Source organism: Collimonas silvisoli (assembly GCF_018305005.1).
In the GTDB taxonomy this organism is placed as follows: Bacteria; Pseudomonadota; Gammaproteobacteria; order Burkholderiales; family Burkholderiaceae_D; genus Collimonas; species Collimonas silvisoli.
Window position 1 is genome coordinate 1 of sequence record NZ_JAGQEG010000029.1, and the last position, 57,671, is coordinate 57,671.

The following is a 57,671-nucleotide window of genomic DNA, read 5'->3' on the forward strand; positions in this document are numbered from 1 at the left end:
TCGACAACCCCTACGGCCTGGACGCCCTGTGGAAAGGCGGCGACTTCGTAGCCCGCGGCACCCTGATCATCCTGGTGCTGATGTCGATGGGCAGCTGGTACATCATCATCACCAAGCTGATCGAGCAGGTGAAACTGATGGGCCAGGCGACCAACGCCAAGAAGACCTTCTGGAAAGCCGCGACGGTCGAAGCCGGCATCGCCGGCCTCAAGCCGAACAGCGCTTACCGTTTCATCGCCCAAAACGGCAGCACCTCGACGCTGCACCATGACGGCGCGCTGCTGGAACAGATCGACCTCAACACCTGGGTCACCATGTCGATCCAGCGTTCGGTAGAAAAAGTCCAGAGCCGCCTGCAAGACGGCCTGGCGTTCCTGGCCACGGTCGGTTCGACCGCCCCGTTCGTCGGCTTGTTCGGTACCGTCTGGGGTATTTACCACGCGCTGACCGCGATCGGTATCGCCGGCCAGGCGTCGATCGACAAAGTCGCCGGCCCGGTCGGTGAAGCGCTGATCATGACCGCCATCGGTCTGGCAGTCGCGGTGCCTGCGGTGCTCGGTTACAACTGGCTGGTGCGCCGTAACAAGAGCGCGATGGAAGAAATCCGCTCGTTCAGCGCCGACCTGCACTCGGTCCTGCTGAGCGGCGTGATGTCGTCGAGCCAGGCCGGCCAAGTCGCTAACATCAAGAAGAAGGTTGGCTAATCATGGCGATGTCACTCGGCTCTCCCGATGGGGATGAAGACGAAGTGATCGGCACGATCAACACGACGCCGCTGGTGGACGTCATGTTGGTGTTGCTGATCATCTTCCTGATCACGATTCCGGTGGTGACGCATACGATCCCGGTGAAGCTGCCGAACGAATTCGACGAACCTTATAAGACCAAGCCGGAGAACATCAACCTGGCGGTGAATAAGCAAGGCGACATGTTCTGGAACGAGCAACTGGTGCCGAACACCGCTGCCTTGCTGTCGAAGTTGAAAGAGGTGGCCGTGCAGGTGCCGCAACCGGAACTGCATATCCGCGGCGATCAGCAAACCAAGTATGAATATATCGGCAAGGTGATTTTGACTGCACAGCGGGCAGGCATAGCCAAGATCGGTTTCATCACCGAACCGCCTGCGCGTAACTAACCCGCATTTCAACCACGTCGTCATTCCCGCGTACGCGGGAATCCATGTTGCAACATGAGCGATAACATGATGCAGGAATTTGGATCCCCGCGTTCGCGGGGAGGACGTTGGTGGTGTATGAAGGGCTTGAAGAGGAGTATCACATGGGTATGAATGTAGGTTCTTCCGGCGGCAACGCCAATGATCCGGAACCGATGATGGAAATGAACATGACACCGTTGATCGACGTCATGCTGGTGCTGATCATCATGCTGATCATCACGATTCCGATCCAGAATCATGCGATCAAGCTGAACATGCCGACCGGTAATCCGCCGCCGCCGTTGGCATTGCCGGTGGTGGACACGGTGGACATCGATCCGACCGGCACGGTGATGTGGAACGGTACGCCGATGGCCAGCCGTACCGAACTGGAAGATCGCTTGAAGGGCGTTGTTGCCGGCGGCAATATCGATGAAGTGCACCTGCGTCCGAACAAGGCGGTGGAGTACAAGTCGGTGGCGGCGGTGATGGCGTCGGCGCAGCGGCTGGGCGTGACCAAGATCGGCATTGTCGGCAATGAGCAGTTCATGGATAGGTAAGTAGTATTTGTTTTCTGTACCAGAGGATAGGCAGGGTTAGGACGGGTTAAAGTCCTTACACCTGCCTATTTTCGTTTTCGATTGAAAGAATAACTATGTCCAAATTACGATTTGCACCAATTTTCATCTTGTTGGCAGCGGTGGGCGTGACCACCACGCTTCCGCTGGCTGGTATTGTTCCGTTGGTCCATGCCGCGGATGACAGCGCTAAAGCCGAGACCGTGCGTCCGGAAATAGGTGTGCCGCTGCAAGCAGCGCAGGCTCTCCTCAAAGAAGAAAAATACAAAGAGGCGCTGGCCAAGATCGCTGAAACCGACGCTGTCGGCAATAAGACAGCTTTTGAGAGCTATACCGTTGACCGGCTGCGCGGCGCTGCCGCAGCGCGCGCCGGCGATATCAAGCTGGCCGGAAGCTCGTTTGAAGCGGTGATTGCTTCCGGGCGTCTTACTGCAGACGAGCAAGCCAAAATTGTGCACGCGCTAGGCAGCCTGTACTACGATGCAGAAGATTATCCCAAGGCGATTATATGGTTCACGCGTTCACTGAAAGAGGGCGGTAGCGACCCGCAAACGCGGACACTGCTGATCCAGTCCTACTACTTGAGCAATGATATTCCACGCGCCACCAGCGAGCTGCAAAAAGACATCGCGGCTGACGAGAGCGCTGGCCGGGCGCCGTCCGAGCAAACCTTGAAATTGCTGGTCAGCTGCGCGCTCAAGGCCAACGATAAACCCGCATATCTGAGCTCGCTGGAAAAGCTCAACACCTACTATCCAAAGAAAGAATATTGGCTCGACATCCTTAGCCGGGTCCAGAACAAACCAGGTTTCTCTGATCACCTGACCCTGGACCTGTATCGACTGAAAGCCGCTGCCGTGCAGCTGCAGACCAGCGGCGAATTCACCGATGTGGCCCAGCTGGCGTTGCTGGCGGGATTCCCGGCCGAAGCGAAGAAGATACTCGACCAAGGTTATCAGTCGGGCGTATTGGGTAGCGGCCCGGACGCAGCCAAGCAAAAGCGTCTGCGCGACCAGGCTAACAAAGGGATAGCTGATGATCAGCGGACCATGGCGCAAAGCGAAGCTTCGGTATCCAGCACCAAAGAGGGCACCGGCCAACTCAATCTCGGTTATGCATTGGTCACTGCGGGGCAGTTCGACAAAGGCCTGGCGCTGATGGAGAGCGGTTTGAAAAAAGGCGGCCTCAAGCGTCCTGAAGACGCCAAGCTGCACCTTGGCATCGCGTATCAGATGGCGGGACAAAAGGATAAGGCGATTCAAATCTTCAAGACCGTTCAAGGTACCGACGGAGTGGCAGACCTGGCGCGTCTATGGCTGATACAAGTCAATCATCCTTTGAATTGATTTGATCGGACAGTTGCTAAACGCAAAAACAGAGTTGTTTGCAGGCGATCTGCAACGACTCTGTTTTTTTATGGGAAAACCACGTGAAAGCTTGCTGCTTGCTTCGACTCAGTTCCTAGGCCCTCTGGGCGCTACGGGTGGAATCATGTCAGAGACTTGCTCAGGTGAGAGCGTTTGCATATTGGACTTCTTGGTTTGCTTGGACGGCAGGTTGCTACCGGTGGTGTAGACGTTCTCCTGATTGCTCGATGCGATGTCTTGATCGGCTGTTGCTACCGCACATGCCGACAGTAGCGGCAGAATAAATGCGCAAACAAATAATGTTTTCATAGGCTGCTTCTGGTCTCTTGAAGTTGGAAATCGCAGCGCTGTCCAGCGAAGAGCGCCGCGCGCTACACGATGTTGCATTTTGGAAATGCACGATAGCATATCTGCTTTTGGAAATGCAAATTAAGCACTATGTTGACCTGCCTGTCATACCAGATTGGCATTGTGCCGGATCGACGCTAATGTGTTCGTCTTACGCCGCAGCCACCAACCTTATCCGCCATGCTATGAGTGACGCGCTACACCCCAATGAGCGTCTTTGGCTCCAAATACGATTCCAGACCAAGTACGCCGTATTCGCGGCCGACCCCCGACTGTTTAAAGCCACCGAACGGCGCCAAAGGATCGTGCTGTAGCGTGTTGATCATCACTCGCCCGGCCTGCAGCCTTGTCGCTACAGCCTTTGCCCGCGCAGGGTTCGATGACATGACGTAGGCGTGCAGACCGAACACCGTTTCGTTAGCCAGCTCGATCGCTTCCTCGTCGTCGCCATATGTCAGGATGGACAGAACTGGGCCGAAGATCTCCTCCCGTGCGATGGTCATCTCACTGCGCACATTGGCAAATACCGTCGGCTTGACGAAATAGCCCTGCTCCAGCCCGGCCGGATGCCCCTCGCCGCCCGCGATAAGCGTAGCGCCTTCAGCGAGACCGAGTCTGATGTAGTTCTGTATGCGTTGGTACTGATTGTGATTAGCCAAGGGGCCAATGACGGTAGTTGGGTCGGCCGGGTCACCCACCTTCATCTGCGCCACCGCCTCTTTCACTGCCTCGATGACTTCCGCCAAGCGCCGCTTAGGCACCAGCAAGCGGCTCCCCGAGATACATGCCTGCCCGTTATTCATGAACGCCGCATTGAGCGCGAGAGGAACGGACTTTGTCAGGTCGGCATCGTCTAGAAGGATGGTCGGGGATTTTCCGCCTAAGGCCAAGTGGACACGTTTCATGGATTCGGTCGCCGCGCGCTGGATGATCTTGCCCACCGCCGTGGAGCCGGTGAACGAAATCTTGGCAACATCCGGGTGCGTGCTCAATTCTGCACCCACGACGTCACCGCGCCCGGCGACGATATTGACGACGCCCGCCGGCAAGCCTGCCGCATGGATCGCTTCCGTCACGATCCTGTTCTGTATCGGGCTCAGTTCGCTCGGTTTGATCACAGTCGTGCAGCCTGCGGCGATGGCCATCGCCAATTTGCTGCAGATCGAACCAGCGGTGCTGTTCCATGGAGTGATTAGGGCAGCAATACCAATAGGTTCCATCACTACAGTTGAGGTGCCCATGATACGTGTGAAGTCATAGGCTTCGAGCGTCGATGCGGCGTCAAGAAACGATTGCGCCGCGAAGTGGGAGATCCACGTAGCCCGTGAAACAGGTGCGCCATATTCTTCAATCGTCGCATCGCGCAGCGCATCGCTGCATGCCCGGACGGCAGCATGCAGCCGCTTCAGCATGGCGACGCGATCGGCGACTGTTGTTTGCGCAAATGACGATAGTGCTTTCTTGGCCGCTGCGATGGCGCGACGCGTATCCTCGGCATTGGCGAGTGTGGCGCGTGCGAGGGGCCTTTCGGTGCTCGGGTTGATGATTTCGATGGTCTCGGTGCCGTGCGGTGTGACGAAGGCGCCGTCGATATAGATCTGATGGATGGTTTGCATGATCGCTCCTAAGTTTGCCCGGACTATCCGAAGCCATGCATGCAGTGTACGTTCGCCTAATTGATCTGATAAGATAGATAAAAGTTGATGTTTTATTTCGAAAATCAGGACAATGCAGAAATCCGGTTTAGTCGGCCTAGAGGCCGCACTCGCTGTCGCCCGATGTCACAGCTTTCGGCGTGCAGCGAATGAACTAGGTATCTCGACGACGGCGCTGAGCAACGCTGTCGCGGGACTGGAGGCGCGGCTCGGCGTTCGCCTGTTTCATCGGACCACGCGCAGTGTCTCGCTGACCGAGGCTGGCGAGCACTTCGTTGCCCGAATCACGCCGGCCTTGTCGGAGATTCGCGGCGCCATGGAGGAAACCACCCTCCATCGCCTATCACCTATTGGCACACTTCGCATCAATGCTTCGCTGGGCGCTGTCCGCATGGTGTTTGCGCCGATCGTACTGGCGTACCTGAGCCGCTACCCCGATATGAAGGTGGAGATCGTGACCGAGGGGCGGATGGTCGATATCGTGGCCGAAGGGTTTGATGCCGGGATTCGCCTTAGCGACATGGTGCCGCAAGACATGGTCCGCATACCGATCGGCGGTGATCTCCAGGTGGCTGTGGTGGGATCGCCTGCGCACTTTTCACGGTTTCCAATCCCGGCTTCGCCCGCCGATCTTGCCGGCCACCCCTGTGTCCGGGCCCGGTTTCCCAGCGGTGCGCCGTCGCGCTGGGAGTTCTCCCATCACGGCGAACCATTGAATGTCGAGGTAAGCGGGCCGCTTACGCTCGATGATCCGGGTCTTATGCGCGAAGCCACCTTGGCCGGTACCGGTCTAGCCTATCTGGCCGAGTGGTATGTGCGTGACGATCTGGCGTCAGGACGATTGGTGCGCGTGTTGCAGGATTGGACGCCCAGCTATCGTGGTCTGGCGCTTTACTATCCTCCTGGCAGGCAGCTACCTGCTGGACTGCGCGCTTTCGTTGACCTCATTCATGAACTTCGCGAACGGCACTCACTTTTGTAAAAACCGCCTTGCAACGTATTTGCTTGGCGCCTGGCTCAACAGAGCTTTGTGCAAGATGAAAGTATGACTTTGCGTAAGGCATCGGATTTCCTCGATGGCAGCTAAGAGGGTATCGCAGCCGGAAACCACGAGATTCTGCAACGTCCACTTTGGTACCAGTGACTCGTCGTTCGGTGCAGATATGCAGTCTACGACAGGCCGGATTTTACGATGCTTTTTCCTCATTGAGCATATCGTGATATTCGTGTTTCAGACCCATATAGCATTCGCAAGACCGCGCTTCCAGGCCGTGCCTGTCCAGCACCGTCAGATGCCCGCGCGCATATTGGATCAATCCTTCATCTTGCAGTTTGCCGGCGGCTTCGGCGATGGATTCGCGCCGCACGCCAAGCATCGCCGCTATCGAACTTTGCGTGACGCTGATTTCGTTGCCAGGCAAGCGGTCCAGTGTCTGCAGCAGGCAGCGGCATAATTGTTGCGGAACGCTGTGATGCCGATTGCACACGGCGGTTTGCGACATTTGCGCAAGCAGTGCCTGCGTATAGCGCAGCAACAGTTGTTGCAAGGCGCCGCCGCGCGCAAATTCTTCTGCCAGAACGCTGGCCTTAAGCCGGAATCCATAACCCGCGCTTTTCACCATTGCCCGGTTCAGGCTCTTGCCGCCGCCCATGTACAGAGCCACACCCAGCACGCCTTCATTACCGACAACCGCTGTTTCCGCAGAGCTGCCGTCTTGCATATCGTGCAGCAGGGAAACGATGCTGCTGGTCAAAAAATAGATATGCCGCATCTGGCTATCTGCTTCACATACAGTCATGCCGAACGGCATCGCGACAAATTCCAGATGCGGCAGAAGACGCCTGAAATCCTCTGCCGGCAGGGCGCCGAGTATGTGATTTTGCAAGGGATTGTGACCGTACAGTCCGGCAATGCGGAGCGAGGTGAGGTTTTGCGTGCCGGGTTGTATCAGACCGGCGGCGCTTTTCCTTTGGACAACTGATAGCACTGCCGCGTTGTTTTTCGTACTCTTTTTCAAGTTGCTGCAAGCGTTCAATACGTAAGGCATCGCCATCTCCTTTGAGGATGTGGTGGTACTTCTGTGTATTGATCATTGCACCGGTACGGGGTTTTCGAAATCAGCGTTTGTCTTCTTCTGTTGTAGGAATGCGCTGACACGGACCACGGAGACTAAAAATGAAACCGTGGGCTGCGCAATTGCTCGCCGATCAACAGGACCGGCTGTGCATTACGCTCCGGGAGAACGAACGCGGCTGCCGTTCTGCGCCAACCGCGTCGGCTTTCCTAGTAGCTGCCGCTGCCGGAAGCGCTGGCGCCCGAAGCTGCCGGGGTGGCGGCAGGGGCCGATGGCTCAGCAGCTGGAGCAGGGGCGGGGGCAGGCGGAGCCATTGCCGGTGCAGCTTGTTGTGCTGGCGGAGGGGTTGCTGCTGAAGGGGCATTGGCCTCATCCGCTTTTTTACACCCGCTGACCGCGATCATGGCAATTGCTGCAACGACAAGTGTTTGCTTGAGTAACATATTCTCTCCATTGGAAGGGCGCAGCATGTCAAACCGCTACCATAGAAAATCAAAAATGAACCGCTGACGCATATATCTTTGTGCAAAAAACAGCGAATGTAAAGTTTGAATCTGCAGTTTCAGGTAGCTCAAAGCGGTCAGGGTAACTTTTGTAATCGGCTGAAAAGCCAGGCGCGGCAGGCGATGGCAACAGATCCGCTGCCGAAATAAAAATTCGAACCGGCGTCTATCAGCGACGCCGGTTCGAACCTTAATCCACGGCTAGTCGGGTGCCGCAGAAATTAGCGCAGAAATTAGATGCAGCGACAGACCTCATGTCGCTGCCAGCGCCCAGTCCGCCGCCTTGCGCGCGTGAATGCTGGTGGTATCAAACAGCGGCACCGCAGAATCCTCGGCGCCGATCAATAGCGAGATCTCGGTGCAGCCAAGAATGATCGCTTGCGCCCCTTGCGCGATCAGATCCGCGATCACTCTGCGGTAGTCGGCTCGCGATGTATCGATCACCTTACCCAGGCACAGCTCTTCGTAGATGATGCGATGAATTACCTCGCGGTCTTCCGGCGCTGGCGTCAAGATCTGCAGGCCGTGGCGGTCATGCAGACGATCTTTGTAAAACGCTTGTTCCATGGTGAAGCGGGTGCCGAGCAAACCTATCGTCGACAAGCCCGCCTTCTTGATCTCCTCGGCCGTGGGGTCGGCGATGTGGAACAAGGGAATCTCAACCGCTGCTTCGATCGCAGGCGCAACCTTGTGCATGGTGTTGGTGCACAGAACCAGGAAATCCGCGCCGGCCCGCTCCAGCGCCTGCGCCGTTTCAGCCATTCTGGCGCCGGCGGCTTGCCAGTCGCCGGCGTGCTGCAAGCGTTCAATCTCGTGGAAGTCGACGCTGTAGAGAATGATTTTTGCAGAGTGCAGCCCGCCCAGCCGCTGCTTGACCGCCTCGTTGATTTGACGGTAGTAGGGCAAGGTCGACTCCCAGCTCATGCCGCCGATAAGACCGATGATCTTCAAATAAACTCCCTGATGGTGAAGGTTGACCCACATATTCATGGCGCCGTACTAGCGCAAAGCGACGCTTGACATTACTATGCCGGCATCACAAAGGAATAGCTTATGCCGCATCCCACCTCACTGTCCAGTTTTGCCGCCGGCGCTCGCGATACCATGCCGATGCTGGTTGGCGCGGCGCCGTTCGGCGTGATTTTCGGTGCGCTGGCGGCCGCCGGCCCGCTGGCGCCGTGGCAAGGCCAGCTGATGTCGCTAGGCGTGTTTGCCGGCTCCAGCCAATTCATTGCGGTCGGCCTGGCGGCAGGGCAGGTTGGTCTGCTGGTGATCTGGATGGCTACCTTCATCGTCAATCTGCGCCACATGCTGTATGCGGCGACCCTGCTGCCGCATGTCAGCCATTTGCCGGCGCGCTGGCGCTTCTTGCTAGGATTTTTGCTGACAGACGAAACCTTCGCCGTGATGAACGCCTACTACCTGAAGCACCCCCATGTACCGCAAGGCCATTGGTATTTCCTGGGATCGGGCTTGTCCATGTACGGCAACTGGCAGTTGTGGACACTGGTCGGCTTACTGTTCGGCACGGCGTTTCCGCAATTGCAAACGCTGGGGCTGGATTTTGCGATGGTGGCGACTTTCATCGCGATTGTAGTGCCGCAGCTGTTTCGCTTGCCGCAACTGGCTGCCGCGTTCGCCGCCGGCGTGTGCGCCTGGTTCTTGCGCGACCTGCCCTACAAACTGGGTTTGCTGGCAGCGATCATGGCGGGCGTCAGCGTCGGTCTGGCGCTATCGCACTGGCAAGCGCTGAAACGTTTTGCGAGGAGAAAAGCATGATGTACACCCTGATGATAATCGGCATGGCGCTGATCACTGTATTCATCAAGGCGGCGATTTTCATGCTCGGCGAGCGCGCCGCGTTTCCGATCTGGCTGAAGGAAGGGCTGGCCTTCGTGCCGGTCACCGTGCTGACGGCGATTATCGTGCCGATGGTGCTGGCGCCGCATGGTCAGGGCATCGAGCTGAGCTGGCGCAATCCGCAATTGATGGCTGCCATCGCCACGGTTCTGGTATGCGCCGGGACGCGCCGGCAATTGCTGACCATCATGGTCGGACTGGTGGTGTTTTTTGCCTGGCAGTTCGGAGTGCTGGGGCGCTAGAGCGTTTGCCGCGATTTGATCAGGCATGCAGGTAAGCGTCTTCACCATGCAATTCTTCATCCATGCGATCTTGCGTCTCGGCGCCGACCTTGACCGGGGTGAACAGATTGATCAGCCACAGCATGCCGTAGGTAAAGGCAAACGCCCAGATGCCGGACAAGATTACCGCGCCGCATTGGGCCAAGAAGAAAGAGCTATTCCCCAGCAATAAGCCATCGGCGCCATTGGCGTTCCATGCTTTCGATGCAAACACGCCGAGCAGGATGGTGCCGGCCATGCCGCCAACGCCATGGACACCCCAGACATCCAGCGCATCGTCCCAGCCCAGCCGGTTTTTGAGTGCAACGGCATAGAAACAAATCAAGCCGGCGCAAATGCCGATCACTGCCGCCGTGCCGAGAGAGACATAACCGGCGGCCGGTGTGATGGTCGCCAGGCCAGCCACGCCGCCTGTCAGCAGGCCGACGAATTTCGGCTTCTTATGATAGAACCACTCGATAAACAGCCAGGTGATAGCGCCGAAGGATGCCGCGATGTCGGTATTCAGGAAAGCCGAAGCGGTGACGGCATCGACACGGAATTCGGAGCCGGCGTTAAACCCATACCAGCCGAACCACAGCAAGCCCGAACCCAATGCGATCAATGGCACGTTATGCGGCTTGAGTTCCACCTTCTGGCGACGGCCGACGTACAGTACCGATGCAAGGGCGGCAAAGCCGGCGGTGTTATGCACCACAATCCCGCCCGCATAATCGAGCACGCCCCATTTGGCAAACAGGCCATCGGGGCTCCACACCATGTGCACAAACGGGAAGTACACAAAGATCAGCCAGCCGGTCAGGAACAGGAAATAGGCCTTGAAGGTGACGCGGTTGGCAAAGGCGCCGGTAATCAGCGCCGGCGTAATGATGGCGAACATCATCTGGTAGGCCACGTGCACGATCAGCGGAATGCCGGCGTCGTTGCCGGTGTACATGCTCTCCAGGGTGACGCCTTGCAGGAAAGCGTAGTAGGTCGGATCGCCGATGACGCCATGCCAGGACGGACCGAAGCACATCGAGTAGCCGAAGGCGAACCACAGCACGGTGGTCCAGCCTAGCGAGATGAAACTCTGCATCATGATGGCCAGCACATTCTTGCGTCCGACCAGGCCGCCATAGAAGAATGCGAGTCCGGGCGTCATCAGCATTACCAGGCTCGAACAAAGCAGCATGAATGCGGTATTGCCGATATTGATCGGCATGATTGAAGGTGTCATGGATAACTTCGTCTAATTGTTTTAATGGAAATAAGGGGCAGGCTTAAACGATTCCGGCATCGGCATGGCATACCCGACCCAGGAGACATGACATGCTATAGATAAGGAAGTCCTTATAGAAGACGACAAAAAATCCGCTTATCCGGTATCTGAAGTATTGAATCCTGCGCGGCTTGGAATTTTGTCGCTGGATTCGACATCACCGCCAGCTCAGGCCGCTCAGCTGCGCAGCCAAACTCATCGGTTCTCACCATCCGGTTCTAACCGTCCTCCTCGTGACAAAACGGTCACGGAATCTTCATACCCCTGAAATATTTCACCGCAATACTTCGCTACATCCAAAAGATGCATGGCGGTAACACATGGCTGAAATCAAACCAGTCCTGGCCGCCCCTCCGAAGTAAATCCCTTCATCACGCGACGCCTACTCTCATAAGGAAAACAGGATCATCATGACCAAGAAAAACCGACGCCATTTCTTGCGCACCGCCGGCACTGCGCTCGCCGCCACCGCCTATTCGGCCACTGCCGGCGCGGCCATCCCGGAGGCCATCCGCAGGGCGCTGGCGATTCCCGCCAATAACAAGACCGGCACTATCCGCGACGTCGAGCACGTCGTCATCCTGATGCAGGAAAACCGCTCCTTCGATCATTATTTCGGCACGCTCAACGGCGTGCGCGGCTTTGGCGATCGCTTCCCGATCCCGCTGGCAGGCAAGCGCAATGTGCTGCAACAGACTTACACCGACAAGACCACCAAACAATCGCGCGTGATCCTGCCTTACCATCTCGACAGCAAGATCGGCAACGCCCAGCGGGTCCACGGCACCGGCCACTTCTACGACAACGCGCAGGACGCCTGGGACTTGGGGCGCATGAGCAACTGGCCGACCTACAAGCAGACGCAATCGATGGGTTATTACACCTCGGCCGAGCTGGATTTCCAGTTCGCGCTGGCGAATGCCTTCACCGTGTGCGACGCCTACCATTGCTCGTTCCACGGCGGCACCAATCCTAACCGGATATTCCACTGGACAGGAAGCAATGACCCCACGGGAAAAAATGGCGGCCCGGTCATCGATAACAGCCAGGACCACCTGGAGCCCTCTACCGACGCCACCAGCTACAGCTGGAAAACTTACCCCGAGCGTCTGCAAAAAGAAGGCGTGTCGTGGAAGGTCTACCAGAACATGCCGGACAATTTCACCGACAATCCGCTGGCCGGCTTCGTCGCCTATCGCCAGTCCAATGAACAGCGCGGCAATGCGGTCGACGGCTCTCCTTTTCCGCCTTATCAGCCTAGCGACGACAGCAGCAATCCATTGTTCAAAGGAGTCGGCAACACGATGCCGGATGGCGGCTTCCTGGCGGCCTTGCGGGAAGACATCGGCGCCGGCACGCTGCCGCAGGTGTCCTGGATCGTGGCGCCCGCGGATTACAGCGAACACCCGGGACCGTCCAGCCCGGTGCAGGGCGCCTGGTACATCCAGGAAGTGTTGAATGCATTGACCGCTAACCCGGCGGTGTGGAGCAAGACGGTGCTGCTGGTTAATTTCGATGAGAACGATGGTTTCTTCGATCACGTGCCGCCGCCTTGCGCTCCGGCTTTTGATGGCGATCAGTTGGCCGGCCATTCCAGCATCGCCACCGATGGCGAATACTATTCAAAAGCGGCAGCGGCTGCTTACGAAAAACATCCTTACGGCCCTGGTCCGCGAGTACCGATGTATGTGATATCGCCATGGAGCCGTGGCGGCTGGGTCAATTCGCAAGTGTTCGATCACACCTCGGTACTGCGCTTTCTCGAAGCACGCTTCCATGTCAAGGAAGAAAACATCACGCCTTATCGCCGCGCCGTCTGCGGCGATTTGCTGTCAGCCTTCAACTTCGTCAATCCGAATCACGAAGTCTTGCCGACGCTGCCGAAACGCACACGGGCAGAAGCTGACGCTGTGCGCGCTCAGCAAGAAAAATTGCAGCAGGTTGCGTTGCCGGCTGAAGGCACTCAGGTGTTTCCGATGCAGGCGGCCGGCGTCAGGCCTTCGCGTGCTTTGCCCTACGAGCTGCACGCCAGCGCCCGGGTCGATGTCAGGAACACCAAGATCAACCTGGGTTTCCGCAATACCGGCAGAGCTGCAGCGGTGTTCCATGTTTACGATCGGCTGCACCTGGATCGGGTGCCGCGTCGTTATGCGCTGGAAGCCGGCAAGGAATGGCAAGACAGCTGGGATCTGAATGCGGACCGCGGCGCTTACGATTTGTGGGTGCTGGGGCCGAACGGGTTTCATCGAGCGTTCCAGGGCAATCTGGCCGCGCTGTCTGCCGCGGAGTCGGCTGAACCTGAAGTGCGGCTTAGCTACGATATCTTCAGCAAGCGGATTGCTCTGACGATGGCGAACCGGGGCGAGAAAGCTTGTATCGTCACGGTCAAGCCGAATGCTTATCGCAAGGCGGGACCGTGGACTTTCCAGGTTCCGGCGGGCATGCAGCTGGATCAGCATTGGCCGGTTGGGGCGCAGGGCAACTGGTATGATTTTACGGCGACGGTGGCGCTGGGGGGATTCAGCCGGCGCTTTGCCGGGCGTATGGAGACGGGCGCGCATGGGGTTAGTGATCCGGCGATGGCGGCTACCTGAAGCGCAAGGCGCAGGCGTGTGTACTCCGTAGTCCGCTAAGCGGGGTCAGAGTGAAGTTCCGGCGTGAGGCTTGCCGAAAATTCACTCTGACCCCGGTTAGCTGCAACCTTGAATTTTTAGCGTACCGATAATTGGTACGTTGTGGTTTGGCGGTATAGCTGGCCGGGGCGCAGGATGACGGCTTCGGCGTCGGGGCTGTTGATCTGGTTCGGGTAGGCTTGCGCTTCCAGGCAGAAGCCGTCGTGTATCGCATAGGGCTGGGCGGCGCGGCCGTGTATGCCGGCTAGAAAATTTCCGCTGTAGAACTGCAGGCCGTTTTCAGTGGTTGAGACCGACAGGTGGCGGCCGGAGCCGGGATCGTAGACGGTCGCCACTTCTCTTAATGGCTGCACGTTGCGGCTTTGGCCTGCAACATGGGTATCTTGATTTTGCGGACGCAGGCAATAGCAATGGTCGAAGCCGCCTGCCAGTTTTAGCTGGGTGTCGGGCCAGGCCAGGCGTGGGCCGATCGGCGCCGGCTGGCGGAAATCGAAGGCGCTGCCGGCGACATCGGCCAGCCCGGTCGGGATCAGCTGGCGGTCGATTTGCAGATATGCATCGGCGTCGATCGACAGGATGTGATCGTAGATATCGCTGCCGCCGCCGCTCAGGTTGAAATAGCCGTGCGAGGTCAGGTTGAGCGGGGTCGGCGCATCGCTGCCGGCGCTGTAGTCTATGCTCAGGCGGCCGTCGTCGTCGAGACTGTACAAGACCGAAACCTGTACGGTGCCGGGAAAGCCGCCGTCGCCGTCGGGCGATTCCAGCGTCAGCCGCAATCCATCCCGGCCCGGTTCGGCCCGCCATTGCGCCAGATGAAAACCGGCGTCGCCGCCGTGCAGATGATTGTCGCCATCGTTGCGGTCGACCAGGTACTCGGCGCCATCCACGCTGAAGCGCCCCTTGGCGATGCGGTTGCCCCAGCGTCCGACCAGGCTGCCGAAATACGGCGGGTTCTTTTGATAACCCTGGTGGTCCGGATAACCAAGCAGGATATCGGCAACCCGGCCATAACGGTCCGGCGCCCACCATGAGATCAGGGTGGCGCCACGGTCGCTGATCAAGACCCGCATGTCATGTGCATTGCGTAGCGTATACAGAGTGACGCCGGGTCCGGCAGGCGTGCTGGTGATAGGGATCTGTGTCATCGTCGTCGGTTTCGGTTAGTTAAGTGACAGCGGGTTGGTGGCAGTGCTGGCGGCCGGCTGTTGCGGCAGTTCAGTCGACGCTGATCGGTCCTGGTATTCACGCGGGGTGCAGCCGAGCTCGCGCTTGAACACCGCATGCATGTATTGCACCGAGGTGAAACCGCAACTGACAGCAATCTCGGCAATGCCGCGCGGCGCGTGTTGCTCGTGCTCTTGGCGTTGCAGCATGTCCTTCGCCACATCCAGCTTGAAGCGCAGGATTTCGTCATGTACGCTGCGTCCCAGTTCGCGGCGGAAATACCACTCCAGCGAAGAGCGCGAAACGCCGACATAGTCCGCCACCTGTTCGGTCTTGATGCCCTGGCAGGCGTACTGTCGGATGAAATGCATGGCTTGCATCACATGCGGATGATTGAGTGCTTCGTGGCGGCTGGACGCCAGCACATTGATGCCGGCCGGCGGTACCAGGATGCGCGCGCCGGCGAGGCGCGCGCCATGCAGCATCTGATGCAGCAGGTGGGCGGCGGTGCGGCCCATTTCACGCGTGCCCTGGATCACAGAACTGAGCGGAACCCGGGTCAGGATGCGCGCCAGCGGATCGTTGTCGATGCCGATCAGCGCCACTTGTTCCGGCACCGCGATGCCGGCGCACAGGCAAGCCTGCAATAGCTGGCGGGCGCGGGCGTCGCTGACGGCGATGATGCCGATCGGTTTGGGCAGGGTGCGCAGCCAGGCGATCTGTTGTTCCACCGCGGTATCCCAGGACGGCGCGCTGGTGCCAACGCCGCGATAGATTTCACCTTGCATGCCGTCGCGTTGCATCAGATTTTCAAACGCCTTCTCGCGCTCCTGGGCCCAGCGGTTCACCGCCGCTTGCGGCAGGCTGAAACAGGCAAAGCGCTGCAGGCCGGCTTCGATCAAATGATCGTAGGCCAGTTTGACCAGTTTGAAATTATCGGTCGCGACATAGGGGATGTCGTCGGGGTAGCCACCTTCATCGGCATATGATCCGCCCACCGCCACCACCGGCAGACTGACTCGCGCCAACGCTTCGCAAGCGGCCGGATCGTCGAAGTCGGCGATGATGCCATGGCCTTGCCAGCGTTCTATGCCTTGCAGGCGGCAACGAAAGTCTTCCTCCAAAAACAAATCCCAGGAGGCGCGCGTGCTGCTCAGGTATTCACCGATGCCGGCGATGATGTCGCGGTCGAAAATCTTGTTGCCGTTGAATAGCAAGGCGATGCGATGCACGGTTGGTATTTTTGTCATTCTGCTGTCTCCTGGAGCGCCACACAGCTTGCCGGCCTTCTTTTGTCAATTTATCACTGCCGCCGACCTGTTTCGGTCCGTTCGCCACGATTGTAGCGAAGCGCGCCGTTTTGTGCGCTTGCAATAGAAAGAATCGCTAGTGCACCTGGTGGATTTCGTAATTGTGAAGCGCCGTCCGCGGTTGCTAGTATTGCCCACATCAATGGCCCGCATCGACAACAAGCCGCCACCAGACAGGAGAGCCGCAATGAGTTATTTCCCTTCCGTTACACCGATCCGCTTCGAGGGCAGGCAGGCGCAAACGCCGTTGGCGTTTCGTCATTACGATGCTGACAAGCTGGTGCTGGGCAAACCAATGCGCGAGCACCTGCGCATGGCGGCATGCTATTGGCACAGCTTCGTCTGGCCCGGCTCCGACGTGTTCGGCGCGGGCACCTTCCGCCGCCCCTGGCAGGAAGGCGGCGACGCCATGCAATTGGCGCACAAGAAGGCCGACGCCGCTTTCGAATTCTTCAGCAAGCTGGGCGTCGACTATTACACTTTCCATGACACGGATGTCGCGCCGGAAGGCGGCAGCCTGGCCGAATACCGCAACAACTTCGCGCAGATGCTGGATGTGCTGGAGCGCAAGCAGGAGCAAACAGGAGTACGCCTGCTGTGGGGCACCGCCAACTGCTTCAGCCATCCGCGTTTTGCCTCCGGCGCCGCCAGCAATCCCAATCCGGAATTGTTTGCCTACGCTGCCGCACAGGTATGCACGGCCATGAATGCCACTCAGCGTCTGGGCGGCGCCAATTATGTGTTGTGGGGTGGCCGCGAAGGTTATGAAACCTTGCTCAATACCGATCTCAAGCGCGAGCGCGAGCAGCTTGGCCGCTTCATGCGGCTGGTGGTGGAGCACAAACACAAGATCGGTTTCAAGGGCACGCTGCTGATCGAGCCGAAACCGCAGGAACCGACCAAACATCAATACGATTACGACAGCGCCACCGTCTACGGCTTTCTCAAGGATTATGGCCTGGAACGCGAGATCAAGGTGAATATCGAAGCCAACCACGCGACCTTGGCCGGGCATAGTTTTCATCATGAAATCGCTACTGCCGCCGCGCTGGGAATCCTGGGCAGCATCGACGCCAATCGCGGCGATCCGCAAAACGGCTGGGATACCGATCAGTTCCCCAACAGCGTCGAGGAAATGACGCTGGCCACCTACGAAATCCTGAAAGCGGGCGGCTTTACCAGCGGCGGCTACAACTTCGATTCCAAGGTAAGGCGCCAGAGCCTGGATGAGGTCGATCTATTCCATGGCCACGTTGGCGCGATGGACGTGCTGGCTCTGTCGCTGGAGCGCGCCGCCGGCATGATCGAAAACGATCTGCTGGCAAAGTTCAAGGCCGAGCGTTACGCCGGATGGGATAGTGTTTTCGGGCAGGATGTGCTGGCCGGCAAGCTGAGTCTGAGCGACATCGCCGAACATGCTTTTGCCCGCCAGCTCAATCCGCAGGCGATCAGCGGCCGTCAGGAAATGCTGGAGAACCTGGTCAATCGGGTCATCTTCGGTTGATGTGAAATGGTGTTGCAGTCGAAGTTGATACGACGAAGTTAATACGCTGATGCGATGAGCTTTAAATCAAAACCAATGACAGGAGACGCAGCAATGAACAAGATCATGAGAAAGAGCATATTGGCAGTGATGTCGATAGCCGTATTTGCACTGGGTAGCACAGCCGCCATGGCCGACTCCAAGAATCCCAAGATCGGTTTTTCGATCGACGATCTGCGGGTGGAACGCTGGGCCAGGGATCGTGATTTTTTTATTGCCGCGGCCGATAAACTGGGCGCCAAGGTATTCGTACAATCGGCCGACGCTAGCGAGCAGCGGCAGATTGCCCAGATCGAAAACCTGATTTCACGCGGTGTCGACGTCATCGTGATCGTGCCGTTCAACGCCACCGTGCTGAGCAATACCGTCAAGGAAGCCAAGAAGGCCGGCATCAAAGTGGTGTCTTATGACCGCCTGATTCTCAACGCCGATATCGATGCCTATATTTCGTTCGACAATGAAAAAGTCGGCGAGATGCAAGCTGAGGGCGTGCTCAAGGCTCAGCCCAAGGGCAATTATTATTTACTGGGAGGTTCGCCCACCGACAACAACGCCAAGATGCTGCGCGAAGGCCAGTTGAAAGTGCTCAAGCCGTCCATCGACAAGGGCGATATCAAGATCGTCGGCCAGCAATGGGTGAAGGACTGGAGCGCTACCGAAGCCCTGTCCATCGTCGAGAACGCATTGACCGCCAACAATAACAAGATCGACGCCATTGTCGCTTCCAATGACGGCACCGCCGGCGGCGCGATCCAGGCGCTGGCGTCGCAAAAGATGGCTGGCAAAGTGCCGGTCTCGGGGCAGGACGCCGACCTGGCCGCGGTCAAACGGGTGATCGCCGGCACCCAATCGATGACGGTCTATAAGCCGCTCAAGCTGATCGCATCCGAGGCAGCCAAGCTGTCGGTGCAACTGGCGCGCAATGAAAAACCATCCTATAACGCCCAGTATGAAAACGGCGCCAAGAAAGTCGACACTATCCTGCTGAAACCGACGCCGCTGACCAGCGCCAACGTCAAGCTGCTGGTGGACGACGGCTTCTATACCGAGGCCCAGATCAGCAGCAAATAAGCCCGGACGCATGAACTGAGACGACGGCTGGCGCTGCGGACTTTGGTTCGCGCGCCGGCCGGCTGTTGTCCACTCAATTACTGCGAGAGCAAACATGTCCGACTATTTGCTGGAAATGCGCGGCATCGTCAAGGAATTCGGCGCTGTCCGCGCGCTCGATGGCATAGGCATCAAGGTCAAGAGTGGCGAGTGCCTCGGCTTGTGCGGCGAAAACGGCGCCGGCAAATCGACTTTGATGAAAGTGCTTTCCGGCGTCTATCCGCATGGCAGCTGGCAGGGCGAAATCCTGTGGCAAGGGCAGCCGTTGAAGTCGCAATCCATGCGCGATACGGAGGCTGCAGGCATCATCATCATTCATCAAGAGCTGATGCTGGTGCAGGAATTGTCGGTGGCGGAAAACATTTTCATGGGACACGAGCTGACCTTGCCCGGCGGCCGCATGAATTATCCCGCCATGTACCGGCGCGCGGCAGAACTCATGCGTGAACTCAAAATGCCGGACATCAATGTGGCGCTGCCGGTGATGCACTACGGCGGCGGCCATCAGCAATTGGTGGAAATTGCCAAGGCGCTCAACAAACAGGCCAGGCTGCTGATCCTGGATGAGCCGTCTTCATCGCTGACAGCGTCTGAGATTGCGATATTGCTGGACATCATTCGCGATTTGAAGGCCAAGGGCGTGGCCTGCGTCTACATCTCGCACAAGCTGGACGAAGTGGCGGCGGTATGCGACACCGTGGCCGTGATCCGCGACGGCAAGCACATCGCCACCACGCCCATGCAGGAAATGAATGTCGAGCAGATCATCACGCAAATGGTGGGCCGTGAGATCAGCGCCATGTATCCGGACCGGGAACACGAGATCGGCGAGGTGATGTTCGAAGCGCGGCATGTCACTTGCCATGACGTCGATAATCCGCAGCGCAAGCGGGTCGACGATATTTCCTTTTCCTTGCGGCGCGGCGAGATCCTTGGCGTCGCCGGATTGGTGGGCGCCGGCCGCACCGAGCTGGTGTCGGCCTTGTTCGGCGCCTATCCCGGGCGCAGCCAGGCCGAGGTCTGGCTGGAAGGCGTCAAGGTCGATACCAGCACGCCGCTGAAGGCGATCCGGCTCGGGCTGTGCATGGTGCCGGAGGATCGCAAGCAGCACGGCATCGTGCCGGATCTCAGTGTCGGCCAGAACATTACCTTGACCGTGCTCAAGAATTTTTCACGCCGTACCCGCGTCGACGCCGAAGCCGAACTGAAAACCGTGCAAGCCGAAATCAGCCGCCTCCAGCTCAAGACCGCCAGCCCGTTCTTGCCCATCACCAGCCTCTCCGGCGGCAACCAGCAAAAGGCGGTGCTGGCAAAGATGCTGCTGGCGCAGCCCAAGGTCCTGATCCTGGACGAGCCGACGCGTGGCGTCGATGTCGGCGCCAAGGCCGAGATCTACCGGCTGATGGCGGATCTGGCGCGGCAGGGCGTGGCGATCATCATGGTGTCCTCCGAACTGGCGGAGGTGCTGGGCGTGTCCGACCGCGTGCTGGTCATCGGCGAAGGCAAGTTGCGCGGCAATTTCATCAATCGCGATTTGAGTCAGGAAACCGTGCTGGCGGCAGCTATCGACCAGTCGTCGCAGTATCTGGCCTCACAGCAACCCGCTGCAACGGCGTCTGCAATCATCGGGAATTACTTCGGAAACTAATATGCGCACGATCAACATCAAACAGCTATTCCGGCAATACAAGATCATGGCCCTGCTGATTGCGATTGCCATCATCTGGGCGGTCTTCAGCTGGAAAACCGAAGGCGGCTTCGTGACGCCGCGCAACCTCTCCAATCTGCTGCGCCAGATGTCGATCACCGGCATCCTGGCCTGCGGCATGGTGCTGGTGATTATCGGCGGCGAAATCGATCTCTCGGTCGGCTCCATGCTGGGCTTGCTGGGCGGCGTCGCCGCGGTGCTGAACGTCACCCATCACTTGCCTTTGCCGCTGAACCTGTGTCTGATACCGTTGCTGGGACTGGCGCTGGGTTTGTTCAACGGTTATCTGACGGCGTATATGCGGATTCCATCGTTCATCGTCGGCCTCGGCGGCATGCTGGCGTTTCGCGGGATTCTGCTGGGCGTCACCGGCGGCCTGACCATCGCCCCTGTATCCAGCGACCTGGTGTATCTGGGGCAGGGTTATCTGTCGCCGCATTTCGGCATCGCGCTCGGTTTCGGCTTGTTTGCATTGGCGCTGGTGCTGAGCTGGCGCCAGCGCCGCAACCGCCTGTTGCATGCGCTGCCGGTGCCGCCGCTGTGGCGCGATGCGTTGCGCGTGCTGCTGATCGGCCTGATCTTGCTGGCGTTCGTATCCACCCTCAACACTTACGACGGGATTCCGGTGCCGGTGCTGTTGCTGCTGGCTTTGCTGGGCGTATTCAGCTACATCACTACCCAGACCGTATTCGGCCGCCGCATTTATTCGGTCGGCAGCAATATGGAAGCCACCCGTCTGTCCGGCGTCAATGTGCAAGCGGTGAAGCTGGGGATTTTTGGCATCATGGGAGTGATGTGCGCGCTGGCGGGCCTGGTCAATACCGCGCGCCTGGCCGCAGGTTCGCCTTCGGCCGGCAACATGGGTGAGCTGGATGCGATTGCCGCCTGTTTCATCGGCGGCGCCTCCATGCGCGGCGGTTCGGGCACGGTATATGGCGCGCTGATCGGCGCGCTGGTGATGGCCAGCCTGGACAACGGCATGTCGATGCTGGATGTTGACACCTACTGGCAAATGATCGTCAAGGGCAGCATCCTGATGCTGGCGGTGTGGGTCGATGTCAGTACGCGTTCCGGTCGTTAGAGAGAAAGCGGCGGGCGTTCGCGTGTGTAAATCGAGCGGTTGGATATATGGATTCCCGGAATTGCTCCGGCATGAGAATGAGATCATTGCCATCCCGGTTTGCCTAATTGTAATCGTTTGTAAGAGCGGTCAACAGTACCCGCACGGCGCTCGTTTATTGCTCAAGCCCTCGGGAATTTCCTGAGGTAACCAAGACAACATATAGGTGCACAAATGAATAAATTACTCGCAACTCTGATCGCCGGCCTGTTCGCTACTTCCGTTTTCGCTCAAGCTTCTGCTCCTGCCGCACCGGCAACACCTGCGGCACCAAGCGCAACTGCTGCCCAAGCTGTAAAAACGGATGCGAAAGCGGCCAAGGTTGAGACCAAAGCTGTCGCCAAGACTGAAGCCAAGGCAGCAACTACCGAAACCAAGGCTAAGGTCAAGAAAGCAAAGGTCCACCACACGGCAGCCAAGGCTGAAGTCCAGCCGGCCGCAGTCAAGGCAGACGTCAAGGAAGCCGCGCCTAAGTAATCACGGCGGCGCACATCGCAAGAGACAGGCTCATCCTGTCTCTTGTATTTTCAAGCGTCATTTTTCTGAGTAAGTTTTAAAGGAATAAATCATGGGTATTCTGGAAGAAGTCATTGGTGCGGTAGTAGCGGTCGAAGGCGTTAAGAAACTGGATCCGGATGCATCCATATTGACCGAGGGCATAGCTGCGATTGCCGGTTACAAGGGTGTGGAAATGGTAACCGAACATCTGGAAAACAAAGAAGACGACAGCAAAGAGGGCGATAGCCCTCAGCAGCCTGCTTAAGGCTTTAAGGCTACCTCTACAAATTCTGTCATCCCCGCGAACGCGGGGATCCATGTTACTGCATCACATTGCAACGAAGATGGATTCCCGCGTTCGCGGGAATGACGCAACGGGAGTTATTCGGGGCCGCCTTAAGTAAGTCAGAATATGAGGAATCTTCTTTCACGAGAAGATTCCTCTTTTGCATTTCAATTCCCTGCCCGCCAGCGTTTTTCGTAACGAACATAAAAGACAAATCCCGGAAAATATGGCACTGTAAGCCCAGTCCTGATTGCGTATCGGGAAGCAGCCATGATTTTGCGACGCTGTCGCGGAACTGACAACGATTCGATTCGAATCGAAGCGGGGAGAAATGATGAAGATGACTTACTGGATTGCCGAAAATTTAAAAGGCGACAAGGCCGACGCAATCATTGCAAGAACAAAGCACGATTGCGAACAAAAAGTCATTGCTTACGCCAGTCCTTCGGAGTACCGCCAGCCGGTAAAGAAATCGTTCCTCTACGGCGACGCATTCGATTTGTTTGAAATGGCCACGGCCAAAGACGGCGGGCGCGGAATGGGGTAGGGCGGGGTAGAGCAGCATCCGCGCAGTATTTTGCACGATCGCTCCCGCTACGCGATTCGGTCTGCGACATTCACGCCAAAACATGTCTGTTTCGGCCAATCAGGATGGCGGCTTTTGACAAGGTCAGCTATTCATCCCCCGTTTTTTTCTTGCGCGCCCGCCGAAATCATTTTCGGCCTTCAATTTCTCTGCGGCGCACATCTTCCCGAGCCGGCGAAGCGCATATCGTAAGCGGCGCTTGCGCGGTTTGCCAGCGGTTCGCCCGCAGTTCGCCATACCGGCTTGAACTCTAGTTGTTCTGTCCTGCCCTCTCCTAGTAGTTTTGTCCTGCCCATCCCGGTTTAAAAGAGATAGTCGGTCCTACTCAAATAGGGACTGATCGGTCATATGCGTTTTTTTTTGCCTGCCTATACTCATTTCACGGACGCGAGCATTGCGGTCCAATCGAAACAAACCGAGTCGAGGCATGAAAAACCACTACGGAGAAGAGCATGCGATTAACCGACGACCCATCGCATGCCCTCATGTGTTTCTTCAAGGATGAGGACGGTGCGTCGCTTATAGAGTTCGCGCTCATTGGCGCGCTAGTTGTTGTGGTCTGCACGCTTGTGCTGCTCGCTCTGGTGAAGACCGCATGAGAAGCCGTCTTGGATGCAAGCCGCAGCGCATTGCCGATCACGCTTCAATTGAATGACTACAGGGATAGATCATGCAGGCATTTTATTCACTACTTGAACTTCTCGGGATGCTCGTCACGGATCCGCGCACGGGTGTCTTGATCGCGTTGCTGATTGTTGCGTCAGTGTGCGATTTCCGGGTCTACAAGATTCCGAACTGGCTGACTGCAAGCGGCACGGCTTTCGGCCTGATTTACAACACCGCGGCTCCCATTTCGCCGCACGCCGGTTTTCCATGGGCGTTCGAAGGCATGTTGCTTGGCTTGCTCATGATGCTGCCGCTGTATGCGCTCAAGGTCATGGGTGCAGGCGACGTAAAACTGATGGCGATGGTCGGCGCATTCCTGGGCGTCCCCGCTATCTTGTATGCGGTCTTATGCACTTTTATTGTCGGCGGCATCGCGGCCTTGGGATTCGCGCTGTTTAACAGAGCGCTGGGGCGGATGCTAGGCAATGTTAAGAATATCGTGCAGATCATGGTGCTGTCGGCCATTGGCGGCATCAGGCCAGACGCCCATATGGAAGCAAGCAAGTCGGTGGGGAAATTGCCGTATGGCGTCAGCATCGGCATAGGCGCCACCGGCTATATGGTGGCGCGGCAACTAGGGTATTTGTAGCTTGCAAAACAAACCTGACTAGGATCGAAAATGAAAAACGTCAAAGCAATCGGATTGCTCATGCTGGCCTCGGTGATCGGTCTGGGAGCCGCTGTATATGCGGCTGGGTGGGTATCGCAGCAAGGCAGCATCGCGTCCAACAAGGTTGTGGTGGCCGCGTCCGATATCGAACTGGGGAGCAAGATCAATGCACAAATGCTGTCGATCATTGACTGGCCCAGCGGATCGGTGCCTGCAGGCGCTTTCAAGGAACTCAAGGACTTGCAGGACCGGGTGGTGAGAGTCGGCGTGCTGCGCGGCGAAGCGATTCTCGATGGCAAGCTGGCGCCGGTCGGCACGCAGGGCGGGCTTTCCGCCGTGATTGCCGAAGGCAAGCGAGCCATGACGGTCAGAGTCAACGATGTGGTCGGGGTGGCTGGATTCGCGCTTCCCGGCAACTATGTAGACGTCATGGTGAATGCGCAGCAGGACAAAAACAAGGGTGAAGAAGGCAAGCAGATCAGCAAGACCGTGCTGGAGCATGTACTGGTGCTGGCGGTGGCGCAAGAGGCCGGCCGCGACGATACCAAGCCCAAGGTAGTCAGCGCGGTGACGCTGGAGCTGACGCTGGAGGATTCGGAAAAGCTGGATCTGGCACGCAGTGTCGGCACCCTATCGCTGGTGCTGCGCAACCAGGTAGACAAGAACACGGTAGCAACCGCAGGCATTACCAAGAACCAGCTGTTTGGCGAGCGTGCAGAACCGGAAGCATTACCGGTCAAGGTCGCGGTTGCCAAGCCCAGGGTAGCGCGCAGCAAACCGATGGTGGCGTCAGCCTCGCAATGCGTCGAGGTAGTTCAGAACGGCAGCCGGACGCTCAACTGTTTTTAATTAAAACAATCTAGGGAGCAGTTCAAGTGAATAACAACTACAGAAGCGTGATTTTCTTCGCTGCGCTGGCCTTGTCTGATGGAGCATTTGCGGCAAGCGCACCTTTCTCCAATCAAACTCCAGGCTCTTCCGGCCTGAGGCCTTGCGGATCCGTGACGGTTGACCCTGTTACTTACGTCACGCTCGGCAAGTCGAGTGTTATCCGGCTGGATGTTCCCGCTGCGCGCATGCTGGTCGGCGGCCAGTCGTCGAGCCGGGCGGGCCGGCCAGCTGCACCATCGAATGACAAGACCGCGCCGCCGGGGCCGGCGAATGCACCTCCAGCTCCGGCGCAAGCGGCTTCGGATGGCGTGGCAGATGTGGAAATCACGCTGCTCAGCCCTACCGAACTGTTCTTTCTAGGGAGGAAGGCTGGATCGATGAATGTGGTCCTGCAGAGTTCGGATGGACGCTGCGTCATCAAGGACATCATCGTTACCGTCGATCCGGGCACCTTGCAAGCCAAGCTAAGCGAATTGATGCCTGAAGAAACCGGGATCAAGGTGCGCGGCGCGGAAAATGCACTGGTGCTGACCGGCAAAGTCAGCGATGGCGTCAAGCTCGATGAAGCGATGAGCCTGGCCACTGCTTACGGCGACGGCAAAAAGGTGGTCAACATGCTGCGCATCATGACCCCGCAGCAGGTCATGCTGGAAGTGAAAATCGCCGAAGTCAGCAAGACCCTGCTCGACAAACTCGGATCGAGCGTCGCCCTGGCCCGCTCCAGTCATGGCGGTGGGAATACCTATTCCCTGCTGTCCAATTTCTTGAGCGGCGGCAATGCCTTGTTACAGGCGCTGAAGATCGGCAGGACCGCGGTAAACGTCGACGGACAAAAGGACGACGGCCTGGTGCGGGTACTGGCTGAACCGAACATCATGGCCATCAGCGGTCAACAGGCCAGTTTCCTGTCGGGCGGCAAGATTTTCATTCCAGTATCGCAAACCAACAATGCCGGCGTGCCCACCATCACGCTGGAAGAAAAGGAATTCGGCATCGGCGTGAAATTCACGCCCACCGTGCTGGACGGCACCCGGGTCAACCTGAAGATGGTGTCCGAAGTATCCGATCTGTCGCAGGTCGGCTCGCCGTTCACCACCGTCGGCGGCGTCACGGCGGTCCTGCCATCGCTGACGGTGCGGCGGGCGGACACCACCGTCCAGCTCAACGATGGACAAAGCTTCGCGATTGCCGGCCTGATCAAGAACAACGTCACCGAAACCATGAAGCGCTTCCCCGGCTTGGGCGAGGTGCCGGTGCTGGGTGCGCTGTTCAGGAGTTCCGAGTTCCAGACCGATCAGACGGAACTGCTGTTCGTGATTACGCCGCACCTGGTGAAGCCGCTGGCGGAAGTGCCGACGCTGCCGACGGACAATCATATTGTTCCTAGCCGTGGCGAAGTTTATTTCAACGGCAGCCTGGAAGGATCCGCTCCGGCTCCGGCTCAAGCACAGGCTCAAGTTCCAGCTCCAGCTCCAGCTCCAGCTCCAGCTCCAGCCATGGCGCCAGCAGCTAGTTCTGAAGATGCCGCCGCCACTCCTGAAATCAAATAAAAGGAAAGTCCATGAACAAGCTCGCAATCGCACTGTTGCTCGTCCTGACGGCGGGCTGCTCGACAGTCACCCCCAACTACGACACCAAGTTCGGCGACGCCGTGCGCGCGGCCAAACTGAAGATGACCATCAATCCTGACGCCGGCAAGAATCCCGATCAGGTGGCAGGCATGGATGGCAAGGCGGCCAGGGAGGCCATCAATCTCTATCAAGGAAGTTTCAAGGCGCCGCCGCCAGCGGTCAACGTTATCAATATCGGCGGCAGCCTTGGCGTCACCCAGTAACGTCAGAATGATGCATCGAGGATCGTATTGATTAAGGCAGAAGAATAAGCTGCCAGTGGAAAAAGGGAGTCATATTTTTGTGGTTTTGTAGTAGAAGCAGGTGGTAACCAAGCAGCACCAGAGCAGTAAATTTTGATTAACAACTATCTTCAAGAGGTGAAAAAAATGAACAAATTTTTGAACGCAGTTGAACATTCCATCCATTCTTTTGCGAAAGACGAGGACGGCGCTCAAGTTGTTGAGTATGCGTTGATCATCGCTGTAGTTTCGATTGGATTGGTTGTGGCCTTAGGCGTGGGGGCAAGTAGTCTCAAATCTTCTTTTGCTACGCTCATCACCCGGGTGACGACTTGCTTCACAGCTGGCAGCACCTGCTCCTAAGAGCAGGCAATGCAGCGTGCTGCGATATTTCTATTTGGAGAATGTCTTATGAACGCCGTTGCTGAGAATCTAGCCCGGTTCATACAGGATGAAAGCGGTTCCCAGGTTGTTGAGTACGCGTTAATTATCGCTGTAGTCTCGATTGGACTCGTCGTTGCCTTGGGTGACGCCACGATAGGGCTTAAAAGTTCGTTTGCTACGCTAGTCACCCGTATTACCACTTGTTTCACCGTGGGTAGCACATGCAGCTAATAGGTTGTAGTGGTTGTGTCAATGAGAGGTAACTCTTACCTCTCATTGTTTTCCAAAAAAAGGAAGTTAACATGGACAACAACAAGCAGAAAGGTTCGCAGGCCGTGGAATTTGCGCTGGTCCTTCCGTTCCTGATCTTGATTATCTTTGCTGTCCTGGATTTCGGCATCCTCGCCTACGACAAGGCGATCATCACCAACGCCAGCAGGGAGGCGGTACGGCAAGGGATAGTCTTGAGTACTGCGACATGGGATCCTGCAACGATCAAACAGGTAGCCTGCAATTATGCCAAGAGCGCGCTCATCACCGTAAGCAGTGGCACCCGCAATGCTACTTGTACTGGTACGGCAGATCCGGTTATCACCATGACGCCCACTGCTACCCCGGCTTTCAATACACCTGTCACAGTCACCGTATCCTACGCTGTACATGGATTTTCCTTGGGATCATGGTGGTCGCTGGGGACTGGCGCCAGCACAGTCGGGAGCGCAATTACCTTGGTTTCCACCACCGAGATGAATCATGAATAAGGTCAACATCATGTCTAAGTTCAATGTCATGTCGCCACAAAAAAAAGGGTCGGTTCTGGTATTCGTGGCTGGCATACTTTTGGTCTTAACCGGCTTTGCAGTAGCTGCAATTGACGTAGGAAGAGTATTCATCGTCCGCAATGAAATGCAAAATGTGGCGGACGCAGCCGCACTAGCCGGCGCTAATTGCCTGGACCGACAATCGCTTTCCGGATCAACGACGGATTGCACAAGCGCCACATCGGCGACATTGAACTGGAACAGGGCCAGCGCCAAAGCCACGAATGAGCTGGGCAGAAATACCGCCGACAATAAAGCGATTTCCACCACGGATTCAGGGCACCAGATCGATGTGGGGTATTGGAATTTGCTAACGAAGAGCCCGTCAGGCGGAACAATGTCTACCACCTTTACCCCGCTTACAAACGATGACAGGCCGGCGGTGAGAGTCACCATCACGAAGGACGTCGGCAAGAATAACGGGCCCATCACGATGCTGACCCGATGGATGTTTGGGGGATCCGATGTACCGATGACTGCCAAGGCAGTCGCCGTTATCTCTTCGCCGGGCAGCGTGGTGCCGGGAGCCCTGATTCCGGTTGCCATCAACCAGTGCATGTTTACAAAATATTGGGATAGCACTAAAGGGCAACCCCTTCTCTTCAAAGCGACGGATACCGATCCCTATGGCATATCGACAGTAGGTCAGCCATGGGAAGTCAGGATAGGTTCCTCCTATCACTATCCCAGTTGCGAGTCAGGTCAGTGGACTACTTTCCAGCAGAATGCGAATGACGTGCCCACTGTGCGGAATTTGATCGCCAACGGCAATCCGACGCCACTGAACATAGGAGATAACACGTGGATTCAACCGGGCACCAAGACTTCACTCTATAACTCCCTGTCTAGCCAGTATCCGACGCCGCCCGGCGCAGACGTCACGGTGGTCGTCGTCAACCAGCCTTCGGGCTGGAGCACGGCTACACAAGCGCCGGTCGTCGGGTTCGCAGGCTTTCACATTGACGATATACAAGGGGGGAGCAGCAAATACATTCAGGGCCATTTTATTCAAGGCGCCACCAGCAGCGGCGCCAGCGGGGTCGGACCTTATTACGGTACCTATACGCCGCCGCGCTTAGCCCAATGACATCGTCACAATCAACGCCAAGAGGGATCAAATGAAGATCGCGATAATTTCTCCCAATATGAATAATCTACAAGAGATGGGTAGAATCATCGGCGCATGCTCGCATTCAGTTGCCCTCATTGAAGGCGGTAAAAGCAGGATGCGTATCGTTGCTGAACAAGAGCAGCCGGACCTGATGCTGGTCGAGGGGATGTGCTGCGATCCGGCCGAACTTGCCCAGGTCGAATATGTCACTACCCGTCATCCTGGCATCGCTGTCATTCTGCTCTGCGCGACTCACACTCCGGAATTCCTGATCAACTCGATGCGCGCCGGCGTGCGGGAGGTACTGCCGTCGCCGGTGACCGCTGGCGCGTTGGAAGCCGCGGTAAGCCGCATAGCAGCCAAGCGTCTCGGCGTCCATGCCCAACCGGTCGGCAAGATACTGGCCTTCATGCCATGCAAAGGCGGCAGCGGCGCTACTTTCCTGGCAACCAACCTCGGCTACCAGCTGGCGGACACCAAGTCCGTGCTGCTGATTGATCTGAACCTGCAATTTGGTGATGCGCTGTCGTTCGTGCATGACGGCAAGCCGATCTCCACGCTGGCAGACGTTGCCCGGGACATTCACCGGCTGGATGTTACGTTGCTGGCGGCCAGCGCGGTCAAGATTTCACCGAGCTACAGCATACTGGCCGCGCCGGAAGATCCTTCGCAAGCCATGGAAATCAGGCCGGAATATATCGAGCTCATCCTCAGCCTGGCGGTCACCCACTATGACTTTGTATTGCTGGACGTAGGCAGAACGCTGGATACGTTTGCCATCAAGGCGCTGGATCGGGCTCATCGGATTTTTCCAGTATTGCAAGCAGGGCTGCCATACATTCGAAATGCGAAAAAATTGCTCGCAATATTCAAATCGCTTGGCTATCAGGAAGAAAAGATCGAGTTGATTGTCAACCGCGTCGAGAAGAGCGGGGAAATAGGTATCGATGATATACGGCACTCCTTGGGTGCCGCTACTCTACACACTGTCCCTAACTCATATAAACAGGTAAATGCGTCGATCAACCACGGTGATCCAATGATCGAAACGGCACGTTCCAATGCCGTGACTAAGAACTTGGCTGCGTTCGCGTTATCGCTGAGTCCCAAGGAAGAAGAAAGTCGCAGTCTGTTGGGGCGTCTGTTCAGGCGAGCATAAGCAGTACCGTCAGAGCGGCGCAAATTTGTAAGGCGATCCAAGCGTGAAAAAGCAGGCTTAACCGGAGCATATCAAAATGTCTTTTCGAGAAAAATTAAACGCCGCCAGGATAGAGCCATTTGCATCGGAGCAACCACAGATTCAGGTGGCAAGTGATGCGTATAAGCTGTTGAAGGGACGGATGCATCTCAAGCTGCTGGATAAGTTCGATTTGGCCGTGCTGGAGAGCTTGGCCCCCGAAATGCTGCGGCAAGAAATCGCTGCGATGGTTGAGCGCCTGCTGCATGAAGAGCAAGCGGTGATCAATGATGTCGAACGACGCTCGCTGATCCGCGACATTCAACATGAAATGCTGGGGTTCGGCCCGCTTGAATTGCTGATGGCTGATCCGACAGTATCCGATATCCTGGTCAATTCCTACGAGCAGATCTATGTGGAGCGCAGGGGACGGCTTGAGCTTACCAATGTCACCTTTACCGATGAGAAGCACCTGCTACGCATTATTGACAAGATCGTGTCCCTGGTCGGCCGGCGGATAGATGAATCCAGCCCTATGGTGGACGCCAGGCTACCTGACGGCTCTCGGGTCAATGCAGTCATTCCACCAGTGGCGTTGGATGGGCCCATGATGTCGATTCGGCGATTCGCGCATATTCCTCTCAAAATGGACAATCTGGCTAACGAGTACAAGAGTTTGACGATGGAAATGGCGTTCATGCTGGAAGGTTTGAGCAAGGCCAAAGTCAACATGATTATCTCCGGCGGCACCGGCGCCGGCAAGACGACATTGCTGAACATCCTGTCCAGTTATATTCCAGTATCGGAGCGGATTGTCACTATCGAAGATGCGGCCGAGCTGCAGATGCAGCAGCCGCACGTGGTGCGGATGGAAACGCGGCCAATGAATATCGAGGGCAAGGGCGAGATTACCCAGCGTGCCTTGGTGCGCAACGCGCTGCGGATGCGGCCTGACCGGATCGTGATTGGCGAAGTACGCGGCGCGGAGGCGGCCGATATGCTGCAAGCGATGAACACCGGCCATGAGGGATCGCTCACTACCATCCATGCCAATACGCCGCGAGATGCACTGTCCAGGCTTGAAAACATGATTGGAATGGCAAATTTGAATCTTCCGCATAAAGCAGCGCGACAGCAAATTGCTTCAGCCATCACGGTAGTGATCCAAGCCATCAGATTGATCGATGGCAAGCGGAAAATCACCAGCATTCAAGAGATCACCGGAATGGAGGGCGATATTATTACCATGCAAGAGATATTCGCCTTCAAGCAAACCGGCATTGGTGTCGACGGCGAGGTCCAAGGCTATTTTCATGCGACAGGCGTGAGGCCGAAGTTTACCGAACGCTTGCGCTCGTTTGGCGTGACCATGCCGGACGCCATGTTCGATCCCACTAAGCACTATCAATGATAGGAGGGTAAATCATGTTGCAATCGATCGGCGGTAACGCCTTCCTGATCATAACGGTGCTTGTCTTCGTCGCGGTAGTTTTACTTCTGGAGGGCCTTTATATGATGTGGCAATCATATAGGGGACCGGAGGCCAGGAAGATTGCGAATCGGCTCCGTGGACTTTCAGCTTCTCTAGATAAAACCCGTCAATCGCAACTATTGAAACAGCGCATGCTGAGCGAAATTCCGGGATTCGAGCGGCTGTTGTTGAGCCTTCCCAGGGTGCAAAGACTGGATAAATTCATTCTCCAGGCAGGTCTCGACTGGACTGTATCCAAGCTCCTGTTATCGTGCGCGGCATTGGGATTCATAACTTGCACAATCATAACTTTGCTGCTTTATCAATCGATTCTGATGGGATTGATGATTGGTGTTGCCGCGGCAGCTCTGCCTTTACTGTATGTACAAAAAAAGCGGAACCGCCGTTTGACCAAGGTTGAGCAGCAATTACCTGAAGCGCTTGATCTGGTGACTCGGGCCTTGCGTTCTGGCCATGCTTTTTCATCCGGACTGCAAATGATTGGTGAAGAAATGGCGGAACCTATTGCCAGTGAATTTCGTATCGTGCACGACGAGGTCAATTTTGGTGTGTCGCTACAGCAGGCATTGACGAACCTGTGCGAACGCGTGCCGATTACCGATATGCGTTACTTCGTGGTCGCCGTTCTCATTCAACGCGATTCAGGCGGAGATTTGACCGAGGTGCTCATTAATTTGAGCCGCTTGATTCGGGAACGCTTGAAGTTGCTTTCTAAGATAAGGGTGTTGTCATCCGAGGGACGGTTATCGGCCTGGATTTTAGGCGTCATGCCTTTCGCCCTAGGAGCAGCCATGTTTCTTTTGAATCCGGATTTTATGGGCCCCTTGTGGAAGGATCCCATCGGCATTGCAATCATGAAATACACGCTCATCTTGATGGCCATCGGCATTTTGATTCTCAGAAAAATGATCAAAATCCGAGTATAGAGGAGAAGCAAAATGCTAATACTTCCCGTACTGATTTTCTTCGCTGTCACGTTGGGAGTGATAGGACTGTTTGTCTGGCTGGCGCCTACCAAAACAGCGCAGCGACTGCAAGCAATGTCTAACCCGGCAGAGAAGCCGCAGTGGACAGAAACCATGGTGAATATCGTTGGCCCGTTCGCCAAGTTATCTTCACCAACCGGTAATTGGGAAACGTCGCCGTTAAGAATCAAATTTCTCAATGCGGGAATCCGCCATATCGATGCGCGTCTCATCTATTTTGGCATCAAGACATTGCTGCCCCTTGCCTTTGCGGCGATGGCATTCCTGGGGCTTAGAACATTGACTAGCGTTGAGGGCACGCCGCTCCTGCTGTTTGTAGTCTTATCAGCCATGATCGGTTGCTACCTGCCCAACATCCTTCTGCACTGGAAGATAAGAAACCGTAGGCGAGAAATCTTCGAGAATTTTCCTGATGCGGCTGATTTGATGCTGATTTGCGTAGAAGCAGGTTTGGGATTGGATGCCGGACTCGCTAAAGTGGTCGATGAAATCAAGATGAAAAGTGTCGCGTTGGCGGAAGAGCTGCACTTGACCAACCTGGAAATGAGGGCGGGCGGTACGCGTGAAAAATCTTTGCGCAATCTTGCGCTACGCACCGGTGTTGATGAAATCGGTACATTCGCCGCCATGTTGACCCAGGCAGACAAGTTTGGGACAAGCATTGGCGAGTCCCTGCGGGTATTCTCTGACGATTTGCGATATAAGAGACATGTGCGTGCAGAGGAAATGGCTGCTAAGGTCCCTACAAAAATGCTGTTTCCGCTGATAACCTGTATTTTCCCGGCGATTATCATGGTCATCATGGGGCCAGCGGCAATTCAAATTATTCGAACCGTACTTCCGCTGATAAGCGGAGTCCATTAAGAGCCTGAGGCAATGCCAAAGGTAGCGGACAAGGCGGGGCGGGGAGCAAATCCGGCTAATTAGTTTGTCCGGATTCGCTGCCTGGTCCATTGAACCTTCAATCAGGATTGGGGATTCCCCAGCTGGTGCTTGATTGCATACACATATAGCTCAAGCCGATTGCTCACGTCCAGCTTGTGGTAGATGGATGTCAAATGGTTGCACAAGGTGTGTTCGGATATGAACAGCTGCTGCGCAAGCGCTTTGTTCGAGGCGCCGCTTCCCTCGATAATCGTGTGAATGATTTTTTGCTCCTTGGCGGTCAGGGTCGCTTTCTTTTTCGTTTCGGAGTCTGGCTTGGGCGTCCCGGGCGGAACCATGAGTTCACCGAATACCCTGCCCAGCGTTTCACGGTCGAGCCATAGCTCGCCCTGATGGGTTTTTTCTATCGCCTTCAGCACTTGCTCCGCCGATGCGTCCTTGCGCAACACCCCGCGGGCGCCGCGCATAACCGCTATATCCAGCGTCGCCTGCTTGCGTTCGCCGGTCAAGATCAAGACGCGCGACACCAGATTCGACAACAGGGCTGGGAGAATATCGAGGGCGTTTTTTCCATCCAGATCAAGGTCCAGCAAGATGACATCCGGAATCAGCTGGTCGATTTTCGCAAGCGCTTCTTCGCAGCTTCTTGCGGTCCCGACCACCTCCATCTTTGGTTTCTCGCCATCGATCAATTTACCCAGTCCCCACAACATCGTCTGGTGATCGTCGATGAGCATTACGCGAATGGTTTCTTCCGCCGGCTTCATGGTCTCACCTTTTCAAACGGGTATTTCGATCAATACGGCAGTGCTGCCGCCAGCCCCTTGCTTTACCTGGGTGTTGCCGCCCAGCGCGCTAGCCCGCTCGGTAATCGAGCGTGGCGTGAAATCGACAGCCTGAGTGCCGATACCTTCATTTTCAATTTGAATCTTGAGCCAGCCGTCTGCGCAGTGGAGTTTGACCAATCCGCGTTGCGCATCGGTGTGCTTGCAGATGTTGCTCAATCCTTCGCGCACGACCTGCAATACCTCCGCAGTCAAGCGGTCGCTCACGTTAAGTTCGCCTTCCATGCTGACTGCGATATCGATTCCGTAGAATTCCCGGACTTGCGCTGCCTGCTGGCGCAGAGTAGCTAGAAATATAGGTTCAGTCTGCCCCGATTCGCTTTTAAACGTCCCGGCATAGCGGCGCAAATCGCCAATGACCTGTGCTGCCATGCTTGTCAATTTATCGAGATCGTCGATGAGAGGATTGCCGGGAGCAGCTTTATGCCGGAGGGCGCTCAAGCCCATTTTCAAGCCGATGTATGGCTGGATGGCAGTATCGTGAATATCCAATGCAATCTTTTTCCGTTCCTGCGAAACAGCCTCCGAGGCCATCCGATCGAGAAGTTCGATGTTCTCGATAACAGGAAATGCTTGTTCAGCGATATGACTCAAAAACAGGGCGTCCGCTTTGCTGAATCTGTCTCTCCGCGAGACCACATAAATACGGCCTTCTCCCTTCCTCAATGACAAAGGAACACTGATAAAGGAATCTGCCTCCAGAAGCTCGGCCATGTTCTGGCTTGTTTGCTCTTCGCGTTTGATCCATCTGCCGCTCGCACTTTCATACAACAGAGATCCTCCGAGGATAGACATGACTGGTCCAAGCGGGCGGGTGTATGCAACGACATGGTCTTGGGAAAAAGCCATGAGCCGTGATGCCGCTTCTGCACGAACTTGCACGGCATTGATTGATTGCTCTGTATCGCCTTCTTTTATCGTCCGCAATGAATAGATCGCGGAATCCTTGTCCCGGATCACCAAGATGCAGCTGCTGCCTCGGAAAAACGCCAATGTCTTTTTCAGGACAGAGGTAATGGTGTGATCGACCCCAAACCGCGGATTTGATAGCCGGCTGACATCGCGAAGCAGGGCAATCCGGCGCTTCAGTTCTATTTTTGATTCTCCCCAGCGCGCACTCATGTAGCCGAACGTCAGCAAGAAGGTGGTACGCAACAATAACCGAGGAAGATCTTGCTCTGTGCCTAACGTCATGCCGCATGCGGCGAGCAATGCCGCTGAAGCGATGGTAATGCGCGCACCCTCTTCGAAACCCCAGCGAAAAGACGAAGTGAGAATGGCGAAAAAAAAGAACAGGAAAAAAAAGCTGCTGACGCCGCCTGTGAACAAGACAATCAGCGCATACCAGCAGATATCCATCCAGTGAATCAGCTTGCTCTGTGAGAATGGCTTGTTAAGAAGTGCAAAAATGTAAAGGGCGGTGCAGTGAAAGACATACCCGGAAAAGACGAGCCAGGTAGAACGGTCAACGCCGCTCAAGCCTGAGGGGTCGATAAAAATCGCTAAGAGGCCAGACACAGCCAGAACTAGCCGCATCCTGCTAACCATTTGCGCGTCAGCGGCGTCCGTGACCAGACTCGATGCAATTTCGTTTTTTTTGTCTAGCCTGTGGACGGCCATAGTGTTCTCGCGCCAAGACATTGAGCGTGATCCTCCCTTTGTTTCCTGCGCGTTATTTGCCCGTTATTTACCTTATGGGGACGCGCTGATATCTGGAAACCGCCAAACTAAATCGCTGCTTTTTTAATAATTTTTATAAGTTTTTTCGACAGAAACGTTCTTAATTGTTAATTTTATTTGTGCATTGATTGTTAATTTGTATATTGCCCCTCGGGTATAGCGATGTCAATGCTGGAGCGAGTACATCTGTGGTAAAGGCGTCAGTTGCCAGCCGATAAAATGACAGCAATCCCGTATCCCTATTCTGAACAAAGGGGTTGAAGACCGGCGCTAAAGCCGATGCAAACATGTGAAATTACATCTGGTTACTGCAAAAACATTTTGTATTGTCGGCGCGATGACGCGAGCTGGCGTTTATGAAGGGCAGCAGCAGTTAATCTGGCATTCAAAACCACATACGTTAAAGGGGGATACATCGTGTTCAAGCTCAATCGCTCAGGAAAAGCAATCGTTCTTACCGCTCTGGTCGCTGTTTTTGCCAGCGCTGCCGGCAGTGCAATGGCCGACACCACATGGCAAAAAAATCACCCGCGCCGCGAGCAAGTCAACAATCGCCTGAAAAACCAGAACCGGCGCATCAAGAATGAAGTTAAAGAAGGTGAAATGAGCAAGGCGCAAGCCAAGACCTTGCACAAGGAAGACCATGCTATCCGCCAGGAAGAACGCGATATGGCCAGACAGAACGGCGGTCACATCACCAAGTCGGAACAAGCGGTATTGAATCAGCAGGAAAATGGCGTCAGCAAACAGATCGGCAAGTAAATCGATAAGTAAGCAATAAGTAAGCAGGGAGTTGTTACAGGGTGTAATGGCAGTCAACGTTCCTCTCATACTGCTCGTTTATAGCTCAAGCCCTCAGGAAACTCCTGAGTTAATCAAGATAACGTTAAGGTGCGCAAATGAATAAATTACTTGCTACTCTGATCGCTGGTTTGTTCGCAACTTCTGTTTTCGCTCAAGCGCCGGCAGCCCCGGCTAAACCTGCAGCAGCGCCAGCCGCTGTCGCTGCCCCAGCTGCAAAAGCCGATGCGAAAGAAGCGAAAACCGACGCCAAGGCGGATGCAAAAGCAGCGGACGCTAAAAGCGACGCCATGGAAACCAAAGCGAAGGCTCATCATAAAGCTGTAAAAGCCAAAACCAAAGCGAAGGCGGCTGCTAAAGAAACCAAGGACGATGCGAAAGCAGCGGCTCCTGCAGCGAAGTAATCAAGTCGCTCAGCAAAAAAAGACAGGCGCGTCCTGTCTTTTTTTTGTCCGTATCAATGTGCCGATTTCACGGCTGACTGCAGTGCAAGAGTTTAATGAGATTGCTATCTCGCAGGGCGATGACTATTATGAAACAACGCCAGATTGATGGGCGACATCGATCTTCAACCGGCAAGTAATAGCAACGAATAGCAACGGGTGACGCCGGCTAAGGCACTTCCGCAGGTGGCAAGCCCGGCCAGGAGTTACCACTGACATGACAGCGGGGTGGTTGCGATGAAGCACGTATTTCTGTTTGCAGCGTTGTTCTTGGTGGCAATGACAGCGTTTGCCGAGAACCCGACGTTTCTGAACCCGCAAGATATGAAATGGGGAGCAGCGCCACCGTCAGTCCCGAAGGGGGCGAAGCTTGCGGTGTTGTATGGCGACCCATCCAAAGAAGGCGCATATGCGTTTCGCGCCAAGCTCCCTGCGGGGTATGTCCTGCCCCCGCACTTTCACACGAAGGACGAGAATTTGACCGTACTGTCAGGCGCCCTCTATCTGGGGATGAGCGATACCTTGGACAAGAAGTCGGCGCATGTACTGAAGAGCGGCGGATTTCATCACCTGCCGGGCAAAGTCCACCATTATGCATACACGAAAACCGCAACGCTCATACAGGTTAGCGGCGACGGTCCGTTCGACATCAACTATCTGAATCCGGCAGACGATCCCCAGGCCAAAAAGTAGCGCAAGGGCTGTGATCTTTCCTCTGTGGCATGGGCGCTGTGCCACCACGCTATCGCCACAACTGTTCAGGCTGATCAGGAATCCATTACGCCCATCAGGTTCCGCCTTGTCATCGGGGCATGAACCAGCATCCAGGAAATAGAATACGCCGCTTATTCCCTCGAATCACGCCAATATGTGCAAGGGAGGTTTTATGATCATTCGCCAATTGTTTGAGCCGTTGTCCAGCACCTACACCTACCTCCTTGGCTGCGAGGAAACCGGCCAGGCGGTGTTGATCGACCCTGTGGTTAATGCGATGGAGCGTGACTTGGCAGAGGTTAAACGGCTTGGCCTTGCTCTTGCCTATAGTCTCGACACTCACGTTCATGCAGACCACATTACCGCAGCGCTGCACCTGAAGACAGCGGTAGGAAGCAAAATTGCCGCACCGGCCTATGACCGGCTGCCGTGCACCGACATCGGCATCGAAGAAGGCAAGCCATTTCAGGTTGGCAGTATTTCGCTTGCTCCCTTGTACACACCTGGCCACACCGACGGCCATTTTGCCTATCTGTCCGGGGACAGGGTATTTACCGGCGATGCCCTCCTTATTGAGGGTTGCGGCCGGACGGATTTCCAGAATGGCGATGCAGAAGCTCTATACAAAAGCGTTCGAGAGAAGTTGTTTACTTTGCCGGATGACGTCCTGGTATACCCGGCGCACGACTATCAGGGCCGGCGCGTTTCTTCGATAGCGCAGGAAAAGAAGCGTAACCCTCGGCTTGGGGCGGAGCGCACTCTGGAGGAATTCAAGCACATCATGGCAAATCTGAAGCTGCCCTATCCGAAGTTCATCGATTACGCCGTGCCAGGAAATAAGCAATGCGGCGTTTGTCCGACCGGTCTGCCAGAGGAACTTGAAAGGTATTGCCGGCATATGACCGTAAGCCCGCAGGGTTAGAGACCTTCCTAAGCAATCTACCTTTGTGCAGGCCATCGGCACCAATTGAAAGGATCGCCAATCATGTCCAAACTCCGCGGTCACGCCTTCTCCATCTCTCTTGACGGCTACGGTGCCGGCCCCAGCCAGAATCTCGACAATCCGCTCGGCGTCGGCGGCATGGCGTTGCACGAATGGGCCTTCGCCACTCGGACGTTTCAACGGATGTTTGGAAATGATGGCGGCGCGACTGGCGTAGATGACAGCTTTGCGGCGCGCGGATTCAGCAACATTGGGGCGTGGATCATAGGGCGCAATATGTTCGGACCCGTCAGAGGCGCCTGGCCAGACGATACATGGAAGGGATGGTGGGGCGACAATCCTCCGTATCACACTCAAGTCTTCGTGCTGACCCACTACGCCCGGCCATCGATCACGATGGATGGCGGCACCGTGTTCCACTTCGTTACCGATGACATCCATGTTGCACTTCAGCGCGCCAGCGACGCTGCCGACGGCCGAGATATCCGGCTTGGCGGCGGCGTCGCCACGGTACGGCAATACCTTTGCGCGGGGCTCGTGGATGAGCTGCACATTGCCATCGCCCCGGTCCTGCTTGGTTCCGGAGAACACCTTCTAGCCGGTATCGACTTGCCAAAACTCGGCTATCAGTGCACTGAATACGTGCCCACGGCGCATGCGGTTCACGTCGTCCTGACGAAGACTCATTGACGACGAGATGTAAATGAAAGAGGGGTCGCTTAGTCGCTCAACGCGCTTCTTATTTATATCGGAGATAATGGACGCCCCCAATTCGCATGTGAAGGAAAGAGAAAATGTCTGGTCGTGGTCCATCGCTACCCAAAGGTCGATACAGTGCACTCCTTTTCGATATGGACGGAACCATTCTCAACTCTATAGCCGCGGCCGAACGTATTTGGGGTGTATGGGCGACGCGGCATGGTCTCGATGTCGCCTCCTTCCTGCCGACCATCCACGGCGCTCGCGCCGTTGACACCGTCACTCGATTGGCGCTTCCTGGAATCGATCCGGAAATGGAGGCATTGGGGATTACCGAAGCGGAAATTGTTGACGTAGACGGCATTGTCGAAGTGCCTGGCGCAGCGAATTTCTTAAGGTCTTTGCCAGCGGCCAGTTGGGCCGTTGTGACCTCCGCTCCCAAGGCTCTAGCGATTCAGCGCATGAAAGCAGCGGGTATTCCTGTTCCGGCTGTTCTTGTGACGTCCGAGGATGTCGCCGCCGGAAAGCCGAATCCTGATTGCTATCTGCTTGCGGCCCGGAAGCTCGGGGTCGATGCAAGCCACTGTCTGATATTTGAAGATGCGCCTGTCGGCATTGCTGCTGGCGAGGCCGCAGGTGCAAAAGTGATGGTCGTTACCGCCACTCATGTCCATCCGATGGAGACCCATCACGCATCGATCGGGAGTTACGAAACGATATTTGCCAAGGTTGACGAGGGCGGGTTCATCCAGCTTGAACAACGGGCCGCTTAGTCAACGGTTTGAAATCCGGTGTTCAGGGGCAATGCGTCAGATTGGGAGTTCGGAGCGCGAAGGCGCGATTTCCACGCAACCGTCCGACTACCTCATCCGCTGCATTTTCGACGTAGCCAGCATAAAGCACTGACTGCCTCGTGCTGAATTGTCGCGTTGTTATCGATTTTTCCTGCCAATCCGACCAATCTGGCGATGCGCCAACTGTCCTGACGCAGGGCCAGCATCTTCCGTCGATTTTCTACTCGCACAAACCACCACGCAACTGCGGCCTCATTCTCAAATTCAGTAAAAATCACTCATTTCGATTGTAATGCGATTAAATGAATTGTATTGCGATTTTTATGGTCATATACTTTTTTCGCAGGAACGGGTTTTTTAGCCGATTCGCGCTAAAACCGGTGTTCCATCGAGGAACTGGACATGAATGGCGTCGTGACGTTAATCGCAGCTCTACAGGCCGAACTCGGATCCGATGCGGTCTTGACCGCCCAGTCCGATCTCGACGGCTTTACCGAAGACTGGCGTGGCCGCTACAAAGCGCCCGCCACCTGCGTTGTCCAGCCCTCGAACACGGCACAGGTATCTGCTGCCGTGCGTCTGTGCGCTGCACACGGCGTCCCGATCCTGCCGCAAGGCGGCAACACGAGTCTGTGCGGCGGCGCAGTGCCTGCTAACAAAGGCATACCGCCTGTCATCGTCAATTTGTCACGGATGCGGCGCATCCGCTATGTCGATGCCGCCAACAACTCGATGGAAGTCGAAGCCGGCTGCGTGCTGAAAGCCGTGCAGGATGCGGCTGCCGCAGAACAACGGCTGTACGCAGTGAGCCTAGGCGCCGAGGGATCGTGCCAGATTGGCGGCAATCTGGCGACCAACGCCGGCGGCACCGCCGTCCTGCGTTATGGAAATACACGCGATAACGTGCTGGGTCTCGAAGTGGTCCTTGCCGACGGCTCGGTCTGGAACGGCTTGCGTGCCTTGCGTAAAGACAACACGGGGCTCGATCTGAAGCATCTGTTCATCGGCAGCGAAGGCACGTTGGGCATCATCACGGCGGCCACGCTGAAGCTGCATCCGCTGCCGACACATCATGCGCTCGCGTGGTTCGCTCCCGCCGATCTCGCCGCCACGCTGCGGATTCTCGGCCTTTTTCAAGCTGCTTGCGGATCGCGGCTGGCAGCTTTCGAGATGATTAATCGCCGTCAACTTGAACTCGTTGTCGAGCATGTTCCCAACCGCCGCAATCCGCTCGGCCAGCTGCATGAATGGCACGTGCTGGTGGAGCTGGCGGACACGGGCGGCGGCGACCAGATGGAAGCGCTGCTGCAGCAAACGCTCGAACAGGCGGCTGCCGATGGCCTGATTCTCGACGCCGTTCTCGCCGCCAACGACACGCAGCGCGCCACGCTCTGGGAGATACGCCACAGCGTTTCCGAAGCCAACAAGAAAGCCGGCGTCGGATTGACCACCGACTGCGCGGTGCCGGTATCGGCGGTGCAAGCGTTCATTGAGCAGGCCACGCGCGCCGTGCGCGCCATCGTTCCAGGACTCGACATCGTCGTCGTCGCGCATCTCGGAGACGGCAACGTGCACTTCATTCCCTTCTTCACCTTCGACGCCTGGCGCGCACTGGCCGACTCCGACGCTACAGGCGCCGCCCTGCGCCGTTGCGTGAACGACGTTGCGTACACGTTGTACGGCAGCTTCAGCGCGGAGCACGGTGTCGGTCAAACCGGGCTGGCGGAGATGGCGCACTACAAATCTCCCACCGAACTTGCGTTGATGCACGCCGTCAAGCAGGCGCTCGATCCGCGCAACCTGTTGAATCCTGGCCGTTTGCTGCCCAGGCATTCACTTCCAGATCCAGGCCTCGACTAAGCCGGGACCTTCGCACTATCGGCCTTTCCGTTTTCAAATTTCACCCTTTGGAGCAGATATGAAAAAGCAGCCCGCACGCGATCACACTCAACAAGCAATTGAGCAACCTGGCCGCCGCACGGCCATCAAGGCAGCTGTCGCCGGCGCTGCTGCTGTCGCGTTCCCGTTCGTCTGGACGCCGGCGAGGGCGGCGAGCAAGCGCATTGTCGTCCGGGACGACGGCGGGATTTACGCCAAGGCGTATGGTGCGGTGTTCTACCGGCCGTTCACGGAGAAGACGGGTATCGAGGTGGTCGGCGTGCAAGCCAATGCCGAGCCGACCGCGCAGATCAAGAGCATGGTCGAGACCGGCAGCTATACCTGGGACATGGCGAAGATCAGCCAGCCGGCAATACTGCTGCTCACCGGCGGCGGCAAGGAATATCTGGAGAAGCATGGCCTCGAATCCGATCCGACAATCGCCAGGATTCCGGCGCAATACATGTCGCCGTACGGCGTCGGCACCAACGTCTATACGACGGTGCTGGCGTATAGAACCGATGCCTTCAAGGGCCGCAAGGCGCCTGCATCCTGGGCGGATATGTGGAATGTGAAGGATTTCCCGGGCCGTCGCGGTTTGCGCAAGTACCCGTTCGACACAATCGAAGAAGCCTTGATGGCCGACGGCGTGCCGGCCTCTCAGGTATATCCCTGCAATTTCGATAAGAGTTTCGCCAGTCTGGACAAGATCGCCAAGCACGTCGACGTCTGGTGGACTACGGGTGCGCAGGTCGAACAGATGCTCATCTCGGGCGAAGTGGACATGATCAGCACCTGGGTATCGCGGGCGCAATCCGCGATTGCCAGCGGCGCACCGGTGGCGATTGCCTGGCACCAGAACATCTGGGGCTGCGATAACTGGTCGATCATCAAAGGCACGCCGAACGCAAACGCTTGCCGCGAGTTCATCAAATTCGCCTCCGATCCGAAACGCCAGGCCGCGCTCGTTGAATACTTTCCGGCTGGCGTCACGCAACCGGAGGCCTTCAATTTCATCAAGCCGGAAATCGCGAAAAATTGTCCTACCTTTGTCGAGAACATCAAGAGCGGCCTGCATATCGATCCCAAATTCTGGCAGGAAAAGCAAAGCGTCGCGCTTGAGCGATTCAACCGCTGGGTCCTGACCTGATCTTCCTTATCACACTGACGGATACCGATACCCATGCCTGCCTCGAACCTTCAAATCTCAGGACTGTGCAAGCGCTACGCCGATTTCGTCGCGCTGGCGCCGACCGATCTCGACGTCGCCCAAGGCGAATTTCTGACACTGCTCGGGCCGAGCGGCTCGGGTAAAACCACGCTGCTCAGCCTGATCGCCGGATTGACGCAACCGGACGATGGCCAGGTCTGCATCAACGGCGTCGATGTGACGTACGGTGCACCGTATGAACGGGATATCGGCATGGTGTTTCAGAACTACGCGCTGTTCCCCCACATGACGGTGGCGGAGAACATTGCGTTTCCGCTGCAGATGCGCAAGACCGACGCCAAAGCCGCTCGCGACAAGGTGATGCAGGCGCTGGACATGGTGCACCTGCCGCATGTGGCGGGGCGCTATCCGCGCGAATTGTCCGGCGGCCAGCAGCAACGGATCGCGCTGGCGCGCTGCATGGTCTATCGGCCATCCATCATCCTGATGGACGAACCGCTCGGCGCACTCGACAAGAAATTGCGCGACCACATGCAGCTCGAAATCAAGCGCATTCATCGCGAATTGGGAACGACGATCGTCTACGTCACGCACGATCAGGAAGAGGCGATGACCATGTCCGACCGCATCTGCCTGATGAACGCCGGCTCGATCGCGCAGCTCGGCACGCCGGCCGACCTGTATTTCCGGCCGAAGAGCGTATTCGTCGCGGATTTTCTGGGCGAGTCGAATCTGCTCGATGCGGTCGTCACCGGCCGCGCCGGCGACCAGGTGCAGATCAGCGTGCAAGGCGTCGCCAAAGGGGAGGCGATGGCGTACGACAAGGCGATCGGCAATGGCAAGCCGGTGAAACTGATGCTGCGGCCGCAAAATCTTCAGGTGCACGACGATGCCGCTTCAGAGTCGGTAGGCGGCATGCTGTCGGCGAAACTGACTGACATCATGGTCACCGGCAGCATGACCAAGCTGTATCTGCAATCGCATGCAGCGGACGGCGCGCCGCTGGTCGCTGCGTTTCCTACCAACCGGCGCAACAGCCAGTACCAGATCGGACAGACGCTCGGGCTCTCGTGGCTGGCGGCCGATGCCGTCGCCATCGCGGGATAAGCCATGAATCTCTCCACCCTGAGCACCCAGAACTTATCTCAAGCGCCGGCGCCGCGGCGTCCGCAATGGCGCTTTTGGCTGCGGTCATGGCTGCGTCCCGGCGCGATGGCCGCGCCGATCGTGCTGCTGTTGCTGGTGATGCTGGTCTATCCGGTCGGTCAGTTGCTGCTGCTGAGCGTGCATAACGATAACGGCTTCACGCTGATCGAATACAAGCGGCTGTTTGCTTCGCCGGTGTATGTGGACGTGCTGCTGATCACCCTGAAGGTCTCGTTGTGGACGACTTTCTTCTCGGTGCTCACAGGCTATCCCATCGCCTACCTGATCTCGTCGCTGTCGCGCGAGCGCAAGAACCGGCTGCTGTTCTGGGTGCTGCTATCTTTCTGGACCAGCTTTCTTGTCCGCACCTTCGCCTGGGTCGTGCTGCTCGGGCGTACCGGCGTGATCAACCAGACGCTGCTGGCGCTCGGCATCATTGACCGCCCCCTGGGTCTGCTCTACAACTTTCCCAGCGTGATCGTGGGCATGGTCCACGCACTGATGCCGCTGGCGGTGCTGACCATGCTGTCGGTGATGGAGAACATCGACCGCCGCCTGCCGAGTGCTGCAGCAACGCTCGGCGCACGCCCCGGTACGACGTTCTGGAAGGTGTACTTTCCGCTTTCGCTGCCGGGTGTGGCGGCAGGCGCGTTGATGGTGTTTGTCACGGCCATCGGTTTCTTCATCACGCCGGCCCTGCTTGGCGGACGCCATCAGACCATGATCACGCAATTGATCATCGACCAGTTGATGCAGGCCCTGAACTGGGGCTTCGCCGGTGCGATCTCGGTACTGCTGCTGGCGGTAGTGCTGCTAGTGTTCCTGGTCTACGACCGGATGGTCGGATTATCGACCATGGCCGGCGGCAGTCCAGCCGCCAGCGGCCGGCAAAAAAGCGACGGCTGGAGCCGCAAGCTCGGCAATGCCATTCTGACCTTGCTCGGCAACGCTACGGATGCCGTGATCAGCCTCATACCCAAGCGTCGCAAACGCGCCGCCAGTGGCGAGAGTTTGACGCTGCGGGTGGTGGTTATCTTGCTGTTGGTTTTCCTGAGCGCACCAGCGCTGTTGATGATCCCGCTCTCCTTCGATGCCGCGTCCGGCCTGGCGTGGCCACCTCATGGCTGGTCGCTGCAGTGGTATAAACAGATCATCGATTCGCCGCTCTGGATGCACGCCATTACGCGTTCCATGCTGGTCGCTTTCGGTACCGGCATTCTTTCGATGCTGATCGGTACGCCCGCCGCGTTTCTCATTGTGCGCGGCGGCATGCGCGGCAAGGCGGCGATGCTTGCCTTCGTACTGGCGCCGATCGTGGTGCCGCGCATGATCATTGCGGTCGGCGTATTTTATTTCTTCGCCAAAATCGGACTGATCGGCTCGGCGTTCGGACTCGTGCTTGCGCATACCGTCGTCGCCGTACCCTATGTGGTCATCACGATGATGGCCGTGCTGCGCAACTACGACACGCGCCTCGACCTTGCCGCGCACAGTCTCGGCGCGCGCCCATGGCCGACGCTGCGCCGCGTCACTTTCCCGATTCTGGCTGCCGGCCTGATGTCCTCTTTCCTGTTCGCCTTTGCCACCTCGTTCGATGAGCTGAGCATTGCGCTGTTCTCGTCGGGCGGCTTGAGCGCGACCTTGCCCAAGCAATTCTGGGATGAAATCACGATGCAGATATCGCCGGTCATCGCCGCCGTATCGACCTGTCTGTTCGTCTTCATTGCTGCTTTGATCTGGGTTGCGGACCGTTTGCACCGGCGCAGCCTGGCTTCTTAACCTACTTATTCTACGGGACCTTTTCATGCTTTCAGCTCAACAACTGCGCGGCGTCTTGCCAGCCATTCCGACCCCCGTCAATTCCGACGACACCATCAACGCCGAGGCCGCGCGCGCGCTGATGCGTTATCTGCTCAAGCAAGGCGTGGACGGCGTTGTGCCGCTGGGCGGCACCGGCGAGTATGGCGCGCTTTCGCGGACCGAGCGCATCTGCATGGCAGAGATCACCGTCAAGGAAGCGGCAGGAACAATTCCTGTGGTGGCAGGCGTACTCGATCCCGGTTATCACGACGCGATGCAGGCGGGCAAAGATTTCGCCGCCGCCGGCGCTGACGGCTTGCTGGTGCTGACACCTTACTACACGAATCCGACGCAAGACGGCATCCGCGATTACTTCATGCGTTACGCCGACGAATCGCCGTTGCCTATCCTGATCTATGAGATCCCTTACCGCACCCGCATCGCAATCGCGCCCGAAGTGCTGCACGAGTTGTCGAAGCACGAGCGGATTATCGGCATGAAGGCGTGCAACACGGACATGTGGCATTTTCTACGCACGGTGGCCGGCGTCGACGCATCGTTTTCCGTGCTGAGCGGCGAAGATACGCTGTTTCCGCTGCATGTGGCGGCGGGTGCGCGCGGCGGCATTGTCGTCACGGCTACTCTATTGCCGACCGCGTGGCGCGCCATTTATCAACTCGCCGCCGATGGCAAGACGCAGGAAGCGCTGGCCCTGCATCGCTCGTTGATTCCGTTGATGAATCTGGCGTTTGCCGAGACAAATCCCGGGCCGATGAAATCGGTGATGGATTTGATCGGCGTGCATGCGCCCGCCATGCTGGCGCCGCTGCGGCCGGCGGCGCCGGAGTTGTCGGCACGTTTGCGCGTCGAGCTGTCGAAGCAGCTTGAAGCGTTTGGCGCCGGACACTAAAGGTTCAGCGCGAATAGCTTGACAGCCGCGCTTTCGAAATCGAGGTCGCGGCGACCTGCACATGTTGGGCGAGTTCGGCTTCCACCCGTTCCAGCGTCCAGCGCGAGGTAGGCACCGAGATGTTGATTGCCGCCACCGCGACGCCGCTGTGATCGGTGATCGGCGCGGCGACGGAAATGTCGCCAAGCACGGTTTCGTTTTCGATCACTGCGTAACCCCGGCGAGCCACTGCGCGCACGCGCGCCAGCAGCTTGTCGGGATTGGTTTCGGTGTAGTGCGTGATCGGTTCCAGCCGCGTTTGCGCGAGGATTTCGCGCACGCGTTCGTCGGAGAGGCGCGAGAGGATGGCGATGCCCGATGCGGTGAACATGGCCGGCAAGCGTGCGCCGACAACGATGTCGATGTTCACCAGATGCTGCCCTGGAAAGCGGGCGACGAACACGATGTCCTGGCCGTCGAGTTCCAGCAGATTCGTGGTTTCGCCGAGGCGCCGGCTGATGTCCAGGAGATACGGCGAAGCGCGGTCGATGAGTTCGTTGGCGCGCACGTAGTTGTACGAAAACTGCAGCACTTTCGGCGTCAGGCCGTAGTTGCGCGTTTCGGGCACGCGGTAGAGGTAGCCGAGCGCTTCGAGCGTGTGGACCAGGCGCTGCGTGGCGCTGCGGTCGAGCCCGGAGGCGCGTGCAATATCGACCAGCGTCATGTGGCGAATCGGGCCGTCGAAAGCGTGCAGCACCTGGAACGCCTTTTCAGTCGATCCGACAAAAAGCGATGAGCGGGCAACTGCGGAATCGCGTGGTTTCTTGAGGTTGCCTGTGGTGCGGTTGGTCATGATGGTTGTGTGGATTTTGAAATCATCGGATAACGGTTATTTTGATTGTAATGCAATCGAACCGCCAGATTGAAGCAATTTATATACCGTGGAGAGTGCATGTTTTCCTGTGTCGCTGATTACCGGCTTGCCGCCCGTCGACGGCTGCCGCGCCTGGCATTCGACTATCTTGACGGTGGCGCCGAAGACGGCGACGCGTTGCGGCGAAATGGCGCGGCGTATCGGCAATGGCTATTCAAGCCCCGCGTGCTGACCGACGTTTCCAGCTGTTCGACCGCGGCACGTTTCTTTGGATACGAGGCGGCAGCGCCGATGATCGTCGGCCCGACCGGGCTCAACGGCCTCTTCTGGCCGCGCGCCGATGAACTGCTTGCGCAGGCCGCGAGCCAGGCGGGTTTGCCGTTCGTGTTGTCGACCGCTTCGACTTCGCTGCTTGAGGACGTGCGCGCGGCTGCTCCGAAAGGCGAGCTGTGGATGCAACTGTATGTGCAGCAGGAGCGGGGCATCGCGGAGGATTTGATGCGCCGGGCGAGCGCCGCAGCTTATTCAACGCTGGTTCTCACCGTCGATGTCCCGGTTCACGGCAAGCGCGATCACGACAGCCGCAATGGTTTCAAACTGCCGTTGCGGCTATCGCGCAAGCTGATCGCCGATTGCCTGACACATCCGCATTGGTGCTGGCAGATGGCGCGGCATGGCTCGCCGCAGTTGAAGAATATCGCGAAGAGTAGCGGCGAGCGCGCCGATCTGTCGCGGCATGCCGCCATGCTTAGCCGGCAGATGGATTTGACGCTGGGCTGGGCAGACCTTGCGTGGGTGCGGCGGCACTGGAACGGCAAGTTGATCATCAAGGGCGTGCAGGGTGTTGACGATGCGATGCTGGCTGTTGCGCATGGCGCGGATGGAATAGTGGTGTCGAATCATGGCGGACGGCAGCTGGGAAGCACGTTTGCGTCGCTGGAGCTGTTGCCGCAGATTGCTGATGCCGTCGGCGATCAGATGGAGATTTTTATTGATGGCGGGGTGCGGCGAGGCAGCGATGCGTTGAAAGCCGTTGCTCTAGGAGCGCGAGGGGTTTTGCTTGGGCGGGCGCCGCTGTATGGCGTAGCTTCTCGTGGCGGTGCCGGCGCTAGCGAGGTGCTTGCGTTGATGATGGACGAGATGCGCATTGCGATGCGGCTGTTGGGATGTCAGCGGATCGGCGATTTAGGGCCGGTATTTGTCGAGCGCGAGGCGTCGGCGCGCGGGGCTGATGTCTAGCTGGGTACTTGTACATGTTCTTGGCAGGGGTACCGCTTAGGTAAGGAAAGGCTTACCTGCATTTGGGGATTGCCTGATTGGTATTTGCTTTGACATTGTTTAATGTTGCCGCATGGGAATATTTGTATTTATTGTCATTCTGATGAGCACGACGGGCAGCAATACGATCGGCGGCTTGCCCCGAATATGTCGAAAACATGCTTGTACCATAGGGATGGCACGATGAAGAATGAAAAGATGAGGGCAGCGAAAAAGTTCGCAAAGCAAATTCTGCCCATCACCATGTTTTTATCGGCAGCACACGCACAAGCACTGGATTTGACGGTGTCGCCAGGACAAGACATCCAATCCAAAGTCGATCAAGTAGTCAGCTCGGGCGGTGGCAAAGTGACGCTTGCGGCAGGAACCTGGACGTTAACCAAAACCCTGGCTCTAGGAAACAACCTCATTCTCAAAGGACAAGGCGCGTCGATCCTGATTCAAGGCCCGGACACGGTGTACAACTGGCCGCTGATCAACGTCACCACGGCTGACGCCATGCACGACATTACGGTCGATAGCTTAGTGGTGGACGGCCGCATCCCGCGCGGCGTGGTATTCGATCCCAATAACGGCTACCACGATTCGCTGGGTATTTTTTTCTTTGCGACCAACAAAACCGGCAGCCGCATCACCATCTCCAATGTGGAGGTGTGCAATACCTCTGAAGGGCTGCATGTAAAAGGGGTGGACGGGCTGACTGTCAAGAACAGCTAAAGCGTGGCAGGTTCGTGTCTCTCCGTTAGCCGCAATTCGAAAGTGAGCGGCGCATCGGTCCTGTTATCGCACTTTAACGGCAGTAAAGGGCAGCAGTGGTCCTTGCGAACTCCATAACCTCAGTGCGACCTTGCCGGACGGCGCCCGAGGCATCAAATACCAATTACTACACTTAAAAAAGGGATAGACGTGACACACGTATTTCACAAGATGCTGATCGCTGGCGTCACCGCGATGCTGGCCTGTAGCGCCGCTACACAAACCTTCGCTGCCGACTGGCCCAGCGGCTATACGCAATGCGCAACTGAGAGGGCAACCTGTGTTGTCGGAGCAAGCACGCACTCGGTTTCGTACGGGGCCAGCGACAAGTGGGTCACCAAGAGTCTTTCGGGCAATGTGGCGTGCACGAACGCGACCTTTGGCGATCCGATCCCGGGAACAGTAAAGTCCTGTGCGATTGGTCCGTTGGCGCCGACACCGACAAGCGCAGTCGATACCGGCACCACAACGACCGCTTGGGCCTCGGCACGCGCCACAACCAAGCCCGCCACCACGGCCGGCACCTGGGTGGCCGGTGGCCCTTCCCCCGACCGATCCTACTACACTCTGGTCAAGGAATCGGCGCACTTTGCCTTCTATTCCGACGAGGCGATCTCCGATGCCGACCTCACCACAGCGGCGAATACGCTGGAGAACATCGTGTGGCAGAACCTGTTCAATTCCAACTTGTTCATGCCCGAGCCGTTCTTCAACACGGCCAACAAGATCAAGCCCTCGATCCACATCCACTCCACCGACGGCCTGATCGGCGGGGGCTGGGCGGCGGACCGGATTGGCATGTGGATCGGACCGGGAGCCCTGCAAGACCATTGGGGCCTGACCCACGAGTTCACCCACACCTGGCAATACTGGTGGGCATACCACGGGGGGCTGAGCTGCCCGGACTCGGACACCTGCGGAGGGATCGGCGAAACCCACGCCAACTACACGGCGCACCAGCTCCCGGAGTACCAGAACAACGTCCACTGCTCCGAAATGCTGGCTAACGCCCCGCACATGTACCTCGGGTCTACCCGCGACAAATACTGCAACTGGCAGTTCCTGGAGTACCTCAAGGACAAGCAGAGCCCTGCTGCGGTCAACCAGATCTTCACCACCGCCGGTGCCGACCCCTTCGCCAACATCCAGAAATCACGTGGATGGAGCGTTTCCCAGCTCAACGACTTCTTCGGTGACTGGGCCATGCACAACGTGGTGTGGGATTACAAGACCTCGCCCGAAGCCTTTCGCAGTGCCTACGGCAACATCACGCAAACCGACAAGGCCGAGCGCATGCATCGGCTGATGCCCCTGGAGGCTCTTGACTCCAACTGGGCTTCCAACCACCATTTCGTGTCTCCGTACTATGGCGCGCCGCAGCGCTTTGGCTACAACGTGGTCCGCCTTTATCCGGTCAGCGGCGCCACCACGGTCACCGTCAAGTTCCGCGGCGTGAACCAGTCGGGCTCCGACGCCGACTACCGCTGGGGTCTGGTGGCGACCAACTCGCAGTTCACGGCGGCACGCTATAGCAAATTGCAGAAGGGCCAGAACGGCAATTTGACCTTCGCGGTCAACGCCGGCGAGCCGCTGTTCATGGTCGTGACGGCCACGCCTGCGGTTTTCCAGACGATCGTCGCCGAACAGGATTACGCCACAATCTGGCGCTACCCCTACATGATCGAACTGGCGAACGCCTGGCCCCAGGGCTTTCAGAACGGACAGCTTGACGCCTGTCCCTCTGGCACGGTGCGTCATGCCAATGGCGGCGGCTGCGCTCCGTCCAGCACGCCCGCATCCGTGTACGTCGGGCCGTATGCCACGGTTCTTCCCGGTGGCGCGGCTTCTGGAAAAGCACGAATCGAAGATCAGGCCATCGTCGCAAACGGTTCGGTGACAGGTGGAACAGTGGGGGGGCTCAGCGTCATCGGCGAGACCGGCAGCGACTTTAGCTACAACAACAACGCCTTCACGGTGTCCGGATCCGCCCAAGTGCGCACCACCTTCTATCCGCTGGGTTTCTTTGAGGCGGGCCAGGTCGCATCCAGCACGCTGAACCTCTACGGCGACGTCGAGTATCGCGGGACCGGTCTGAATCTCGGTTCCGGAAACCGGTCCGGATTCGTGGATGTAACGTCAACCGTGGGCTCGGCGACCGACATTAACACGAAGGCCCGGCCGGTCTGGCGGCCGTGATGGCCACGCCGGTTGGTATGAAGCGCAACGATAAGGGGCGCCTTTAAAAATGATTCATGGCGTTTTTGTGGATAAGTAAAGTAGCTGCAAGCGGCCTCCTGACGCTCCGTCGTTCCCGCGAACCTGATGAGTCACACGAGATGGGACTGCAAATGCCATGCGGCGTGCACGCCAAAGCGCGGAAAGGAGGCGATCAATCAAGCCACCTCCGGATTTATCGGAGGTGGCTTAATCAAGCAACATATCCCCGAAACTTCTACTTAATAACTACAAGGACTTTGTCGTGCGAAAATATTTCGTCTGGACCAATTTGTTGTCCATTGGTTTTATTATTCCTTTTTTTGGAGCGCCAGATGCCGTTGCGGCGACGGTCGGAAACGGTTCGATCATCACACTCAAGAATGGGGGGACCGGTGATTGTCTCAGCGTAACCGGTTCGAGCGCGGGCGGTGGCGCCAAGGCGCAGGGTCAAGCGTGCAGTAGTTCCTCTTTCCAGCAATGGAAGGCTGTGGCGGATGCCAATGGCGCCTATCAATTGATCAACGTCGGTAGCGGCTTGTGTCTGGATGACCCCGGGGCATCAACTGCGACGGGTACGGCGATCCAACAGTGGGGGTGTGGTGGCGGGGCATGGCAAAAGTGGCAATTCAAAGATGCGGCGAATGGATACGCCAACATCACTTCAGTGGCGAGCGGGTTGTATCTTGATGAAGATCCGGGCAGCAGTACCGGCGCTGTTCATCAGTGGACAGCCACAGGCAACACAAATCAGCAATGGATGGTGACCAGCGGGAGCGGCAGTACGTCGACGGGTCCGATCGGGTTCGGCGCCGGGACGACCGGAGGCGCGGGAGGCCCCGTGGTAACGGTGACGAAGGCGGCGGATCTTGCATCGGCCCTGTGCGCCACCGCCAGCAATGGCGTGTGCACCGACAGCGCTCCCCGCATCATCCGCATTTCCGGAATCCTCAATTTCCGCAACACGGAAGGTACTAGGACAGAACTGGGTTGCACGTATTCGGCAAATAGCTGCTCGGTCAATGGAAAATCGGAGCAGATCTTGAACTACGCGAACTACTGCTCGGGCAAGTCTACCCATAACATCACCTATGACGCCGCCGGAAAGACACCGCTACTGGTGGGGTCCAACAAGACGGTGATCGGCGTCGGCGTGAACTCGGGAATCATGGGAAAAGGATTGGCTCTCCACGGCGGCGTCTCGAACATCATCATACGCAATCTGTCGCTCACCGATATGAACGACGGCGTTATCTGGGCTGCCGATGCCATCACCATGGATAACGCCAGCCAAGTGTGGATCGACCACAACTACTTCGCCCGCATCGGCCGCCAAATGATCGTGGCGGGCTGGGGTCCCGCGAAAAACGTGGACATTTCAGGCAACTACTTCGATGGAACCTCGGACTACGGGCATTGGTGCAACGGCAGAGCCTACTGGACCATGCTGCTCAATGGGGCGAATCAGACCATCACATTGGCGGGCAATCGATTCCACAACACCTCCGGGCGTGGTCCCGAAACAGGTAAACCGTCATCGGCCGCGAGTACGGGCATCATCCATATAGTGAACAACTATTACGATTCGACGGAATACTTCACAGGCGGACTAAGTAGCACCAATGTTGTGTCTATCCTGGTTGAGGGTAACTACTACGCGCAGGGAGATTATTTCTTCCCCATCATGGACACTACCGCAAACAAAACCGACACGAATTCCAACTGGAATTTCGCTCCAGTCAGCGGCAATATTGCCAGAGCCAACAACACTTGCAATTCAGTGTTGGGGCGTGACTGCGTGGCTAACGTTGACGATAACGGGAAAGCTTCGGACTTCCTCCTCAATCCGACGGTGATGTCGAACATTCAGGGATCCGGTTCAGCCGTCCAGGCGATCAAGTCTGTGATACCCGCGGATCCTTCGACCGTCGCCAATCAGACGTTCGGACCGCAGGCCAACATCGGGCAGTGAATTGCGATAAAGCCTCCCCGTCAGGATGTTTGTCGACGGGGTATTGCAACCCGACTTGCGAAAGGCCGTATGCAAGTTAATCTAGCCGGTGAGTATCCAAGTTTCTGGAAAAGTGTCTGAAGTCCTTTAACTCTGAGCTATTGCTATGGCGATGTCTTATCTATGAACAAAGCAATGAACACTATGATTATCTGCCCTGTGCCAGGAAATTCTTACGTGCATTTCAGAATTATCTGATTGGTGTTTGCTTTGGCATTATTTATTATTTTTGATAGGGGATAAGTGCATTTATTGTCCTTCATAAAGTTAGAAGATGACGGCCAGTGATGCACTCAGCAGCTTACCCAAATAAATATGCCTAAAACAGACTTGCACAATATGAACGCAAAAAGCGGCGAGTCCGCAATGAGTGCAATTCCTCGCAATGACCTTCTGGTGTCGTACACGGCGGCGGTGGCTAAAGTCACCGGCAAGAGGTTCTGTGCGCATCATCAAGGAGAGGTAATGGCGGACGAGGGCAGTTTCGTTTTGCGGAGCAGATCCAAACGGTGGATCTGCTTTCGATGCCAGGGACTCACTCGGTGCCGCCGCTAGCCGGAATTTGCCAATATTTCGGGTAAATACATGGAATCATCAGTAATAACCGCTTGGTCAGATTGCCGCCGGCCCGAAACATCAATAGATTAGGCCGCTTCTCTTGAATCCTTCTGTAGTGCTGCGCTGGATAGTGCGACAGGCTATCGAGGAATGATGGCTGTTAAATGTCACGATGAGGAAGCGATAAATGAGACCAGCGGTAAAGTTCGTCAGACAATTTCTGCCTATAACCGTGCTTTTGCTGGTGGTGTAAAAATTGGGCAACTCAAATCGGAGCCTTTTGCTCAGTCTGAATTTGACCTGACAGTCGCAGGCTTCAAACCGGGTAACTGTCAGATCAGGTCGCGACCACTACATGTAAAGCTCAAGAGTTATTCTCAAAAAAACCATTCATGCTGATGAGCTTGCCCCGATCGTCATACTCGCCATAACTGATCCCGGTGCCGATCGTTATGTTCTCTTGCGTTTTCATTTCCCAGTTGGCGATGCTTTTTTGATGGTGCGACATGAAATAGGTCGTGACGAAATAAGCGCTGGGAATCTGTTGACGCAAATTCTCCATGTAATTGATGAGCTCATCCCATGATGTCGCTCGCACCAGTGGGTCTGTGTAAACGGCGTTATCGGCGAGTACCTCTGAGAATGCCGCCAGCCGATCCGCCCTGTTTGTCATTTTCCAGGCAGAGGTATATTTTTCCCATGTCTTTTCAAGATCTGCGTTCATGTTTGCTGCTCCTGTCGTGATCAATTTATTGGAATGGCATAGTGCATGATCGATTCATTCGAGCTGGGGTTATAGTCCGCGCCATAGAACTCCAGATCGGCCGCATTGGAGTGTCTTCTCCCGCTGCGCGGCAGCCAGGTCGAGTAAATATAGTTGATGGTGCTGTCAATCAAATTGACGGCGCCTTTGTGCGTAAATCTGGCATAGGTGCATGCCGGGTTTTCAATCGCCAGCATGCCGTCCGGGATATCCGTGAGCGCAGTCACTTCAATCGCGCAAAAATATTCCAGTTCATCGCTGTTCTCTGCTATCTGCCTGACGATGCCGTAGCAGGTGCCGCCAACCCTGTTCTTGATCTCGGGCAGCCGTGAAACGAATTGCTGCCATAGCGGCGGGAGCTTTTCGCCGATATTGTTTTTCTCTGAGTCCGTGCCAAAGAAACTTGTTCTTAGCCCCACAAGGTGCATTTCTTTTTGCACATAAATTTCGGGAACGGTATTCATCCTCTTGTTGATGTGTTCAAGGTAGTCTTGATCGAACTTTATCTTTTGGGGGAATGGGCGCCTCTTTCCTGCTTTGCGAAATTCGGCCGGCGTAGTATCAAACGCCGATTTAAACGCTCGCGTAAAGCTCTCCTGACTTTCGAAATCCGCTTCCATTGCGATGTCGATGATTTTTTTGTCGCTGTTCAATAATTGATCGAGCGCTTTCCCGAGTCTTCTTGAGCGGATGTAGTCCTTGACGGTATCGCCTGTCAGTCCTTTAAATATGCGTTGAAAATGCCATCGGCTCAGCCCGGCTCCGCTTGCCACGGCGCTGATGGAAATTGGCTGCTCAAGATTGGCTTCGATATAGTCGACGCCGCGTTGAATTTGATCGAGATAATTCATCAGTTCTCCTTAGTGGACGAATGATAAAAGGATTTAAATCCGGGGTTTTGATATTTTGTGCTCGATTTTGATCAGCATGACAGCCGATGTGTAGTCTTGAATATCGGGGCGGAGCGGAGGCGAACCTGGTAGTTGCGCGCCACGAGATTGACGTCAAGGTGGTCGTGAGGAATTGCAGAATCTCGGGACAAAAGAAAAGGGGCCACATTTGCATGTGGCCCCTTGGAATCTTGGCTCCCCGACCTGGACTCGAACCAGGGACCTGCGGATTAACAGTCCGCAAGAATTTGCGTTTCTTTGTGTTGATTTGCGTTTATATGATTCAAGGTATTTTATTTTTCATAGAGAGATTTCTGATTTTCTCTGATTGTTGTGTTGACCTGTATTGATTGAATATCCGATAATTTGGTTACATGAAGCTTACATGAATTCGTGTAACCAAGTCTAAAGGGAGCAGCGGTGGCAAAGGTCAATTTCACGATAGCACGAATAGAAGGTCATAGTTGTCTAGCTGGAAAATCGCAATCTTTCCTATGGGACGAAAAGACACCTGGCCTGGGCCTGCGCGCGACGGCGGCCGGCGCTAAGGCATACATCTTCCAAGCGAAGATTCACGGCAGTACTGTGCGCGTGACCATTGGTGACC

General features: G+C 56.7%; 56 protein-coding genes (1 of these 56 running past the window's edge). 43 read left to right on the forward strand and 13 right to left on the reverse strand.

From position 1 onward, the window contains the following. The 4 genes from KHU33_RS09910 to KHU33_RS09925 form a co-directional block, all read left to right on the forward strand. Positions 1–704: MotA/TolQ/ExbB proton channel family protein (locus KHU33_RS09910; RefSeq protein ID WP_230414166.1), on the forward strand; the 704-nt coding region annotated here is incomplete at its 5' end. A gap of 2 nt (positions 705–706) precedes the next feature. Further along, positions 707–1,135, forward strand: coding sequence for an ExbD/TolR family protein (locus KHU33_RS09915; protein WP_211462685.1), 429 nt, complete (start codon positions 707–709; stop codon positions 1,133–1,135). Positions 1,136–1,278: 143 nt separating this feature from the next. Further along, positions 1,279–1,716 (forward strand): ExbD/TolR family protein, encoded by a 438-nt coding sequence (locus KHU33_RS09920; protein ID WP_211462686.1) that lies wholly within the window; start codon positions 1,279–1,281, stop codon positions 1,714–1,716. A gap of 95 nt (positions 1,717–1,811) precedes the next feature. After that, positions 1,812–3,080 carry a tetratricopeptide repeat protein gene (locus KHU33_RS09925; RefSeq protein WP_211462687.1) on the forward strand — a complete coding sequence of 423 codons (1,269 nt, stop codon included), beginning with the start codon at positions 1,812–1,814 and terminating at the stop codon, positions 3,078–3,080. Positions 3,081–3,188: 108 nt separating this feature from the next. Here KHU33_RS09925 and KHU33_RS09930 read toward each other — a convergent pair whose 3' ends face one another. Further along, positions 3,189–3,410 carry a hypothetical protein gene (locus KHU33_RS09930; protein ID WP_211462688.1) on the reverse strand — a complete coding sequence of 74 codons (222 nt, stop codon included), beginning with the start codon at positions 3,408–3,410 and terminating at the stop codon, positions 3,189–3,191. Between the two features lie 236 nt (positions 3,411–3,646). After that, positions 3,647–5,065 carry an aldehyde dehydrogenase family protein gene (locus tag KHU33_RS09935; protein ID WP_211462689.1) on the reverse strand — a complete coding sequence of 473 codons (1,419 nt, stop codon included), beginning with the start codon at positions 5,063–5,065 and terminating at the stop codon, positions 3,647–3,649. 112 nt (positions 5,066–5,177) lie between these two features. On the opposite strand from KHU33_RS09935, the gene KHU33_RS09940 reads away from it, so the two are divergent. After that, complete coding sequence (locus KHU33_RS09940) at positions 5,178–6,086, forward strand: LysR family transcriptional regulator (RefSeq protein WP_211462690.1); 909 nt, start codon at positions 5,178–5,180, stop codon at positions 6,084–6,086. 205 nt (positions 6,087–6,291) lie between these two features. Here the strand turns inward: KHU33_RS09940 and KHU33_RS09945 are convergent, their stop codons facing one another. The 3 genes from KHU33_RS09945 to KHU33_RS09955 all read right to left on the reverse strand — a co-directional run bounded on the left by KHU33_RS09945 (position 6,292) and on the right by KHU33_RS09955 (position 8,633). Then, positions 6,292–7,158 carry a Crp/Fnr family transcriptional regulator gene (locus KHU33_RS09945; RefSeq protein WP_211462691.1) on the reverse strand — a complete coding sequence of 289 codons (867 nt, stop codon included), beginning with the start codon at positions 7,156–7,158 and terminating at the stop codon, positions 6,292–6,294. Positions 7,159–7,388: 230 nt separating this feature from the next. After that, the gene (locus tag KHU33_RS09950) at positions 7,389–7,622 is read right to left on the reverse strand and encodes a hypothetical protein (RefSeq protein ID WP_211462692.1); all 234 of its coding nucleotides are present in this window, start codon (positions 7,620–7,622) and stop codon (positions 7,389–7,391) included. Between the two features lie 312 nt (positions 7,623–7,934). After that, a complete protein-coding gene (locus KHU33_RS09955; protein WP_211462693.1) occupies positions 7,935–8,633 on the reverse strand; it encodes an aspartate/glutamate racemase family protein in 699 nt (232 codons plus the stop codon). Positions 8,634–8,735: 102 nt separating this feature from the next. Here KHU33_RS09955 and KHU33_RS09960 point away from each other — a divergent pair, with 102 nt between their 5' ends. Together KHU33_RS09960 and KHU33_RS09965 are read left to right on the forward strand one after the other, a co-directional pair. Further along, complete coding sequence (locus tag KHU33_RS09960; protein WP_211462694.1) at positions 8,736–9,461, forward strand: AzlC family ABC transporter permease; 726 nt, start codon at positions 8,736–8,738, stop codon at positions 9,459–9,461. Continuing rightward, complete coding sequence (locus KHU33_RS09965; protein WP_211462695.1) at positions 9,458–9,784, forward strand: AzlD domain-containing protein; 327 nt, start codon at positions 9,458–9,460, stop codon at positions 9,782–9,784. Before KHU33_RS09960 ends, KHU33_RS09965 begins: the two co-directional genes overlap by 4 nt. Positions 9,785–9,803: 19 nt before the next feature. On the opposite strand, the gene KHU33_RS09970 is transcribed toward KHU33_RS09965, so the two are convergent. Beyond that, a complete protein-coding gene (locus KHU33_RS09970; protein ID WP_211462696.1) occupies positions 9,804–11,042 on the reverse strand; it encodes an ammonium transporter in 1,239 nt (412 codons plus the stop codon). Positions 11,043–11,494: 452 nt separating this feature from the next. On the opposite strand from KHU33_RS09970, the gene KHU33_RS09975 reads away from it, so the two are divergent. Beyond that, positions 11,495–13,678, forward strand: a complete 2,184-nt coding sequence (locus KHU33_RS09975; protein WP_211462697.1) for a phosphocholine-specific phospholipase C — start codon at positions 11,495–11,497, stop codon at positions 13,676–13,678. Positions 13,679–13,794: 116 nt separating this feature from the next. Here the strand turns inward: KHU33_RS09975 and KHU33_RS09980 are convergent, their stop codons facing one another. Further along, entirely contained in the window at positions 13,795–14,862 is a 1,068-nt protein-coding gene (locus KHU33_RS09980; RefSeq protein WP_211462698.1) for an aldose epimerase family protein, read from the reverse strand. A 15-nt stretch (positions 14,863–14,877) separates the two neighbouring features. Continuing rightward, positions 14,878–16,131, reverse strand: coding sequence for a XylR family transcriptional regulator (locus tag KHU33_RS09985; protein ID WP_211462699.1), 1,254 nt, complete (start codon positions 16,129–16,131; stop codon positions 14,878–14,880). Positions 16,132–16,378: 247 nt separating this feature from the next. On the opposite strand from KHU33_RS09985, the gene xylA reads away from it, so the two are divergent. From xylA to KHU33_RS10080, 19 genes are all read left to right on the forward strand, one after another. Continuing rightward, positions 16,379–17,695 (forward strand): xylose isomerase, encoded by a 1,317-nt coding sequence (xylA, locus tag KHU33_RS09990; protein WP_211462700.1) that lies wholly within the window; start codon positions 16,379–16,381, stop codon positions 17,693–17,695. A 129-nt stretch (positions 17,696–17,824) separates the two neighbouring features. Further along, positions 17,825–18,805, forward strand: a complete 981-nt coding sequence (xylF, locus tag KHU33_RS09995) for a D-xylose ABC transporter substrate-binding protein (protein WP_407928267.1) — start codon at positions 17,825–17,827, stop codon at positions 18,803–18,805. 94 nt (positions 18,806–18,899) lie between these two features. Next, on the forward strand, positions 18,900–20,492 hold the full coding sequence (gene xylG / locus KHU33_RS10000) for a D-xylose ABC transporter ATP-binding protein (protein WP_211462702.1): 1,593 nt from the start codon (positions 18,900–18,902) through the stop codon (positions 20,490–20,492). 1 nt (position 20,493) lies between these two features. Beyond that, the gene (locus KHU33_RS10005) at positions 20,494–21,633 is read left to right on the forward strand and encodes a sugar ABC transporter permease (RefSeq protein ID WP_211462703.1); all 1,140 of its coding nucleotides are present in this window, start codon (positions 20,494–20,496) and stop codon (positions 21,631–21,633) included. Positions 21,634–21,846: 213 nt separating this feature from the next. Continuing rightward, positions 21,847–22,149, forward strand: coding sequence for a hypothetical protein (locus KHU33_RS10010; protein ID WP_211462704.1), 303 nt, complete (start codon positions 21,847–21,849; stop codon positions 22,147–22,149). A 91-nt stretch (positions 22,150–22,240) separates the two neighbouring features. Continuing rightward, the gene (locus tag KHU33_RS10015; protein WP_211462705.1) at positions 22,241–22,435 is read left to right on the forward strand and encodes a hypothetical protein; all 195 of its coding nucleotides are present in this window, start codon (positions 22,241–22,243) and stop codon (positions 22,433–22,435) included. Between the two features lie 352 nt (positions 22,436–22,787). Further along, the gene (locus tag KHU33_RS10020; RefSeq protein WP_211462706.1) at positions 22,788–23,003 is read left to right on the forward strand and encodes a hypothetical protein; all 216 of its coding nucleotides are present in this window, start codon (positions 22,788–22,790) and stop codon (positions 23,001–23,003) included. 491 nt (positions 23,004–23,494) lie between these two features. After that, positions 23,495–23,641 carry a Flp family type IVb pilin gene (locus tag KHU33_RS10025; RefSeq protein ID WP_211462707.1) on the forward strand — a complete coding sequence of 49 codons (147 nt, stop codon included), beginning with the start codon at positions 23,495–23,497 and terminating at the stop codon, positions 23,639–23,641. A gap of 71 nt (positions 23,642–23,712) precedes the next feature. Continuing rightward, positions 23,713–24,297: an A24 family peptidase gene (locus KHU33_RS10030; protein ID WP_211462708.1), complete on the forward strand. Its 585-nt coding sequence runs from the start codon at positions 23,713–23,715 to the stop codon at positions 24,295–24,297. A gap of 30 nt (positions 24,298–24,327) precedes the next feature. After that, complete coding sequence (gene cpaB / locus KHU33_RS10035) at positions 24,328–25,167, forward strand: Flp pilus assembly protein CpaB (RefSeq protein ID WP_211462709.1); 840 nt, start codon at positions 24,328–24,330, stop codon at positions 25,165–25,167. Positions 25,168–25,193: 26 nt separating this feature from the next. Next, a complete protein-coding gene (locus KHU33_RS10040; protein ID WP_329956039.1) occupies positions 25,194–26,759 on the forward strand; it encodes a type II and III secretion system protein family protein in 1,566 nt (521 codons plus the stop codon). Between the two features lie 11 nt (positions 26,760–26,770). Beyond that, a complete protein-coding gene (locus KHU33_RS10045) occupies positions 26,771–27,043 on the forward strand; it encodes a hypothetical protein (RefSeq protein ID WP_211462710.1) in 273 nt (90 codons plus the stop codon). Positions 27,044–27,208: 165 nt separating this feature from the next. Continuing rightward, positions 27,209–27,424, forward strand: a complete 216-nt coding sequence (locus KHU33_RS10050) for a Flp family type IVb pilin (RefSeq protein WP_211462711.1) — start codon at positions 27,209–27,211, stop codon at positions 27,422–27,424. A gap of 323 nt (positions 27,425–27,747) precedes the next feature. Then, on the forward strand, positions 27,748–28,206 hold the full coding sequence (locus KHU33_RS10055) for a TadE/TadG family type IV pilus assembly protein (RefSeq protein ID WP_211462712.1): 459 nt from the start codon (positions 27,748–27,750) through the stop codon (positions 28,204–28,206). Then, positions 28,199–29,353, forward strand: a complete 1,155-nt coding sequence (locus KHU33_RS10060; protein WP_230414167.1) for a pilus assembly protein TadG-related protein — start codon at positions 28,199–28,201, stop codon at positions 29,351–29,353. Before KHU33_RS10055 ends, KHU33_RS10060 begins: the two co-directional genes overlap by 8 nt. Positions 29,354–29,384: 31 nt before the next feature. Further along, positions 29,385–30,536: an AAA family ATPase gene (locus KHU33_RS10065; protein WP_211462713.1), complete on the forward strand. Its 1,152-nt coding sequence runs from the start codon at positions 29,385–29,387 to the stop codon at positions 30,534–30,536. 76 nt (positions 30,537–30,612) lie between these two features. Beyond that, entirely contained in the window at positions 30,613–31,965 is a 1,353-nt protein-coding gene (locus KHU33_RS10070) for a CpaF family protein (RefSeq protein WP_211462714.1), read from the forward strand. A gap of 14 nt (positions 31,966–31,979) precedes the next feature. Then, a complete protein-coding gene (locus KHU33_RS10075; protein ID WP_211462715.1) occupies positions 31,980–32,972 on the forward strand; it encodes a type II secretion system F family protein in 993 nt (330 codons plus the stop codon). Between the two features lie 12 nt (positions 32,973–32,984). Continuing rightward, positions 32,985–33,896, forward strand: a complete 912-nt coding sequence (locus KHU33_RS10080; RefSeq protein WP_211462716.1) for a type II secretion system F family protein — start codon at positions 32,985–32,987, stop codon at positions 33,894–33,896. 101 nt (positions 33,897–33,997) lie between these two features. Here the strand turns inward: KHU33_RS10080 and KHU33_RS10085 are convergent, their stop codons facing one another. Next, a complete protein-coding gene (locus KHU33_RS10085) occupies positions 33,998–34,684 on the reverse strand; it encodes a response regulator (protein ID WP_230414168.1) in 687 nt (228 codons plus the stop codon). A gap of 12 nt (positions 34,685–34,696) precedes the next feature. Continuing rightward, positions 34,697–36,403 carry a sensor histidine kinase gene (locus KHU33_RS10090; RefSeq protein ID WP_230414169.1) on the reverse strand — a complete coding sequence of 569 codons (1,707 nt, stop codon included), beginning with the start codon at positions 36,401–36,403 and terminating at the stop codon, positions 34,697–34,699. A gap of 486 nt (positions 36,404–36,889) precedes the next feature. On the opposite strand from KHU33_RS10090, the gene KHU33_RS10095 reads away from it, so the two are divergent. From KHU33_RS10095 to dapA, 11 genes are all read left to right on the forward strand, one after another. Continuing rightward, a complete protein-coding gene (locus tag KHU33_RS10095) occupies positions 36,890–37,204 on the forward strand; it encodes a hypothetical protein (RefSeq protein WP_211462740.1) in 315 nt (104 codons plus the stop codon). 137 nt (positions 37,205–37,341) lie between these two features. Next, complete coding sequence (locus tag KHU33_RS10100; RefSeq protein ID WP_211462717.1) at positions 37,342–37,647, forward strand: hypothetical protein; 306 nt, start codon at positions 37,342–37,344, stop codon at positions 37,645–37,647. 276 nt (positions 37,648–37,923) lie between these two features. Then, the gene (locus KHU33_RS10105; RefSeq protein ID WP_211462718.1) at positions 37,924–38,379 is read left to right on the forward strand and encodes a cupin domain-containing protein; all 456 of its coding nucleotides are present in this window, start codon (positions 37,924–37,926) and stop codon (positions 38,377–38,379) included. A 193-nt stretch (positions 38,380–38,572) separates the two neighbouring features. Further along, positions 38,573–39,322 carry an MBL fold metallo-hydrolase gene (locus tag KHU33_RS10110; RefSeq protein WP_211462719.1) on the forward strand — a complete coding sequence of 250 codons (750 nt, stop codon included), beginning with the start codon at positions 38,573–38,575 and terminating at the stop codon, positions 39,320–39,322. A gap of 63 nt (positions 39,323–39,385) precedes the next feature. Continuing rightward, the gene (locus KHU33_RS10115) at positions 39,386–40,033 is read left to right on the forward strand and encodes a dihydrofolate reductase family protein (RefSeq protein WP_211462720.1); all 648 of its coding nucleotides are present in this window, start codon (positions 39,386–39,388) and stop codon (positions 40,031–40,033) included. Positions 40,034–40,137: 104 nt separating this feature from the next. After that, the gene (locus KHU33_RS10120; protein WP_211462721.1) at positions 40,138–40,815 is read left to right on the forward strand and encodes an HAD-IA family hydrolase; all 678 of its coding nucleotides are present in this window, start codon (positions 40,138–40,140) and stop codon (positions 40,813–40,815) included. A gap of 423 nt (positions 40,816–41,238) precedes the next feature. Beyond that, positions 41,239–42,696, forward strand: a complete 1,458-nt coding sequence (locus KHU33_RS10125; RefSeq protein WP_211462722.1) for an FAD-binding oxidoreductase — start codon at positions 41,239–41,241, stop codon at positions 42,694–42,696. Between the two features lie 58 nt (positions 42,697–42,754). Continuing rightward, positions 42,755–43,864, forward strand: coding sequence for an ABC transporter substrate-binding protein (locus KHU33_RS10130; RefSeq protein ID WP_211462723.1), 1,110 nt, complete (start codon positions 42,755–42,757; stop codon positions 43,862–43,864). Between the two features lie 33 nt (positions 43,865–43,897). After that, positions 43,898–44,992, forward strand: coding sequence for an ABC transporter ATP-binding protein (locus KHU33_RS10135; RefSeq protein WP_211462724.1), 1,095 nt, complete (start codon positions 43,898–43,900; stop codon positions 44,990–44,992). Between the two features lie 105 nt (positions 44,993–45,097). Further along, positions 45,098–46,810, forward strand: coding sequence for an ABC transporter permease subunit (locus tag KHU33_RS10140; protein ID WP_211462741.1), 1,713 nt, complete (start codon positions 45,098–45,100; stop codon positions 46,808–46,810). Between the two features lie 25 nt (positions 46,811–46,835). Continuing rightward, positions 46,836–47,741, forward strand: coding sequence for a 4-hydroxy-tetrahydrodipicolinate synthase (dapA, locus tag KHU33_RS10145; protein WP_211462725.1), 906 nt, complete (start codon positions 46,836–46,838; stop codon positions 47,739–47,741). 4 nt (positions 47,742–47,745) lie between these two features. Here dapA and KHU33_RS10150 read toward each other — a convergent pair whose 3' ends face one another. Then, the gene (locus KHU33_RS10150) at positions 47,746–48,573 is read right to left on the reverse strand and encodes an IclR family transcriptional regulator (RefSeq protein WP_211462726.1); all 828 of its coding nucleotides are present in this window, start codon (positions 48,571–48,573) and stop codon (positions 47,746–47,748) included. A 99-nt stretch (positions 48,574–48,672) separates the two neighbouring features. On the opposite strand from KHU33_RS10150, the gene KHU33_RS10155 reads away from it, so the two are divergent. The 4 genes from KHU33_RS10155 to KHU33_RS10170 all read left to right on the forward strand — a co-directional run bounded on the left by KHU33_RS10155 (position 48,673) and on the right by KHU33_RS10170 (position 54,814). After that, on the forward strand, positions 48,673–49,833 hold the full coding sequence (locus KHU33_RS10155; RefSeq protein WP_211462727.1) for an alpha-hydroxy acid oxidase: 1,161 nt from the start codon (positions 48,673–48,675) through the stop codon (positions 49,831–49,833). A 222-nt stretch (positions 49,834–50,055) separates the two neighbouring features. Continuing rightward, on the forward strand, positions 50,056–50,589 hold the full coding sequence (locus tag KHU33_RS10160; protein ID WP_211462728.1) for a right-handed parallel beta-helix repeat-containing protein: 534 nt from the start codon (positions 50,056–50,058) through the stop codon (positions 50,587–50,589). A gap of 189 nt (positions 50,590–50,778) precedes the next feature. After that, positions 50,779–52,824 carry a DUF6055 domain-containing protein gene (locus KHU33_RS10165; RefSeq protein WP_211462729.1) on the forward strand — a complete coding sequence of 682 codons (2,046 nt, stop codon included), beginning with the start codon at positions 50,779–50,781 and terminating at the stop codon, positions 52,822–52,824. Positions 52,825–53,107: 283 nt separating this feature from the next. After that, on the forward strand, positions 53,108–54,814 hold the full coding sequence (locus KHU33_RS10170) for an RICIN domain-containing protein (protein WP_211462730.1): 1,707 nt from the start codon (positions 53,108–53,110) through the stop codon (positions 54,812–54,814). A gap of 961 nt (positions 54,815–55,775) precedes the next feature. Here the strand turns inward: KHU33_RS10170 and KHU33_RS10175 are convergent. Next, a complete protein-coding gene (locus tag KHU33_RS10175; protein ID WP_211462731.1) occupies positions 55,776–56,135 on the reverse strand; it encodes a nuclear transport factor 2 family protein in 360 nt (119 codons plus the stop codon). Positions 56,136–56,155: 20 nt separating this feature from the next. Beyond that, on the reverse strand, positions 56,156–57,025 hold the full coding sequence (locus KHU33_RS10180; RefSeq protein ID WP_211462732.1) for an AraC family transcriptional regulator: 870 nt from the start codon (positions 57,023–57,025) through the stop codon (positions 56,156–56,158). A 459-nt stretch (positions 57,026–57,484) separates the two neighbouring features. Between KHU33_RS10180 and KHU33_RS10185 the strand changes: the two genes are divergently transcribed. Beyond that, on the forward strand, positions 57,485–57,671 hold the start of the coding sequence (locus tag KHU33_RS10185) for a tyrosine-type recombinase/integrase (protein WP_211462733.1). 1,115 nt of this gene lie beyond the right edge of the window; only the first 187 of its 1,302 coding nucleotides appear in the window; its start codon is at positions 57,485–57,487; the stop codon falls past the right edge of the window.

Coding starts and splice junctions, on each gene's coding strand:
- KHU33_RS09915 (WP_211462685.1), top strand. CDS start 707: ATGGCGATGTCACTCGGCTCTCCCGATGGGGATGAAGACGAAGTGATC.
- KHU33_RS09920 (WP_211462686.1), top strand. CDS start 1,279: ATGGGTATGAATGTAGGTTCTTCCGGCGGCAACGCCAATGATCCGGAA.
- KHU33_RS09925 (WP_211462687.1), top strand. CDS start 1,812: ATGTCCAAATTACGATTTGCACCAATTTTCATCTTGTTGGCAGCGGTG.
- KHU33_RS09930 (WP_211462688.1), bottom strand. CDS start 3,410: ATGAAAACATTATTTGTTTGCGCATTTATTCTGCCGCTACTGTCGGCA.
- KHU33_RS09935 (WP_211462689.1), bottom strand. CDS start 5,065: ATGCAAACCATCCATCAGATCTATATCGACGGCGCCTTCGTCACACCG.
- KHU33_RS09940 (WP_211462690.1), top strand. CDS start 5,178: ATGCAGAAATCCGGTTTAGTCGGCCTAGAGGCCGCACTCGCTGTCGCC.
- KHU33_RS09945 (WP_211462691.1), bottom strand. CDS start 7,158: ATGGCGATGCCTTACGTATTGAACGCTTGCAGCAACTTGAAAAAGAGT.
- KHU33_RS09950 (WP_211462692.1), bottom strand. CDS start 7,622: ATGTTACTCAAGCAAACACTTGTCGTTGCAGCAATTGCCATGATCGCG.
- KHU33_RS09960 (WP_211462694.1), top strand. CDS start 8,736: ATGCCGCATCCCACCTCACTGTCCAGTTTTGCCGCCGGCGCTCGCGAT.
- KHU33_RS09965 (WP_211462695.1), top strand. CDS start 9,458: ATGATGTACACCCTGATGATAATCGGCATGGCGCTGATCACTGTATTC.
- KHU33_RS09970 (WP_211462696.1), bottom strand. CDS start 11,042: ATGACACCTTCAATCATGCCGATCAATATCGGCAATACCGCATTCATG.
- KHU33_RS09975 (WP_211462697.1), top strand. CDS start 11,495: ATGACCAAGAAAAACCGACGCCATTTCTTGCGCACCGCCGGCACTGCG.
- KHU33_RS09980 (WP_211462698.1), bottom strand. CDS start 14,862: ATGACACAGATCCCTATCACCAGCACGCCTGCCGGACCCGGCGTCACT.
- KHU33_RS09985 (WP_211462699.1), bottom strand. CDS start 16,131: ATGACAAAAATACCAACCGTGCATCGCATCGCCTTGCTATTCAACGGC.
- xylA (WP_211462700.1), top strand. CDS start 16,379: ATGAGTTATTTCCCTTCCGTTACACCGATCCGCTTCGAGGGCAGGCAG.
- xylF (WP_407928267.1), top strand. CDS start 17,825: ATGTCGATAGCCGTATTTGCACTGGGTAGCACAGCCGCCATGGCCGAC.
- xylG (WP_211462702.1), top strand. CDS start 18,900: ATGTCCGACTATTTGCTGGAAATGCGCGGCATCGTCAAGGAATTCGGC.
- KHU33_RS10005 (WP_211462703.1), top strand. CDS start 20,494: ATGCGCACGATCAACATCAAACAGCTATTCCGGCAATACAAGATCATG.
- KHU33_RS10010 (WP_211462704.1), top strand. CDS start 21,847: ATGAATAAATTACTCGCAACTCTGATCGCCGGCCTGTTCGCTACTTCC.
- KHU33_RS10015 (WP_211462705.1), top strand. CDS start 22,241: ATGGGTATTCTGGAAGAAGTCATTGGTGCGGTAGTAGCGGTCGAAGGC.
- KHU33_RS10020 (WP_211462706.1), top strand. CDS start 22,788: ATGATGAAGATGACTTACTGGATTGCCGAAAATTTAAAAGGCGACAAG.
- KHU33_RS10025 (WP_211462707.1), top strand. CDS start 23,495: ATGCGATTAACCGACGACCCATCGCATGCCCTCATGTGTTTCTTCAAG.
- KHU33_RS10030 (WP_211462708.1), top strand. CDS start 23,713: ATGCAGGCATTTTATTCACTACTTGAACTTCTCGGGATGCTCGTCACG.
- cpaB (WP_211462709.1), top strand. CDS start 24,328: ATGAAAAACGTCAAAGCAATCGGATTGCTCATGCTGGCCTCGGTGATC.
- KHU33_RS10045 (WP_211462710.1), top strand. CDS start 26,771: ATGAACAAGCTCGCAATCGCACTGTTGCTCGTCCTGACGGCGGGCTGC.
- KHU33_RS10050 (WP_211462711.1), top strand. CDS start 27,209: ATGAACAAATTTTTGAACGCAGTTGAACATTCCATCCATTCTTTTGCG.
- KHU33_RS10055 (WP_211462712.1), top strand. CDS start 27,748: ATGGACAACAACAAGCAGAAAGGTTCGCAGGCCGTGGAATTTGCGCTG.
- KHU33_RS10060 (WP_230414167.1), top strand. CDS start 28,199: ATGAATAAGGTCAACATCATGTCTAAGTTCAATGTCATGTCGCCACAA.
- KHU33_RS10065 (WP_211462713.1), top strand. CDS start 29,385: ATGAAGATCGCGATAATTTCTCCCAATATGAATAATCTACAAGAGATG.
- KHU33_RS10070 (WP_211462714.1), top strand. CDS start 30,613: ATGTCTTTTCGAGAAAAATTAAACGCCGCCAGGATAGAGCCATTTGCA.
- KHU33_RS10075 (WP_211462715.1), top strand. CDS start 31,980: ATGTTGCAATCGATCGGCGGTAACGCCTTCCTGATCATAACGGTGCTT.
- KHU33_RS10080 (WP_211462716.1), top strand. CDS start 32,985: ATGCTAATACTTCCCGTACTGATTTTCTTCGCTGTCACGTTGGGAGTG.
- KHU33_RS10085 (WP_230414168.1), bottom strand. CDS start 34,684: ATGAAGCCGGCGGAAGAAACCATTCGCGTAATGCTCATCGACGATCAC.
- KHU33_RS10090 (WP_230414169.1), bottom strand. CDS start 36,403: ATGTCTTGGCGCGAGAACACTATGGCCGTCCACAGGCTAGACAAAAAA.
- KHU33_RS10100 (WP_211462717.1), top strand. CDS start 37,342: ATGAATAAATTACTTGCTACTCTGATCGCTGGTTTGTTCGCAACTTCT.
- KHU33_RS10105 (WP_211462718.1), top strand. CDS start 37,924: ATGAAGCACGTATTTCTGTTTGCAGCGTTGTTCTTGGTGGCAATGACA.
- KHU33_RS10110 (WP_211462719.1), top strand. CDS start 38,573: ATGATCATTCGCCAATTGTTTGAGCCGTTGTCCAGCACCTACACCTAC.
- KHU33_RS10115 (WP_211462720.1), top strand. CDS start 39,386: ATGTCCAAACTCCGCGGTCACGCCTTCTCCATCTCTCTTGACGGCTAC.
- KHU33_RS10120 (WP_211462721.1), top strand. CDS start 40,138: ATGTCTGGTCGTGGTCCATCGCTACCCAAAGGTCGATACAGTGCACTC.
- KHU33_RS10125 (WP_211462722.1), top strand. CDS start 41,239: ATGAATGGCGTCGTGACGTTAATCGCAGCTCTACAGGCCGAACTCGGA.
- KHU33_RS10130 (WP_211462723.1), top strand. CDS start 42,755: ATGAAAAAGCAGCCCGCACGCGATCACACTCAACAAGCAATTGAGCAA.
- KHU33_RS10135 (WP_211462724.1), top strand. CDS start 43,898: ATGCCTGCCTCGAACCTTCAAATCTCAGGACTGTGCAAGCGCTACGCC.
- KHU33_RS10140 (WP_211462741.1), top strand. CDS start 45,098: ATGGCCGCGCCGATCGTGCTGCTGTTGCTGGTGATGCTGGTCTATCCG.
- dapA (WP_211462725.1), top strand. CDS start 46,836: ATGCTTTCAGCTCAACAACTGCGCGGCGTCTTGCCAGCCATTCCGACC.
- KHU33_RS10150 (WP_211462726.1), bottom strand. CDS start 48,573: ATGACCAACCGCACCACAGGCAACCTCAAGAAACCACGCGATTCCGCA.
- KHU33_RS10155 (WP_211462727.1), top strand. CDS start 48,673: ATGTTTTCCTGTGTCGCTGATTACCGGCTTGCCGCCCGTCGACGGCTG.
- KHU33_RS10160 (WP_211462728.1), top strand. CDS start 50,056: ATGAAGAATGAAAAGATGAGGGCAGCGAAAAAGTTCGCAAAGCAAATT.
- KHU33_RS10175 (WP_211462731.1), bottom strand. CDS start 56,135: ATGAACGCAGATCTTGAAAAGACATGGGAAAAATATACCTCTGCCTGG.
- KHU33_RS10180 (WP_211462732.1), bottom strand. CDS start 57,025: ATGAATTATCTCGATCAAATTCAACGCGGCGTCGACTATATCGAAGCC.